This window comes from Vibrio ordalii ATCC 33509 (genome assembly GCA_000257205.1).
Lineage (GTDB): Bacteria > Pseudomonadota > Gammaproteobacteria > Enterobacterales > Vibrionaceae > Vibrio > Vibrio ordalii.
The window spans coordinates 1-45,387 of the sequence record AEZC01000093.1; the positions used below are offsets into that span (position 1 = coordinate 1).

A 45,387-nucleotide genomic window follows, 5' to 3' on the forward strand; every position below is an offset into this window, starting at 1 on the left:
CGATCGTGTTCCTTCCTAGTTATGATTCGTCTTGAGTCACATATAGCTCAAGACGCGCCAGAAATTGCTATTTTATGCGCCAACTCTCATCAGCGCAATAGATTCGTTATTAAACAAATAACAGTTAACCACGTTCTGCAATGATTGCTTCTGCAACATTTTTTGGCACATCAGCGTACTCTGCAAACTCCATGGAGTAAGAGGCGCGACCCTGAGTGGCAGACCGTAAGTCTGTTGCATAACCAAACATTTCCGATAGAGGGACTCTAGCATGGATAATCTTAAGGCCTGCATGGCCTTCATCCATACCTTCAATCATGCCGCGACGACGGTTTAAGTCACCCACAACATCACCCATCCAATCTTCTGGAGTAGTTACTTCAACTTTCATCATTGGTTCAAGAAGAACAGGCTGCGCTTCTAAAGCACCTTTCTTGAACGCCATCGAACCAGCAATCTTAAACGCCATCTCGCTTGAGTCGACATCATGATATGAACCATCGAATAATGTCGCTTTCACATCCAGAATCGGATAACCAGCTAACACACCGTTGTTCATTTGCTCTTCGATACCTTTCGCAACCGAGCTGATGTATTCCTTAGGAATCACACCACCAACGATTTCGTCGACAAAGACAAAGCCTTCACCGAGTTCCGCAGGTTCAATCTTAAGCCAAACGTGACCATATTGACCACGACCACCAGATTGACGAACGAACTTGCCTTCTACTTCCGCTTTTCCACGGATAGTTTCGCGGTAAGCCACTTGTGGTTTACCCACGTTACAGTCGACACTGAACTCACGCTTCATGCGATCAACAATGATGTCTAGGTGAAGCTCACCCATACCAGAGATCAACGTTTGACCTGTTTCCTTATCGGTTTCGACACGGAAAGATGGGTCTTCTGCCGCCAGTTTACCTAGCGCAATACCCATTTTTTCTTGGTCAGCTTTAGAGCGAGGCTCTACCGCAATTTGAATCACTGGCTCAGGGAATTCCATGCGCTCAAGAACCACTTTGTGGTCTGGGTTACATAGCGTATCGCCTGTCGTGACATCTTTTAAGCCGATCGCAGCCGCAATATCGCCAGCACGAACTTCTTTAATCTCTTCACGTTTGTTGGCATGCATCTGTACGATACGACCAAAACGTTCTTTTTTCTGTTTCACTGAGTTGTAAACGGCATCGCCAGAGTTCACCACACCAGAGTAAACACGCATGAAAGTCAATGTCCCAACAAATGGGTCAGTGGCAATCTTAAATGCAAGTGCCGAGAAAGGTTCGTTGTCGTCAGCGTGACGTTCTACTTCGTTCTCGTTTTCATCCACGCCTTTAATGGCTGGTACATCTACCGGTGAAGGCAAATACTCAACAACCGCATCCAATACCGCCTGTACGCCTTTATTTTTAAAGGCACTACCACAAGTGGCCAATACGATTTCATTGTTAATGGTACGAGTGCGTAGCGCTTGTTTGATTTCCGCTTCTGTCAGCTCGCCGTCTTCAAGATACTTTTCCATTAACTCTTCACTAGCTTCCGCTGCCGCTTCTACTAGGTTGTTGTGCCATTCTTCGGCCAACTCAAGCATATCTTCTGGAATGTCTTCGTAAGTAAACGTCATGCCTTGATCGGCTTCATTCCAGTTGATGGCTTTCATCTTGATAAGGTCGATGACACCTTTGAACTCTTCTTCCGCGCCAATATTTAATTGAATAGGAACAGGAGTCGCACCAAGACGATGTTTAATTTGGTTTACAACGCGTAAAAAGTCTGCGCCAGCACGGTCCATTTTATTAACGAACACCATGCGAGGAACACCGTATTTGTCAGCTTGACGCCATACAGTTTCAGACTGGGGTTCAACACCAGATGAGCCACAGAATACAACCACTGCACCATCAAGCACACGAAGTGAACGCTCTACTTCAATTGTAAAGTCAACGTGTCCTGGGGTATCAATGATGTTTACGCGATGATCTTGGAACTGTGCTTCCATACCACGCCAGAAGGTTGTCGTAGCAGCAGAAGTGATAGTGATACCACGTTCTTGCTCCTGCTCCATCCAGTCCATGGTTGCTGCACCATCGTGAACTTCGCCGATTTTGTGCGAAAGGCCAGTGTAGAACAGAATACGCTCAGTAGTGGTTGTTTTGCCTGCATCTACGTGAGCACAGATACCGATGTTGCGGTAGCGCTCAATAGGAGTTTTCCGAGCCACGATTGTATCCTCTTACTAAGGTAATCCTTAGAGTATGAAAATGTGCTGCGAGAGAACCTCGCAGCACAGAAGGTATTACCAGCGGTAATGAGCGAATGCTTTGTTCGCTTCTGCCATACGGTGAACGTCTTCACGTTTCTTAACAGCAGTACCTTTATTTTCTGACGCGTCTAGCATTTCAGAAGCTAGGCGAGCAGCCATAGATTTTTCACCACGCTTACGCGCAGCATCAACTACCCAACGCATAGCAAGTGCGTTACGGCGAACCGGACGTACTTCTACTGGCACTTGGTAAGTTGAACCACCCACGCGGCGAGATTTAACTTCAACCGCTGGACGTACGTTTTCAAGAGCTTCTTCAAATACAGCTAAGTGACCTTTGCCAGATTTCTCAGCCATAGTGTCTAGTGCAGTGTAAACAATTTTCTCTGCAGTAGATTTTTTACCGTCAACCATAAGAATGTTAACGAATTTTGCCAGCAGTTCAGACTTGAACTTTGGATCTGGAAGGATCTTACGCTGACCAATAACGCGACGACGTGGCATGGATATTCTCCGTTGTCTTTTTCAGGTTATCCAAAACTTTTCAGTTTCTTCAAAAATTAAATAATTTAGTGTTTGGCCTTACTTAACGGAAATCCATTAAGATTTAGGACGTTTCACACCGTATTTAGAACGAGCTTGTTTACGGTCGTTTACGCCTGCACAGTCAAGTGCACCACGGATTGTGTGGTAACGCACACCTGGAAGGTCTTTTACACGACCACCACGGATAAGAACAACTGAGTGCTCTTGAAGGTTGTGACCTTCACCGCCGATGTACGAAGTCACTTCGAAGCCGTTCGTTAGACGAACACGACATACTTTACGAAGTGCTGAGTTAGGTTTTTTAGGTGTAGTAGTGTAAACACGTGTACATACACCACGTTTTTGTGGGCACGCTTCTAGTGCTGGCACGTTGCTTTTAACAACTTGCTTTACACGAGGATTGCGGACCAACTGGTTAATAGTTGCCATTAACTAGCTCCTGAATTTACTTAAAGTAAGCTTTGTGAAAAATCTAGTCCCTAGTGCACTTAGTACAAATAGGGACGCAAAATTCTATGCAGCAGTGAGAGGTGTGTCAAGAAATATACAGATCTTTTTTAACCACCATAAGTAAAGGGTGGGTAATAGAGGGGTAATAGCGACAAGAAAATCTACCAAGTTATTGATTTTTCATGATTAGTAGTAAGTTCAACCAAACCAGAGAAATCCACTTTGGTAATTTGTACTGAGCAGAGATCCTGCACCCCGCGCGCGCAGAGATCCTCAAGTAAGACATAAACCCTGTTCAGATCGTTGAGTAGTAAAAAAGAGCCCGCACTAGGGTTACTCATATACACCGCTTCTTCAACCAAGATAATACTATCCTCAGCCAAACAATAACGCTGCGCTAAGGCCAGTTTTGCCGTGTCTTTTACAATATGCAGCATAGGTATACCTTAGAAAGTTAGTACTTGATCGCACTCGTGAAGTAACTGAGCGATTTGCTGAGACGATTTTTTTTCAACATCGATTACCCATTGAGCCGATGCTAACCCCAACTCTTCAACGCTTTGCTCACACAGATAAAGGTGTTCAATATCGTATAACTCAAGCAGTTTAAACGCACTGATGTAGTCACGGCTAAGCAGTTGTTGCGGTGATTGGTTGGCAACGATTTGCGTCACCCCAAACCCAACAAAAAAGAGCGAGATCGCATCACAATAGGCAGAGGCTGCCAGTACAGCATCCAGCCCTTCTCTTCCAGCCGAACTAGAATGAGGCGAAGAATGAAAAACAAAACCGATTTTTTTCAAAACTGTACCACTCGATCTTGAGTCAATAACGCTTCAGCCAAACTTCCTAACCCAGTTTGTGCAAAACCTTGTGCCAAATTATGCGCAGTGAGCTGGTGTTGCTGAGCTTCATTTTCACTGATAATGCCACGACGCAACGCTGCAGCAACACAGGTTTCTAAGCGTACATGGTGTTCAGTAGACAGCTTCTGCCATGCTTTCACAAGATCAAACTCATCGTTCGCAGGCGCGGTGATCGCAGAGCCATTGAAAACACCATCTTGATAAAAAAATACTTGCTTGAGTGAATGCCCTTTTTCTAGCAATGCACAGGCAAACAGATAAGCACTACGCGCTGCCTGTGTGCCATACACTGAGCCATTGACCAATAATGTGTAACTCAATACTGGCTCCACTAACATTCATCTCCGGTCTTGCGTTGGCGAATGTAGAGATAGACAGTATGTTTAGAGATATTGAGCCGATCAGCTACGCGGTTAATCGCATCTTTGATGTCAAAAATGCCTTTGTCATACAGCTCCATCACGATCTGACGGTTCTTGGTATTGTTAGACACTGATTTATCGGCATTGATCTCTTCGATGGTACGCTCTACCGTCTGATCCACCAGCTCTTCTACATCACTGGCAAAGTTAACCGACGAGGCGGCTTCCTGAGCTTCCTGAGTCGGCATGAATGATTGCAGAACTTGTGAGAACGGAGCATCTAAATTGACGTTGATACAAAGTAAGCCAATGACTCGGTTATCACCATTACGAATCGCGACCGTAATCGATTTCATCAACACACCACCCTTGGCGCGAGAGAAATAAGAGCGTGAGAAATTACGCTGCGATCCTTCAATATCTTTCAGCATACACAGTGCAAGATCGGTGATCGGGGAACCAACTTGGCGGCCCGTATTTTCACCATTGGCAATTTTAATCGCCGAGGTATTGAGATCTTCTAATGAGTGCAAAACGATCTCACAAAAAGGGCCAATCAGGCTGGCGATACCGTCAACCACAGCTTCATAAGATCGAAGAATGATTTTATCGTGATCACTAAATGGCATCACGTGCACGGATTCCATTTCAAGCAACATATCCGCGTTTAGAGTTTCTGTCGTTGTCACTGTTATCTAGCCTTAGAGCGAAAAATCAACAAATTGACGTAAGTTTATCAGAAAATTTTAATCGAAAACTCTGTTAAGTCACTAACAAGTGATTTAGGACAACTAATTCGTGAGTCGTTAGAGACAGAAAAGGCCTGATTCATCAGGCCTTTGAGCTGGTTACAACGGTTCAACAATGGCTGATATTATTTAGCTGCATCGCTACCGTTATCAATTTTTAGTAACTCCACTTCAAACACAAGTGTTGAGTTTGCTGGAATAGTCGGCGTATCTTGCTCACCGTAAGCCAGTTGCGGCGGGATAACAAACTTGTATTTTGCTCCCACTTGCATCAGTTGCACACCTTCTGTCCAACCAGGAATAACCCGATTGAGTGGGAATGTCGCTGGCTCACCACGATCATACGAGCTATCAAATTGAGTACCGTCAGCCAGTGTCCCTTTGTAATGCACTTGAACGGTATCGGTCTCTTTTGGTGACTCACCTTTTGCTGGCGTCAGTACTTGGTACAGTAAACCAGATTCAGTTTTCTTTACGCCATCTTGTTTTTCAAATTCAGCGCGGAATTCATCACCAGCTTTTTCTGCAGCAGCCGCTTTTTCAGCGGCTTTCGCTTGCATGGTTTCAGAAACGCGTTTATCTAGAGCTTCTAGCGCTGCGCGTGTCTCTTCTTCACTCAACTCAGCATTGCCCGCGAAGACATGTTCAATCCCTTTTAGAACCAGATCTTTATTCAGATTGATACCAATTTCGGCTGGTTTTTCAATGCTGGTGCTGAGGTAATTTGCAAAAGAGACGCCAATCGCGTAAGCCGCTTTGTCATCTTCTGTTTTAAAGTGAACCGTTTTTCCCGCTTCCGTTTGTACTTGTTCTGCTGCAGGTGCTGCTTCAGTTTTCGGGGCTTCATCTTTCTGGCAGCCAACTGCAAGCATGACGGTTGCCGCAAGCAGTGACACTTTAAACAATGATTTCATTTATTTCTCCAATTTGTAGGCAAACCTTTTGTTATTACGCACAAATTTCGTTGAAAAACTGGTGCGCTAAACAGAGTTGTACCAATATAGCGATATGTTGATAGATTGTCTTTACACTCAAAGCGGATAATTAGACTTGATGCGAATAATTTCTCATTCAATCCTAGGTTGCATTGTCATCTTGATGTTAAATGGCTGTTTTTTCTCTAACAGCGATGTACAACGTTGGGATATAGAACCAAACGGTTCGACCAGTTTCGGTTTAAGCCGTGATGGTCGTTTTGCGCTACTTTATTCCAAACAAAGACAACTCGTTCTATGGGATCTTGAACAAAACAAAACCTTAGCCGAATTGGGACCTCAAGACCCACAAGCCAATACCGTTTCTCATATTCGACTCTCCGATAATGGCCGTTTTGCCGTGACCGCTAGCCAAATTAACTTTGCCGTATGGGACTTAGGTTGGACACAGGCTCAAGGTTTGTGGTCCATCTCCGATGGGCTGATCCGAGACATTGACATTGCCAATAACGGAAAACAAGTTCTGCTCGGTTTATCCAATGGTAAAGCGATTTACGTCGATTTAGTCACTGGGCGCCGGCTAGAGTTCCTTGCTCATCGAGAAAAAGTGAATTCTGTCGCCCTATCGCCCAATGGCCGCTTTGCTCTGACGGGAGGTAATGATTATTTTGCCTACCTTTGGGATACGCAAAGTGGGCAAATTTTACGATCGTTTGAACATGAGCAGCGGGTGAATCGAGTAGCGCTGCAGCGAGAGGGAAAATTAGCCTTTACCTCCGATGGTGGTAATCAATCCATTATTTGGGATCTCGCCTCGGGTAAGGAACAGGCGAAATTGCGCAGTTTTTCACGACAATTGATCTTCTCTACGGCGCGTTTTTCCGATGATGGCACATTACTGGTCACTGGTAATCCATCTAGCCAAGTCGCGGTATGGGATACTCAAAGTGGTAAAAAACAGCAAGGATTTGAAGTAGAACCGCTAAAAGATGCTCGCCCACCCGCAGCGGTGGTGTATGATGCGGCCTTTGACCACCAGCAACGAATTATTACCGGAAGCTCTGCAGGTATTGCTCAAGCTTGGAAACTCGACGATTAGTTATGAACGATAAGTATATTCAGCAATTAGAACAGCGTGTTAGTGACTTGGAATGCCAACTGGCTTTCCAAGAACAAACCATTGATGAACTCAATCAAGCATTATCAACACAGCAGCTAATGTTGACGAAAATGCAAGACCAAATGAAATATGTGGCTGGTAAAGTCAAAAATATGGATGCCTCACATTTAGCGGATCCATCAGAAGAGACTCCACCACCTCACTATTGATAGTGATGATACTGATAGTGATAAACTGATAATAATAAATCGGTTACCGCGCTATTGTGCATCACTATCGTGCGAAGTAGTACGCAATGATGCCCCCTGCAACGACGAGACAACCACCGATGCGGCGCAGTTGATGATCGGGCTGCTGTCTGAGCTCCGACACCATCTTTCTCCAGCCATTAGGGGCGATTAACGGTCCAATACCTTCTGCAATTAACACCAGCCCCACAGCAAGCCAGATTGAATTCGACATAGTACCTTCTCTCTTAAAGCCAATAAACGACAAAGGCTCCCTGAAGGAGCCTTTGAATAAACAACGGTCAATTATTTCGTTGTCAAACCTTTGGTGTTATTCATGTACTTGAAGAAATCACTCTTAGGATCAAGCACCAAGATATCACTCTTCTCGCTAAATGATTTCTCATAGGCTTTCAGCGAGCGTAAGAACCCATAAAACTCAGGATCTTTACTGTACACATCCGAGTAAATCTTCGCTGCTTTAGCATCAGCATCACCGCGAGTTACGCGAGCCGTTTTATCCGCTTCCGCTAAGATAGTCGCCACTTCAAGTTCAGCTTGAGCGCGAATGACTTCGGCTTTTTCACGACCTTGAGAGCGGTGTTTACGAGCGACTGACTCACGTTCAGCACGCATACGACGATAGATAGACTCACTGATCTCATCTGGAAGGTTAATTTTCTTAATACGGAAATCAACCACTCTCACGCCCAAATCTTTCAGTGCACCTTTACGTGTATCTTCCAACACATTTTCCATCACTTGGTCACGCTGACCATCGATTTCCAATGCTTGTTTGGCAGCCTCAGTCGTGACGACTTCATCATCAGCACTTTCCGGCAAGACATCTTTATTACGTGGGCCTGAAACAATTTGCTTGATTTCACGAGAACCGATTTCAGAACGCAGAATGTCTGTCACTTTACGCTCTAACAGTGCTTGTGCCGTCAACGAATTGCCACCACCCGTTGCCAAGTAGTATTGACCAAAGTCTTCAATACGCCATTTGACATAGGTATCGATGATCACATCTTTTTTCTCTGAAGTCACGAAACGGTCAGAGCGACCATCCATTGTTTGGATGCGCGCATCTAACGTTCTTACTCGATCAAACAGTGGCATTTTAAAATGCAAACCCGGTTCGTAGATTCGAGCAATTTCATTGTTATCTTTCAGAATACGACCGAAACGGACAACAATACCGCGCTCACCTTCAGGAATCACAAACAGCGACATCAATACCAGTGCAATCACTAATACTGGGATCATTAACTTACGCATTACTAGTATCTCCCTTGACGTGTATTGCTAGAGCGAGACGGTGTATTACCTGTATCACTGCTGGTTGGTGAATCAAGCTCTATCTGATCATAGGTTGATGATGATTTATCTTGACGTTTGGTGTCATTCTTACTCTCTTGGCCTGTAATTCGATCCAACGGTAGATAAAGCATATTGCCACTGGATTCTGAATCAATTAGCACTTTAGATGTGTTTGAATACACCTCTTCCATGGTATCTAGGTAGAGACGATTACGTGTCACGTCTGGCGCGGCTTGATACTCAGGGAGCAGTTTTTCAAACTGTGCCACTTGACCCAATGCTTCGTTAATCGTGCGCTCTGTATAACCTTGCGCTTCTTTCTTCAAACGTTCTGCTCGGCCTGTTGCTTTAGGCAGAATTTCGTTCTTATACGCTTCAGACTCACGAATAAAACGCTCTTCATCTTCTCGCGCCGCAATCGCATCATCGAAAGCGTCCTTCACTTGCTCTGGTGGACGAGCCGACTGGAAGTTGACATCGACAATCATTAAGCCCATATCATAGCTATCAATGATTTGATTCAAGGTCGTTTGGGTACTTTGGCGAATTTGCTGACGGCCACTGGTTAAGATGCTGTCCATCAAAGAATCACCCACCACGGCACGTAATGCTGAATCGGTTGCTTGGCGTAAGCTATCGTCAGCATTAGTCACACGATACAAGTACTTGTATGGATCAGACACGCGATATTGTACATCCATGCCAACGGTGACCACGTTTTCATCTTTGGTCAACATCAAACCCGATGCACGCAGTGAGCGAATCGCTTGTACATTAACGGCCGTCACCTCATCAACAAAGCGAGGACGCCAGTTCAAACCCGGGTCAACGATGCGATCATACTTACCTAAGCGCAGCACGACACCACGCTCAGCTTCACCAATCGTATAGAAACCAGAAAAGAACCACACCGCAACGGCGATTGCAGCAATGACTCCAAAGCCAATTGCGCTACCACCAGAGAATGAAGGGCCTTTGCCGCCTTTACCACCAAATCGTCCACCCAGTTTTTGGCTCAGTTTATTGAAAACCTCATCCAAATCTGGCGGTCCTTGATCACGGCCACCTTTATTTTTGTCACCACGATTATTACCCCAAGGGTCATTATCGCGGCCATTGTTGCCGTTGTTATTACCGGGCTCATTCCACGCCATTAGAAAGCTCCATCATTTGATATGACGTTATACTGTAGCAGTCCTTTAAGTAACTATAAAGTCACGCAAAACTGCTTCTTCTCTTTTTTCTAGTCTAAACCAATCAACTTGCTGCATACGAATGTTAATCAACAAATTACCATCTGGATCATATTCTTCTTGTTGAATACATTTCATTTGTGAAAATGCACTACGAATGCGACCTTGGTGCAGTGGTGGAATACACAATTGATATTGAATGACTTGACTCGCTAATCGCTCTGTCAATGCTTCGAAAAGCAGATCAATACCCTGTCCATCCATGGCTGATAACCACACGGTTCTCGGTATTCCCTCATCATCTTTTTCGATGCGAGGTTGTTGGCCTTCTAGATTATCGATCTTGTTCATGACGACAAGCGTTGGCACCTCATGGGCGTCAATCTCTTCTAATACGTCATGAACGGCTTTGATATTCTCACGAAAACGCTCATCACTGGCATCAACAACATGTAACAAAATGTCAGCTTCTTGAGTTTCTTGTAACGTGGCTTTAAATGCTGCGACTAAATCGTGCGGCAGATGACGAATAAATCCTACGGTGTCAGCGAGAACGGCAGTACCAACGTCCGCTAATTCGATTTTCCGCAAGGTAGGATCTAGGGTTGCAAACAGTTGATCGGCTGCATAAACCCCAGCTTCAGTAATGCGATTAAATAACGTTGATTTCCCCGCATTGGTATAACCCACTAGCGATATGGTGGGAATCTCAGCTCGATTTCGAGCTCGGCGTCCTTGTTCTCGCTGCTTAGCGACTTTCTCTAAGCGGCGTAATATCGCTTTAATACGTTCACGCAATAAACGTCTGTCGGTTTCTAGCTGCGTTTCACCAGGCCCACGTAAGCCTATACCGCCTTTTTGTCGCTCAAGGTGCGTCCAACCACGAATTAATCGCGTAGAGATATGGCGCAGTTGTGCCAGCTCTACTTGCAACTTCCCTTCATGGGTTCGTGCTCGTTGGGCAAAAATATCGAGGATGAGACCAGTACGGTCAATCACTCGACATTGGCATAGTTGCTCAAGATTACGTTCTTGGGCAGGAGAAAGGGCGTGGTTGAAGATCACCACATCCGCTTCAACAAGTTGAACCGCATGCGCTATCTCTTGGGCTTTACCTTCACCGACATAATATTTAGGGTGTGGAGTTTGACGGCTGCCAGTAATAATTTGCAGTGTCGACACTCCAGCAGAAGAAACCAGCATTTCACACTCGCTGAGATCATCCCACTCACCCTTTTGCGTGAAGTTGATATGAACAAGTACCGCTCGCTCACCGGCTTCGTAACGGTCAAACAAGCAACCAACTCCTTTGTAAGTAAATAATACTAATCAGAGAATTACTCTTCTGATTTGTCTGATGGACGATCAGACCCGGTGCGTGGCTCAGCAGTGTGGTGGCTCACTGCACGTGCAGGAACAACCGTTGAAATCGCATGCTTATACACCATTTGATTGACTGTGTTTTTCAGTAAGATCACAAATTGATCAAAGGATTCAATCTGACCTTGAAGCTTAATTCCGTTCACAAGGTAGATGGATACTGGAATGCGCTCACGACGTAGTGCATTTAAGAATGGGTATTGTAGAGATTGCCCCTTAGCCATTTTATTTTCCTTATTTGTATTTTGTTGTAGTTATTTAGCTAGTGGTGTACTGCATTATTGGTGCGGCCTTTGCATCTGAGCTAAATGAATAAAAACCCCGTTGCTACTTGTTATGATGGCGATAATACCAAATATCAAGTAACGGATCCTTTACAGGGTACATCACGCAAAAGCGATCACATTATACACAGCTAACTCCATCAGATGCTATGGCATTTGAGAGAGTTTCTACTGCATGATCAATGTTTTCGCTATCTAACCAAGTTAAATCATCCCAGCTGCGTAACCAGGTGATCTGACGCTTGGCCAATTGACGGGTTGCACAGATTCCACGATATACCGCTTCCTCTAACGTACAATTCCCATCCAAATAGTCCCACATCTGTCGATAACCAACACAGCGAATCGATGGCAAATCCGGATGAAGATCGTTTCGAGCATAAAGTGCTTTCATTTCTTCTTCAAATCCAGCTTCGATCATCTTTTCAAACCTGAGTTCGATTCGACGGTGGAGCTCAGCCCTTTCCTTGGGAGCTATAGCAAACTGCTTAACTCGAAATGGCAGGCTTTCACCTTTCGTTTGAGTTAACTCTGTAAGAGTTTTACCTGAAATTCGGTAAACTTCCAATGCTCGTGACAATCTTTGTGGATCATTGGGATGAATTCTTGCCGCCGAAACTGGATCAATCGTTTGTAATTGATCGTGTAACTGACCCCAACCATGCGCCAAAGCCTCTTGCTCAATTTGTTGCCGTATCTCAGGGTTAGCCGCAGGAAGTGGCGAAAGCCCTTCAAGTAGAGCCTTGTAATACAACATAGTTCCCCCAACGAGCAGAGGAATTTTACCTTGCGCGGTAATATCATGCATTGCAAGTAATGCATCGCGACGAAAATCCGCCGCCGAATAGGCTTCACTTGGATCCAAAATATCGATCAGACGATGAGGTGCGAGTTCCAGTTCATGCGCATTAGGTTTGGCGGTACCAATATCCATGCCTTTGTAGATCAGCGCCGAGTCGACGCTGATGATTTCCACTGGGTATTTTTGGCGCAAACGAATCGCCAAATCTGTTTTACCTGATGCGGTCGGGCCCATTAAAAACAGAGCCAATGGTTGTGTTTGATTCATCATTCTTTTAATTCGTTATGCCAACAAGGCCGCTATGGTGGTAGAAAAATCAACGGGCCGGACGAAACTTGCATCATGAAGAGGAAGTTGCCCTTGCCAAAGCTGTTCAAGTTCCGAAATCATTTGGATGGCTTCAGACAAAGTGTAGTCACTTTTCACCACAGTGATGTGTTCAGCCAGCCAATCGGCAACAAGATCCGCCGTAATGGGTTCATCATCAGCCGTAAAATTAGCGGACACGTAAGATAGCAGATCTGGGATTAAGTTTTGCAGGTTTTGTTGCCTCAACGGTTGAGGTACGCCCATCACCATGATGCTTGAACCATGACGTTCTTTAAGCTCAATCCCTAGCGTATTCAACATCGGCTGGCAATGCGCTAACGCTTGATGTTCTTGTGCTGAGAGCTTGATGGAGAGCGGCACGAGTAAAGGTTGGCTTTTCAAGAAGCCTTGTTCGGTATGCAATTGGCCGCGAGTTTTCAGCCATGCTCCTTTGATAAGAGAAAGCAATACAACGCCCTGTTTGGACCCCATTAACAGGTACTGCCCTTTGATTACCGCAATAGCTTTACCCAACTGTTCGAGCTGCAGCACTTCACCTTTATCTTGATGTGCGATAGGAGAAAGTTCGACTGCAGAAGCCGGCGGTTGAGTTGCCATCAGCTCTTGATAGATCTTCACTTCTCCGCTCGAAGGTGAGGCCGTTGGCTGGCGCTCAGCTTTCGCCCGAGAAGAAGATGGAGAGCCGTTTTGCTGCCAATGGCTACGCTTTGGCGTTTCAGCTATGCCGTGCGCGGTTGTGCTTTCTCGCTCAGCTTTTCTTGGATAAGCGGGAGTGTTGTCGACAGCTTGCCACAATTGCTCTGGAACGGTGTTATGCCCCTCAGTTTCTTGGCACACACGATCAATTGCCGTGTCATTCTCAATGCGATCCACAGTCGCCGCATCGGGCTGATGAAAAGCCGATGGTTTGAGCTGCGGCTTTTCAATGTGTTTGCTTTCAGCCAGTGCACTACTGAGCGCTTGATAGATAAAATCATGCACTAATCGCGCTTGATGGAAACGCACCTCATGTTTCGCGGGATGGACATTCACATCCACTTGATGGGGATCGAGCTCAATGAAGAGTACATAAGTGGCGAACTGATCGCCTCTCAAGCTGGTTTCATAACTTTGCCGGATAGCATGATTAATCAGCTTGTCACGCATCATCCGCCCATTAACGTAGCAGTATTGCAAATCACTCTGCTGGCGCGCGCCCTCTGGAGTCGTTATCCAACCATGCAAGCGAAGCCCTTGATGTTCCAACTCAATGCTTAGCATATGGCGAACAAAAGCGTTGCCACACACAGCCGCGATTCTTTTTTCCTCTTGAGCGGCCGTTTTAGCCGCTCGATATTGACGCACCATCTTGCCGTTATGGCGCACATTGATGGTGACATCAAACCGGCTCAAAGCAATGCGTTTTAGTAGCTCATCAATGTGAGTAAATTCTGTTTTCTCTGTGCGTAAAAATTTGCGCCGAGCGGGCGTATTAAAAAACAGATCGAGCACTTCGACAGAGGTTCCAATCGGGTGCGCGGTTGGCTGCAACTTAACCGCCATATCTCGACCTTCACTGTATGCTGCCCAAGCTTGTTCTTGCGTGGCTGGACGAGACGTCAATGTAAGCCGAGAGACAGAGCTAATACTCGCGAGCGCTTCTCCGCGAAAACCTAAGCTGACGATCGCCTCTAAATCATCTAAGGTGTGAATTTTAGAAGTTGCATGACGGCTTAAAGCGAGCGCCAATTCCTCTTTTACTATCCCTTGCCCGTTATCTCGCACACGAATAAGCTTCGTACCTCCCTTTTCGATATCGATATCGATACGTGAGGCGCCCGAATCCAAGCTATTTTCCACCAGCTCTTTGACGACGGAAGCCGGCCTTTCAACCACTTCACCTGCGGCAATTTGGTTAGCAAGACGCGCGGGTAGAATCTTAATCGTCATAGTCATTACTACTTATTGGGAATGATCAACACTTGCCCTATGGCGAGCTGATCAGACCGAAGTTGGTTTACTTGGCGAATACTATTCAGACTCACTTGATATTGGCTGGCAATTTTGCTCAAAAACTCACCTTTTTCAACTTTATGCTTACGCAGCGGCTTATCCTTCAAACTCACGGTTATCTTCAGTTTCTGCCCCAGCGTTAAGGTGTCTGAACGCAAGTTATTCTCGCGTTTAATCGCATCCACACTCACTTTATAGGTGCTCGCTATCTTGCCCAAATACTCGCCAGATTTCACCACATGCGTAACAATTTCCGTTTCTACTGGGTTGCTGACCACAGGGACACGAATCGGAGCTGACGTGGCCGGAATCGTTAAGATTTGACCAATCGACAAATTGGCATTTTTTAGTTTGTTGGTTGCGATTAATGCTTGAGTCGAGGTGCCATATTTATTAGCGATAACCGAGAGTGATTCGCCACGCTGCACTTTGTGCTTTTGTGTTTTACCGCGATTAGCAAACAGAGTGCCCTCGGGTGGATTTTCTTCAAAATACTGGACGATGGCGGTTGCCAATGCGCGAGCCAATTTATCCTGATGCGAGCGCTGAAATAGCAATTGTTCCTCAGTAGGGTTAGAAATAAAACCCGTTTCAACCAACACCGAAGGAATATCGGGCGACTTAAGTACCGCTAAACTGGCATTAACTGGCTCCGCTTTATGTAGGTGGGCTACTTTCCCCATCTCTCGTAATAGATGAGTTGCCACTTTATAACCCTCTTTTTGCGAGTGGCTAAATTGCAGATCAAGCAAAGTTTGGCTGACGTTTCGATCACTATTGTTTTTTGCCAGCACTTCACCAGCCCCACCTAACAGTTCTGATTGCTGTTCGTGGTTCTCAACCCAGCGAGCAATTTCCGTATTCGCACGCTTGGTATTTAACACAAACACTGAGCCGCCTCTGGGCTGAGGAGTATGAAACGCATCGGCGTGAATCGAGACAAGCAAGTGTGACTTATTACGACGCGCAATTTCAGAACGTTTATTGAGATTGACAAAATAATCGCCACTGCGTGTCATGACCGCCTTCATTCCCGGAACGGCGTTAATTTGATCCGCGATTTTCTTAGAGATACTTAAAGTGGCATTTTTTTCATATTTTTTGGTCGGGCCAATCGAACCGGGATCTTCTCCACCATGACCCGCATCAATAGCCACCACAATATCCTCGGTTCCTAATAACTGCGAAGCATCGCGACTGACTTTAGTTTGGCTGGCTGGTTTTACTGTCGCCTTGCCACTATCCAAATTGTGGGGTAAATCAACCACCAAACGATGCCCATACTGACCACCCGGCGTTGGCGCAAGTTTAAACGGCTGAGGGTTCACTTTACGCTGTAACTCAAACACCAAGCGATACGTCCCTTTCTCTGGTGGCGAGCTATTGCGAATTTGTTTGAGAACAGGACTCTCCGTGACTTTAAGCGGCAATTTTGTATTAAGCGTGGTGTTTTTTAAATCCACCACCAAACGCTCGGGGCTGCTTAAGGTGAAATAGCTATAATCTGCTTCAGTTTTGAGATCGATAACCACTCGAGTTTCATCTGGAGAAGGCCAAACGCGCACGCCTTCTAATGCATTCGCGTGCGTCGTTGAAGTAAATAAAGCACAGCCCCAAACCGCAAGCGATAGAGTTATCGTTCGTAACAAATGGATGATGTTCAACATAACTCCAACTGACTCAATAATGAAGATCCATAAGGGCTGTTTGCACTCAGAAAAGCTTGCCTTTGTTCGCCATCGTAACGTAGCTCAACATCAATATCTGCGGTTGGAAGTAGACCGCTGCCTTTTTCTGGCCACTCAACAAGGCAGATCGCATCCGGTGTGAAATAGTCACGAATACCCATAAATTCCAACTCTTCCGGATCGGCCAAGCGATAAAGATCAAAATGGTATACTTGCCAATCGGCTAGTTGATAAGGTTCAACTAAGGTATAAGTCGGGCTCTTGACGTTGCCAACATGGCCTAATGCGCGGATGAAGCCACGGCTGAAGGTTGTTTTTCCAGCACCGAGATCACCATGCAAATAAAGCGTGGTTTGCGCAGAGCATCGCTTAGCCAAAGCTGCGCCTAATTTTACCGTTTGCTGTTCGTCTTTTAAGGTAAAGATCTTAGTACTCATGAATTACCGCTCTCAAGTGTCGAAAATTGACTATATAAAAATCAAAAGAACTCGAATAGTAAACTGGGTTGGAATTGAGAGACAAGCTCTCTTCTGTAAGTAAAAGGAAAAAACTCGCTTTTTATGTCAGTTTAATCCACATCACAGGCGATCATTTCCTAGATCCTCAATAAAGGATCCGTTAAGATCCTCGCCCCTTTTTGCAACGAGCTCATCGATAATGGACTACCAAGTACTGGCAGACAAAATTAAAATCTGGGCACGTGAACTTGGCTTCGAAAAGGTCGGGATCTGCGATATCGATCTCAGTGAGCACGAAGAGCCTTTGCAGAAATGGTTGGATGCTGGATTTCACGGTGAAATGGACTGGATGGCGCGCCATGGCATGATGCGAGCTAGGCCACATGAACTCCTTCCCGGCACCGTCCGTGTGATCAGCGCACGCATGAATTACTTACCCCCAGATGCTCGGTTTGCCAGTGATTTGAATAATCCCAATTACGCTTATATCAGCCGCTACGCTCTGGGGCGTGACTACCATAAACTGGTACGCAACCAGCTCAAAAAACTCGGCGAAAAGATTGAACAAGAAGTGGGGGCACTCGGTTATCGCCCTTTTGTCGACTCCGCACCAATACTAGAGCGGCCTTTAGCACAAAAAGCTGGGCTTGGTTGGACTGGCAAGCATTCGCTTATCCTTGATAAAGAGAGTGGTTCTTGGTTTTTTCTTGGCGAACTACTGATTGATTTACCGCTGCCGGTCGATACACCAAGCAGTAATCAATGTGGCAAATGCACTGCCTGCATCACCTCATGCCCTACACAAGCCATAGTGGAAGAGGGTGTTGTTGATGCTCGCCGATGCATCTCCTACCTCACCATAGAATATGATGGCGTAATTGCTGAAGAGTTTCGCAAGGCAATGGGTAACCGCATTTACGGCTGTGATGATTGCCAGTTGGTCTGCCCTTGGAATCGCTTTTCCGACCTCACTCAACAAAGTGATTTTCATCGCCGTCAAGCACTGGATGAACCAGACTTAGTTGAACTGTTTGCTTGGGATGAGGCCACCTTCTTACGTTATATGGAAGGTTCGGCTATTCGCCGCATTGGCCACCAGCAATGGTTACGCAACCTTTCTATCGCTCTAGGCAACGCTCCATACTCACAACGCATCGTCACTGCACTCAATATGAGACTAGGATTATCAGATTTATTGGATGAGCATATACATTGGGCGCTGGTAGAACAACAACGAAAATCAGCGGAACCTGAAAATAGCCATTCGAGCAATAAGCAACAGCGCTTAATTCGAATTGTAGAAAAAGGGCTACCGCGTGATGCGTAAAAATGAGGCGGTTACATAACTTCTAAGCACAGAGTTTGATGTGTATCTCAAAACACCAATATGTGGACAAAATTTTAAACACAACGCTGTTTTCTATAACTAAAAAAAGTTAGCCACATCTGAAATTAATGATAAGGATCAAAGATCTTGACATTAATGATCATATCCCGCCTTATTAAAAGGGCAGAAAACAAACAAATAAACAAATAAAAACAAACACTTAAAACAAGAACCAACAAACCTAGTAATCGAATTATATTCAAAGATCTTTTGTTTACTATTCTGAAATATCCGCTAAAAGCACTTTATTCACCAAGTTATCCACATTTTATTTTTGTGGATAACTCTGTTAATGAATAGCAATAAATGACGACGAACAGCTAGATTCTACAGAGGCTAACCTGTGTATTGAAATTCAGTATGTAACTTATCAAGACGGCAATAAATCCGCTTAGAACTGCAGATTATTTTTACTTTAGGGAGTCATGCTTCACAGCATTAAAGAAAGAGCATAAACCAAATACTGGTTTGAGTTCAGAGAATACTCTGAAATAAGCTGGGGCGACACTCGAAGCTGACTCTTTAAACAAGCAGTCGTTACCTCAACCTTGGTGAGACTGCGTTCTACCAACTGAGCTAGTATCGCAATGATTAATCGCATTCACGCTTAATCTGAATTTGGTTGCGGGGGCCGGATTTGAACCGACGACCTTCGGGTTATGAGCCCGACGAGCTACCAAGCTGCTCCACCCCGCGTCCGTATTGTGTCACCGTTAAGTACGATGAAAACTTACACTCTCTAACAAGAGAATTTGGAGCGACACACGAGGTTCGCTTTCTTTAAATAAAAAGGCGTGACCTCAACCTTAGCTAGGTTGCGTGGCGCTATTCTTTTCTTCGAAAAGAATTTGGAGCGACACACGAGGTTCACTTTCTTTAAACAAAGAGGCGTGACCTCAACCTTAACTAGGCTGTGCAGCGCTATTCTTTTCTTCGAAAAGAATTTGGAGCGACACACGAGGTTCGAACTCGTGACCTCAACCTTGGCAAGGTTGCGCTCTACCAACTGAGCTAGTGTCGCAATGATTAATCGTATTTACGCTTAATCTGAAATTTGGTTGCGGGGGCTGGATTTGAACCAACGACCTTCGGGTTATGAGCCCGACGAGCTACCAAGCTGCTCCACCCCGCGTCCGTATTGTGTCACCGTTAAGTACGATGAAAACTTACACTCTCTAACAAGAGAATTTGGAGCGACACACGAGGTTCACTTTCTTTAAACAAAGAGGCGTGACCTCAACCTTAACTAGGTTGTGCGGCGCTATTCTTTTCTTCGAAAAGAATTTGGAGCGACACACGAGGTTCGAACTCGTGACCTCAACCTTGGCAAGGTTGCGCTCTACCAACTGAGCTAGTGTCGCATTCACAACGTTTCCGTTGTTCAGGGCTGCGAATTATAAGAGCATTTTCTTATGATGCAAGCCCTTACTGGCAAAAAATTCTTTTTTTTTTTTTTGACGAAAAAGAACGCAAATATGGCGTATTAATCACAAAAACTGGTTAACACGCCATCAGCAAAAAATGCCGTTCTGAAAATTAAATACTGAATATGGTCTTACGGTAGTACTGAAGCTCAGCAATAGACTCACGAATATCATCTAAAGCCAGGTGGCTACCTTGCTTAGAAAAGCCATCCAATACTTCTGGCTTCCAACGGCGAGTCAGCTCTTTTAGCGTACTGACATCCACATAACGGTAATGGAAGTAGGCTTCCAGCTCAGGCATATGTTTATAAAGAAAGCGGCGATCTTGCCCAATACTGTTGCCACAAATCGGAGATTTACCTTTAGGCACCCACTTTTCCAAAAACGTAATGGTCTGTTCAACCGCTTCTTGTTGTGTCACTGAGTCATGACGTACTCGCTCGACCAAACCGCTTTTGGTATGTGTGGTGGTGCACCATTCATCCATTTTAGCCAATTCAGCTTCTGATTGATGAACAGCCAACACTGGGCCTTCAGCCAAAATGTTCAACTCACTATCAGTCACAATGGTGGCAATCTCGATAATTTTGTGAGTTTCAGGGTCTAATCCTGTCATCTCAAGATCAACCCAAATCAAGTTTTGATCGCTAAAAGACATAAATACGTTGCCTATATTGGTTTGCAGATAAAAAGGGTACTATACCCAAATTCAGATCCCCAAGATACCTTTGGACATTGGATCCAAACGGTATGATTTTGAGTAAAATCTCAACCTTGGATCAAAACGTATCATAATCATGAAGTAGATAATCGTGGCAAAGAAAAAGAAGCTGACGAAAGGTCAAGTACGACGCGTTCGTAATAATCAGAGTAAACGACTCAAAAAAGAGGACACAGTTTCGTGGGATGAAGCCATGCTAGGCACCGCAAAAACTGGGTTAGTGATTACTCGTTTTGGCCAACATGCCGATGTTGAAGATTTAGAGACTCACACCATCCACCGCTGTAATTTACGCCGAGGCATTGAAACGCTGGTCTCGGGAGATCGTGTTATTTGGCGACCTGGACTCGAATCGATGGCAGGAATCTCTGGCGTTGTCGAAGCGGTTGAACCGCGCAAATCGGTTCTGACTCGTCCAGATTATTACGACGGTTTGAAACCAGTAGCGGCAAACATTGATCAGATGGTGATTGTGTCATCCGTACTGCCGGAACTGTCACTCAATATCATCGACCGTTATTTGATCGCTTCAGAAACCGTGAATATTGCGCCGCTAGTGGTACTGAATAAGATTGATTTACTCAGCGATGAACTGCGTAACCAATATCAAGAGTCGTTACGTGTGTACGAACGCATTGGCTACAAAGTGCTTTTTGTCAGCAAAAAAAGCGGTGAAGGGATTGCTGAGTTAGAAGCGGAACTTAGCGGACGGATCAACATATTTGTTGGTCAATCTGGTGTCGGTAAATCCAGCCTAGTGAACGCATTAATGCCAAATTTGGAAGATGAAATTGAAGAAGGTGAAGTTTCTCAAGCATCTGGACTTGGTCAGCATACCACCACTGCGGCTCGCTTGTATCATATCCCTACAGGCGGTGATTTGATCGACTCGCCGGGAGTGCGTGAATTTGGTTTATGGCACTTGGAAGCTGAAGCGATCACTGAAGCCTTTGTCGAATTTCGTCCCTTCTTAGGCGGCTGTAAGTTTAGAGACTGTAAACACGCTGACGATCCGGGTTGCTTATTACGTGAAGCGGTAGAAAAAGGTGATATTAGTAACACGCGCTTTGAGAACTACCACCGAATTTTAGAAAGCATGTCGGAAAACAAAGCCAACCGCCAATATTCGCGTAACAAAAAAGCGGATTTATAAATAGCATCGAGTCTTACCCCGGCAAATGTCCGCAGACTTGATCGATAAATTTTTTATCTGTCGCCATCGAATAATCCGTAAGCAATGGTGACTAACTGCTGACATGGTGAGAGTTTTTCAGTAACATCTCGCGCCCAAAGTGAAGAACATACCGTTAACATTGGAATCAGAGACAATGGATAAAATTAAAGTTGGACTGCAATACTGGATCCCACAACATGGCTTAACACGCCTGATGGGTAAACTCGCATCAGCGAAAGCTGGCGGTCTAACCACTGCAGTCATTCGTTGGTTTATTAAACAATATAATGTCAACATGGATGAATCTCTGCATTCAGATCCTAGCCATTTCAAAACATTCAATGAATTCTTTGTTCGTGAATTGAAAGCCGATGCTCGGCCAATCAGTGATGGTGATAGCTTAATCACCCATCCGGCCGATGCCTGCGTTAGTCAATTCGGGCCGATTCAAGATGGCAAGCTTATCCAAGCGAAAGGCCACCATTTTACAGCGGTAGAATTGCTCGGTGGTGATGCCAAGCTGGCGCAAGAGTTTGAAGATGGCGAATTTGCCACGCTTTATTTATCACCTCGCGACTACCACCGCGTACACATGCCTTGCGATGGCGTGTTACGTCAAATGATTTATGTACCGGGCGATCTTTTCTCGGTTAACCCACTAACCGCCGAAAATGTACCGAACCTGTTTGCTCGCAATGAGCGCGTGGTGTGTATTTTTGATACTGAGTTTGGCCCAATGGCACAAGTGCTTGTCGGAGCGACCATTGTTGGCAGTATTGAGCTAGTTTGGTCAGGGACTGTCACGCCTCCGCGCGGCAATACCGTTTATCGCTGGGATTATCCAGCCCAAGGCAATACCTCTGTTGTACTGAAAAAAGGACAAGAGATGGGTCGATTTAAGCTAGGCTCAACGGTGATCAACCTGTTTGCAAAAGATAAAATTCGCTTTGATGAGTCTATGCAACACAATGCTACAACGGTTATGGGTACTCCATACGCACAGCAACGTTAATCGCCATCTCTTAATGTTCCCTGCAAAATGCGTTAGCTCTGCATGTTCAGAGCTAACGCCTCTAGATATTTCGCTTTTTTTCTTTATTGATAAAAAACAAAGCTGCTGCATATTCCTTCGCTAAAACTCAAAATTTCAAGCCGCGTCTAAGACCTTAATTCACATATCATTTACGCTAGTTACTTCAAGTTAAGCTAATGAAGGTCATGTGATATGCCTACCATGAATACGGGAATGCTGATAAAGCTTGCGATCTGCTTTTTGCTGCCCATCGGTGTTTTACTGATGCCCATTGATGTAATACCGATTGATGACTTAACCTTAATTCAACATCGATTACTGGCTATTTTTTTATTGGCTGCTCTGCTTTGGGTATTGGAGCCAGTTCCTGTATTTGCCACCTCCATTTTGATCATTGCGCTCGAATTGGTGATGATTTCAGATAAAGGCTTGCATCTCTTTCGTTCGCCCCCCGCTGGGCATGATATCGGCGAGTTAATGAAGTACACCGATATTTTCAGCGCTTTCTCTTCACCGATTATTATCTTGTTCATGGGCGGCTTTGCACTGGCGATTGCTGCTTCTAAATATGAACTGGACAACAACTTAGCCCGAGTTTTACTCAAACCTTTTGGTACTCAACCCCGCTTTATTATGCTGGGGATAATGTTGATCACTGCGGTATTTTCTATGTTTATGTCCAATACCGCGACTACTGTGATGATGCTGGCACTGCTCGGACCGATCGTCGCTTCCGCTCCAAAAGGGGATTTAGGCATCAAAGCCTTAGTGCTCTGCATTCCGATTGCAGCGAACACCGGTGGTATTGCCACGCCTATCGGTACGCCACCCAATGCGATCGCGCTGCAATATCTCACCGGAAGCAATAGCATTGATTTCTTTTCTTGGATGATGATGGGCTTGCCGTTTGTGATTATTCAGCTCACGTTAGCTTGGTTTTTGCTACAAAAACTGTTCCCCTCTTCAGAAAAACAGATGGTGCTGAAACTAAACGGAACATTCCAAAAAAATTGGCGTGCAATCGTGGTCTACATTACTTTTGCTGCCACCATAGTGCTGTGGATGACCACCTCTCTACACGGCATGAACACCTATGTGGTATCTATTATTCCTTTGGCGGTTTTTACACTCACCGGCATTATGGGCAAAGAGGAACTGAAACAGATCAACTGGGACGTCTTGTGGCTAGTGGCTGGTGGGATAGCGATTGGCATTGGGCTAGATAAAACAGGGCTCGCTTCAGCATTAGCTCACGCTATTGATTACAGTTCTCTATCGCCTATCTCGGTCGTCATCACCCTGTCGCTCGTTTGTTGGCTCATGGCAAACTTCATGTCCAATACCGCGACCGCTAACTTACTCATGCCGATCGCCGCCGCGATTGGCACATCCATGGAAAGCTTGGCCAGTATTGGTGGTATACAAAGTTTGTTAGTGGTTGTCGCCTTTTCTGCCTCACTGGGTATGATTTTACCTGTCTCAACACCGCCGAACTCACTGGCCTATTCTACCGGGCTTATTGAGAGTAAAGACATGGCCAAAACAGGTCTGATTATTGGCGTTGTTGGCTTGTGCATTGTCTATGCTGCCGCGCTATTACTGACCTAACCTCTGGTGACTGCGGCTTGTATTGGGAGTCACTGTAAAGCTATCAGCCAAACTCAGCAGAGCAGCCACAGCGCTCATGAAATGCATTTATCAGCAGAAGCCATGCGTAACGATATTCGCCGCTTCAAAGTATAAATCCTCTTGGCTTGCCTCTTTTAATCACATTGAGGCAAGCCCATAAATTCCCTTTGTTTTCCCCTAGCGCTTAAGGCATATTGAGATCCTTCCCTCGTTCAAGGATGCTGACATGGGCTACGAATGGCTCGCGCTTGCTGCCGCGTTTCTTTGGGCAGTAGCCAGTTTACTGTCTGTTACTCCCGCTCGCCATTTAGGAACCTTTGCTTATAGCCGTTGGCGCATGGGCTGTACTTCTCTCATTTTAGTGAGTATGGCGCTGGCAACTGGCGGCTGGGCAACAGTCAACAGCGAGATGGTGACACCCATGATGTATTCGGGGTTGATTGGCATATTCATTGGCGATACGGCGCTGTTTGCATGTTTAAATCGCATGGGGCCAAGACAATCCGGTTTACTCTTTTCCTGCCATGCCGTTTTTTCGGCCATTCTTGGCTATTTTTTATTCAGCGAAAGCATGAGCCATGCAGAGCTAATGGGAGCGACTTTTGTCTTTTCAGGCGTTCTAACGGCCATCTTTTTTGGCCGCCGAGGGCAAAATCATAATGCATTGGAAGCAATTAAAGGCCGAGTATGGGTTGGCATTGCACTTGACCTTATCGCAGCGCTATGCCAAGCATTGGGTGGGATCATCGCCAAACCTGTGATGCAAACGGGGGTCGACCCCATCGCCGCTTCCGCGATTCGAATGCTCACCGCCTTCACCGCACACTGCTTACTGTTGGCTACTGGTGCAAAATTAGCACGCGCCACTCAAGCCATTACGCTGCCCATTTTTACCATTACCGCTATCAACGGTTTTCTTGCGATGGCGGTAGGGATGACGTTAATTCTCTACGCACTGCGTGAAGGCAACGTGGGTATGGTGGCCCTGCTCTCCTCAACCACGCCCATCATGTTGTTGCCTATTTTATGGATGTATACCAAACAGCGGCCCAACCGATTCGCTTGGTGCGGCGCACTGTTTGCCGTACTTGGGACGGGAATTTTAGTTTATTAAATGGCGCTAAAAAGGCACCGATGTTGATCAATAGGCTACCTTTATAGGCATTGATAGGGAGAATCATTGATCTTAACCTACTGCAATCGCTTCAAAGTGTAGTAAAATTACGCTAATTTCTGTTTAAGTTACTTTGAATTTGACGAGGTCATAACTATGTCAGCTAAGAAGCCAATGGCTTTAGTAATTCTTGACGGTTGGGGTTACCGTGAAGATAACGCACACAACGCAATCAGCAATGCACATACTCCAGTCATGGATAGCTTAATTGCAAACAACCCAAACACTCTGATTTCGGCTTCTGGTATGGATGTGGGTTTACCGGATGGTCAAATGGGTAACTCAGAAGTCGGTCACACCAATATCGGTGCTGGTCGTATTGTTTACCAAGACCTGACGCGTATTACCAAATCGATTCTTGATGGTGAATTCCAACAAACCGAAGCATTAGTCAACGCGATGGATAAAGCGATCAAAGCGGGCAAAGCGGTTCATCTATTAGGTTTGATGTCTCCAGGCGGTGTTCACTCGCATGAAGATCATATCTACGCTGCCGTTGAAATGGCTGCTGCCCGTGGCGCTGAGAAAATCTACCTCCACTGCTTCCTTGATGGCCGCGATACGCCACCACGCAGTGCCGAAGCCTCATTACAGCGCTTCCAAGACCTATTTGCTAAATTAGGCAAAGGTCGTATCGCCTCACTGATTGGCCGTTACTACGCCATGGATCGCGACAACAACTGGGAACGCGTACAAAAAGCTTACGACCTATTGGTTGAAGCCAAAGCAGAGTTTACTTTTGATTCCGCCCTGGCAGGCCTTGAAGCCGCTTACGCACGTGAAGAAAATGATGAATTTGTTAAAGCGACAGAAATCAAAGCTGAAGGCCAAGACTCTGCTGCGATTGAAGATGGCGACGCCGTGATTTTCATGAACTACCGCGCCGACCGTGCACGTGAAATTACTCGTGCTTTCATACCAGATTTCAACGGGTTTGAACGTGCGAAGTTCCCAGCAATTGACTTTGTGATGCTAACCCAATACGCCGCGGACATTCCTCTGCTGTGCGCATTTCCACCAGCATCACTAGAAAACACCTACGGTGAGTGGCTATCAAAGGCGGGCAAAACTCAGTTGCGCATCTCTGAAACAGAAAAATACGCGCACGTCACCTTCTTCTTTAACGGTGGTGTTGAGAACGAATTCCCAGGCGAAGAGCGCCAATTGGTTGCTTCACCTAAAGTGGCAACTTACGATCTGCAACCGGAAATGAGCGCGCCTGAACTGACTGAAAAACTCGTTGCGGCAATCAAGTCGGGTAAATACGATGCGATTATCTGTAACTACCCGAACGGCGATATGGTTGGTCATACTGGTATTTACGAAGCGGCCGTGAAAGCATGCGAAGCGCTTGATGAGTGTATCGGAAAAGTGGTTGAAGCGATTAAAGAAGTCGATGGCCAGCTACTGATCACAGCAGACCACGGCAATGCTGAAATGATGGTGAACCCAGAAACTGGGGGCATTCATACTGCCCATACCAATCTGCCAGTGCCGCTTATCTACGTCGGTAGCAAAGATCTTAAGCTAAAAGACGGTGGTAAGCTTTCTGACCTAGCACCAACGATGCTTGCTCTATCGAACATGGACATCCCAGCAGAAATGTCTGGTCAAGTGTTGTTTAAATAACTCACCAACCACGTGATATTGAGCCTCGATCAATATCGAGGCTTTTTTTCACCCAAGAACTCGAGATTTGATTGCAAGTTTTGACATAGGGCTTTCGCCTCGCCGATGGCTTTGAGTATACTGACTCACTACTTTGTTGATAGAGACTTGAAAACGGATGAGAAACAAGCCTTCACCACACCCACTGACTATAACGACTTGGTGGCATGCACTTAGCCTAGTGATGGTGTTAGGGCTAGCTTGCCTGTCCAGTTCACCGTTAATGGCTGCCACTCAACAAGAGCTCAAAGGGGTGAAAGGAGAAATTTCTCGTCAGCAGCAAGCGTTAAACAATCGACAAAAAGAGCTCGATTCGTTGCAAAATGCGCTTAAAAAGCAAGAAGTAGGCATTTCAAGTCTAGAAAGTCAGATCAAAAACACCAAATCAGAATTGGTAGTGGCCAATGCTAATATCGCTAAACTCAAGCAAAAGATCACGGCCTTAGAAATACAAAAAGCACAGCAAACTGCCAAATTAGCTCAACTGATCAAAACCTATTACGCCACTCAGCGAGCGACGGCCTCATCAAACATACTCAATAATGGCGTAGAAGAAGATCGCATCAGTCAGTATTACCAGCACTTGGCGAAGGCACGCAGCCAAACCATCCAACAGCTTGAACTTACGCAGACAGAGCTCAATGAAAGTGAAAAACAGCTACAACTTGAACGAGATCAAATAGCCTCGCTTTTAGAGCAACAGACCCAAAAGCGCGACACGTTGGCAAAAACGCAGTCAGAACGACGCAGTACAGTGGGTAAAATTCAAAAAAGCATTTCCGGTGATAAAGTCTACTTAGCGGAATTGCAACGCAATGAAATGCGATTACAAGCAGAAATCGCCAAAGCAGCAAAACGTAATGCTGTGCTAATGGATGGGTTAGCGCCGCAAAAAGGCAAGCTACCTTGGCCAGTCAAAGGAAAAATCCTGCATGCTTTTGGTACGCGGCAAAGTGGACAAATTGACTGGAAAGGCCTGGTGATTGACGCCAATTATGGTCAAAATGTCAAAGCGGTTTATTCTGGTACGGTCGTGTTTGCTGAATATCTACGTGGTTATGGGCTGGTGGTTTTGCTCGATCATGGCAAAGGCGATATGACCTTATACGGCTTTAACCAAAGCCTACTGAAAAAAGAGGGCGATAAAGTCATCGCTGGTGAAACTATTGCTTTAGCAGGCGACACTGGCGGCCAATCTCAGCCCGCACTCTATTTTGAAATTCGCCGTAACAGTAAAGCCGAAGATCCAATACGCTGGCTCAGCCGCTAACAAAATAGAAAAGCTAGTCACAAGCAACACTCTGTCAATTCGTGTAAGTATTAGTGTGAATAGTACGCTTCGACTTGTGTGATCAACTGAGCTAATTGCATTTTATCCAATGCATTAATTCCAGCCGCCGCTTCGCGCCCTCCTCCGGTTGCAAAGGCGCTGCATAGTTTACCCGCACCTTGTTTATTAGTTACTGGCGCGCGTAACGAAACGGTATAACTCCCTGATGCATTTTCTGTCAAAACCAGATGTGCTCTCTCTGGAGCTTGATTGGCTAACCAATTGCCAAAGACTCCACTCACCCTATGTGAGGATGCACAATCAGGCAACTTGTAAACACTCAAACAAATGCTGTCATGGATGGGCGCTAATGACTGGGCGAGCTGCATATCTTGTTGATAAGCCTGCTGCAAACGATAAAAAGGAGAGTTGTTATCCTTCATTAAATCAAACGGTGAAGGATAAACCAGCAAGGCTTGGTACAAATCAGCAGGGTGATAATGAAGCTGCTCTACCGTCTCTCCATAACCGTTATAGTTAATCAAGGTGCCCAAATTTTTTAGTTGTTCAGCTTGAGCGCTATTTAGCCCAGCGTTGCGCGCTAAAGTATCCGCTTTAGCAATCAAATTATCGCCATAAGCTGCCACAATCGCCCACTCATGGAACGGACCACCTAACCACTGATCAATAATTAATGCCGTACAAGTATTAGGGTCCAAATCAATATGGGCGTCAAGCAACGGAGTCTCGGGAATAGGGCCAGCATAGTGATGATCGGCATAAAACACCGTCACCCCCGCCGTAAGAGCCTGCTGTAAAGCTCGCTGATTCTTCTCCATCGAAATATCTAACACGGTCAGGCTATCTCGTGATTGAAGATTGAGACGCTGGAGCAATTTGATATCACGCTTAACCCCAGTAACCAGTGTCGTCGTGCGGGGGTAAGTAAGCCGCAACTGAAGAAGAGAGATGATGCCATCGGCATCACCGTTGAAAACGTCATAGTGCATATCAACACCACCCTTAGAGATGTATAACTAAGAAGCTAACAGCTTCAAAGGATTAAAAACAATACTCAAAGGTTATAACTAAGCACACATTATGATGCGTGCATCACCCGCACTCCGTCCTCTAGCAATAGAAGCTGTTCAAGACCTTGTTCCGTTGCTTTGGGTTTAACAACTGCGATCATCTGCAAAATACCTTTGTGAATCACTTGCTCGGTGATCTGTGCTTTAGACGACATCGCAGATTGATAACTCAACCAGCACGAGGCCGTCATATGCAAAGTCGTGACTAAAGATCGCATCTCATCTTCTTCGACTGACAGCAATTTCAAGTCGACAAAAGCATGCATGATATTGATGAGATTAGTTTGCAGTTTTTCTTGCACTTGAATGTATTCACCATGTAACGCCTCATCACGCTGCAAGATTTCAGGTAAATTAGCGTAGAAAAAACGGTACTTCCACCTCAAAGTAAAGAGCGAATCAAGATAATGCTTTAACAGCGTTAAGCTCTCTCGCTGCGCCGCAATCGGCTGAAAACGTTCGAGTAGCTCGGTGGAATAAAGAGCAAAAATATCACGAACGATTTCTTGTTTATTACGAAAGTGATAATACAAATTACCAGGGCTGATTTCGATGTGCGCGGCGATATGGTTGGTGGTCACCGTTCTTTCACCATGTTCATTAAACAGCGCCAAGGCGGCATAAACGATCTTATCTTTGGTCTTCATCTTGTCTTATAACCTTTGTAAGCCTGCACCTTATCAAATAATAGAGTGAGATTCGGAAAACAGTGCCTTAGCCTTAGCGAAGACAAGGCACTGCCACCGATTATTGATGATACGGTTTAGACAAGGCGTGCACCGCATCAACAAATATGCCCGCATTTTCCGGTGGCACATCTAAATGAATACCGTGTCCGAGGTTAAAGACATGGCCCGTTCCTCCATGGCCGAACCCTTCAAGAATCGTCGCCACTTCTTGGCGAATACGATCATGCGGAGCATAAAGCATCGAAGGATCCATATTACCTTGCAGCGCCACTTTGTCACCGATACGCGCTTTGGCGTCGGCAATATTGATGGTCCAATCAAGTCCTACGGCATCACAACCCGTGGCAGCAATCTGCTCCAGCCACATGCCACCGTTTTTGGTAAACAGAGTAACAGGTACGCGGCGACCTTCATTTTCACGAATTAAACCATCCACAATTTTGTGCATATACTGTAGAGAAAAGAGATTGTAGTCGCGCGGTGTCAGTACTCCGCCCCAAGTATCAAAGATCATAACAGACTGAGCGCCTGCTTTGATTTGTGCGTTGAGATACTCAATAACACTGTCAGCCAGTTTATCGAGCAAGGCGTGCAGCACGCTAGGATCGGCGTACATCATTTTTTTGATCTTAGTGAAGGCTTTTGAGCTGCCACCTTCCACCATATAAGTTGCGAGTGTCCATGGACTGCCTGAAAAGCCGATCAATGGGACTTCACCTTGCAGATCTTTGCGGATCTGACGTACGGCATTCATCACATATTGCAGTTCGCCTTCCGGATCTGGTAAGCCAATTTTATCGACATCGGCTTTACAAGTGATCGGGCGTTCAAACTTTGGCCCTTCGCCCGCTTCAAAATACAAACCCAATCCCATCGCGTCAGGAATGGTCAAAATATCAGAAAATAAAATCGCGGCATCTAATGGAAAGCGGCGTAATGGTTGCAATGTCACTTCAGAAGCTAGCTCTGCATTTTTACACAGCGCCATAAAATCGCCAGCTTCGGCACGCGTTGCGCGATACTCTGGCAGGTAACGTCCGGCTTGGCGCATCATCCATACAGGCGTGCAATCGACAGGTTGTTTTAACAGCGCTCTCAAATAGCGGTCATTTTTTAATTCAGTCATTCCGTCTTCCAATTTAAGGCTTATTATTTTTTATGGCGTTATTCTAGCATTGAATAAGATCCAAAAGCGCTGTGCTTTGCAAGCGAGATCATGTTATTAACTTTTAAATCAATGCTTAATTTGCAAGCAACCGTTAACAGTGTTAAAAATTTGTTCGCTAGCGAAAACTATAATTATAAACCGAGTATTCTATACTCGGCATCTCATAACGACATCTTACTTACCCCCTCCTTCATTGGAGGGTTTTTTTTAGCACTGTGTCTGTGAATCTTGCTCTATTGCGCTTAGCGTGTAATCGATTAATGCTCTCGCTATCGTACCTTCGGGGGCGACAGGAGGCAAAGCGTTTGCTAAGAACCATTGTGCGTCACTTAATTCACTGTAATCAGGTTTTATCGTGCCAGAATCATATTCCGCGACAAAGCCCATCATCATACTCGATGGAAATGCCCAAGGTTGGCTGCCAAAATAATGAATATTCTTCACATGAATTCCTGTTTCTTCAAGTACTTCACGTGCCACGCACTGCTCTAACGTCTCTCCTACCTCTAAAAAACCAGCTATCACGGTATACATGCCGTTACGATGCCTTGGGTGCTGGGCCAATAAGATTTTATCGTGATTTCGTACCGCGACAATAATGCAAGGAAAGATACGTGGATAATGTAGCGTTCGACATTCTGAACATTGCATCGCCAGTTGATTGTGATTCAGATAATTTCGTCCACCACATTGCGGACAAAAACGTAACGTTTGGCTCATGTGACCATATTGAAGCGCTTTGCTGATCGCGTAAAAAATCGCCGGTTTAAAGTGCAATAATTCCCGTAATGAGGTCATTTCTCGCTCGCCTTCAAGGTCTGCATCATTGAGCCACATCACTGGGTATCCATCATAGCTATCTACTACAACTGCTTTTTCTAAAGGCAGAGAATATTCGTCCGCAGGCCCTAGCGGTAACTCACCATTGATGGTCCAGATCTCACTTCCGGAAACGACACACCAATAAGCGATTTCTGTGTCACTATTTTTTAACATGTTGCGACCTCTCTTCTTGCAGTTACTCTATTTTACTGGCAATCTAAATTCATACCAGAATTTGTAACGTTCCAAATTTAGTTCTATAAATTCTAGTAAGGACAATGAGTTGTATCTATAAAATGCAACCCTATGCAAAGGAAACGGTCACCCATTTTGGGACCCGATCATGAGGGCATGGTCATGCTAAAAAAACTAAAACGCACACAAGAGCAATGGGGCGGTTCCAGTGACGTTATTGATCACTGGCTAAATACGCGACAATCCTTGATTGTAGAGTATTGCAAATTAGCTGCACTACAACCTTGCACTACCAAAGCGAATATCAATGAGCTTCCTTCTCCAGAAGCATTGCAGCGCTTTTGTCAGCAATTAGTGGATTATATTTCTGAAGGCCACTTCAAAATTTACGATATGGTAATGGATAAGTGGCGTGCTACTGGCTTTGAGGCCACCGATGAAATTAACCAAACTTACGGTAAAATTATCGTTACTACCGAGCCACTACTCAATTTCACAGATAAATATGCGGCCGTGAGTGATGAAGATGATCTCGAAAATTTTGACAGTGATCTTTCGTTAATGGGGGAGATCATTGAGGTACGTTTTGCGGTCGAAGACAGTTTAATTCAACTCATCGCTGACAGCTTAGCTATCCCTCCAGGCGCTTAATATTGAATAGTTTGATATGAGTATTGGCGTAGATTCACTATTTGATTAAGCGCCACAAAAAAGGCACCCGAAGGTGCCTTTTTTAGTCAGCGCTGAGATTACTCTTCAGAAGAGAAACCTGCGTTTAGCAGTGCCGCTAGGTTATCTGTCGCTTGTTCAGCAGACGGGCCTTTTAGCTGTGCCGCACGTTTAGCTTGACGCTCTTGGTGGTAAGCGAAACCTGTACCCGCTGGAATCAGACGACCAACGATTACGTTTTCTTTCAGACCGCGAAGATCATCACGTTTACCAGAAACAGCCGCTTCTGTTAGTACGCGAGTTGTCTCTTGGAACGATGCCGCAGAGATGAAAGATTCAGTCGCTAGAGATGCTTTAGTAATACCGAGTAGCTCACGCTCGAAACGAGCAGGCTGTTTGCCTTCCGCTTCTAGGTTACGGTTTGCAACTTTCACTTGTGAGTATTCAACTTGCTCACCCGCTAGGAACTCAGAGTCACCAGCATGAGTGATCGTACACTTACGCAGCATTTGACGAACGATAGTTTCAATGTGCTTATCGTTAATCTTAACACCTTGCAGACGGTAAACTTCTTGCACTTCGTTAGCGATGTAAGACGTTACAGCATGGATACCACGTAAACGTAGGATATCGTGCGGAGTCTCAGGACCATCAGCAATAACGTCACCACGTTCGATCTTCTCACCTTCAAACACGTTAAGTTGACGATGCTTAGGAATCATTTCTTCATAAGTTTCGTCACCCTCACGAGTGATGATTAGACGACGTTTACCTTTAGTTTCTTTACCAAAGCTCACAGTACCTGTGTGCTCAGCAAGAATCGCAGGCTCTTTTGGTCGACGAGCTTCAAACAAGTCAGCTACGCGAGGTAGACCACCCGTGATGTCTCGGTTACCGCCAGATTTTTGTGGAATACGCGCTAATGTGTCACCAATACCAACTTCAGCACCATCTTCGATGTTAACGATCGCTTTACCCGGTAAGAAGTATTGAGCTGGCATATCAGTGCCAGGGATCATGACATCTTTACCTTTCGCATCAACAAGTTTGATAGCTGGACGCATATCTTTACCTGCTGCTGGACGAGCGGCGGCTTCGGTTACTTCGCTTGAAGATAGACCCGTTAGGTCATCTGTTTGGCGAGAAACTGTTACACCATCAATCATATCAACGAATTGGATGCGACCAGCCACTTCAGTGATGATTGGCATAGTGTGGGCTTCCCAGTTAGCCACTGTTTGACCAGCTTCAACCGTGTCGTTATCACCTTTACTCAACACAGAGCCGTAAGGCAGTTTGTGTTTTTCTTTAGTGCGACCAAATTCATCAATGATAGTCAGCTCTGATGCACGAGATGTGATAACCAGCTTCTTATCTTTATTGATAACGAACTTAGCGTTGTGAAGTTTCACCGAACCTTTGTTCTTCGCTTGGATACTGTTCTCTGCCGCAGCAGTAGAAGCCGCACCACCGATGTGGAACGTACGCATCGTTAACTGTGTACCCGGCTCACCGATAGATTGAGCAGCAATAACACCGACTGCTTCACCTTGGTTCACTAGGTGACCACGAGCAAGATCACGACCGTAACATAGCGCACAGCAACCGAAGTCCGCATCACAGGTTACCACTGAACGTACTTTCATATTATCGACAGAGTTCTCATCGATAATCTGACACCACTTCTCATCAATCAGAGTATTACGTGGAATAAGTACTTCATCAGTACCCGGTTTCATCACATCGTCAGCCACAACACGACCAAGAGCCAGTTCAGTTAAAGAAACTTTAACATCACCACCCTCGATATGAGGCATCATGTCGACACCTTCATGAGTGCCACAGTCATGTTCTGTTACCACAACATCTTGTGCAACGTCGACTAAACGACGAGTCAGGTAACCTGAGTTCGCTGTCTTCAATGCTGTATCCGCTAGACCCTTACGTGCACCGTGGGTAGAGATAAAGTACTGTAGTACGTTCAGGCCTTCTTTAAAGTTTGCTGTGATAGGCGTTTCGATGATTGAACCATCTGGACGCGCCATCAGACCACGCATACCAGCAAGCTGACGAATCTGAGCCGCAGAACCACGAGCACCCGAGTCAGCCATCATATAGATGCTGTTAAACGATTCTTGTTGTTCTTCTACGCCATCACGGTTGATCACGGTTTCAGAAGATAGGTTATCCATCATCGCTTTCGCAACACGGTCGTTGGTAGACGCCCAGATATCGATAACTTTGTTGTAGCGCTCACCCGCTGTAACAAGACCTGATTGGAACTGTTCTTGGATTTCGCGTACTTCTTCTTCTGCTTCAGCAATTTCAGTGTATTTCGCTGCTGGTACAACCATGTCGTCGATACCAACTGACACGCCTGACAGTGCTGCATAAGCAAAACCGGTGTACATGATTTGGTCAGCAAATACGACCGTATCTTTCAAACCAAGCTTACGATACGCTTCGTTTAATAGATTTGAGATCTGTTTCTTACCAAGCTTCTGGTTCACGATGCTGTATGGCAGGCCTTTAGGCACGATTTGCCATAGCATGGCACGACCGACAGTCGTATCGACCATCTTAGTCTCAGTTGTGCTGTAACCATCTTCATCAACAACGGTTTCAGTGATACGTACTTTAACGCGTGCGTGTAGCGCCGCTGTCTTAGTACGGTATGCCTTCTCAGCCTCTTTAGGGCCAGCCAGGTACATACCTTCACCTTGTGCGTTGATTTTTTCGCGAGTCATGTAGTACAGACCCAAGACCACGTCCTGTGAAGGTACGATGATAGGATCACCTGATGCTGGCGACAGAATGTTGTTCGTCGACATCATCAGTGTACGAGCTTCAAGCTGTGCTTCTAAAGTTAGAGGCACGTGAACCGCCATTTGGTCACCATCGAAGTCCGCGTTATACGCCGCACACACAAGTGGGTGCAGTTGAATCGCTTTACCTTCAATCAGTACAGGTTCGAACGCTTGAATACCAAGACGGTGCAGTGTTGGTGCACGGTTTAGTAGTACTGGGTGTTCACGAATCACTTCGTCTAGGATATCCCAAACAACCGCTTCTTCACGCTCAACCATTTTCTTAGCTGCTTTGATCGTCGTGGCCATGCCGCGAGTTTCTAGCTTGCTGTAGATAAATGGTTTGAATAGCTCAAGTGCCATCTTCTTAGGAAGACCACACTGGTGCAGACGCAGATATGGACCTACTGTGATTACAGAACGGCCTGAGTAATCTACACGTTTACCTAGAAGGTTCTGACGGAAACGACCTTGTTTACCCTTGATCATATCAGCAAGAGATTTCAGAGGGCGCTTGTTAGAACCTGTGATCGCACGACCGCGACGACCGTTATCAAGTAGCGCATCAACAGACTCTTGCAGCATACGTTTTTCGTTGCGTACGATGATGTCCGGAGCCGCTAGCTCTAGAAGGCGCTTCAAACGGTTGTTACGGTTGATCACACGACGGTACAAATCGTTCAGATCAGATGTCGCAAAACGACCGCCATCTAGTGGTACTAGAGGACGTAGATCTGGCGGAAGAACCGGAAGCACAGTCAGGATCATCCACTCAGGCTTGTTGCCTGAACTGATGAACGCTTCAACAAGCTTCAGACGCTTAGTCAGTTTTTTGCGTTTAGTTTCAGAGTTAGTGGTTTGTAACTCCTCACGCATCATCTCTGTTTCAGCGACAAGATCCATTGAACCCAATAGGTCTTTGATCGCTTCTGCGCCCATCTTCGCTGTGAACTCATCGCCCCACTCTTCTAGACGGTCAAGATACTCTTCTTCAGTAAGCATCTGACTCTTTTCTAGATCCGTCATACCCGGCTCGGTTACTACATACATTTCGAAGTAAAGAACACGTTCGATATCACGTAGAGGGATATCCATTAGCAGACCGATACGAGACGGTAGCGATTTTAGGAACCAGATGTGAGCAACCGGTGATGCAAGCTCGATGTGGCCCATACGGTCACGACGAACTTTAGTTTGTGTAACTTCAACGCCACATTTTTCACAGATCACGCCACGGTGTTTCAGACGCTTATATTTACCACAAAGACATTCGTAGTCTTTGACTGGACCAAAAATACGCGCACAGAACAGACCATCACGTTCAGGCTTGAACGTACGATAGTTGATCGTTTCAGGTTTTTTAACTTCACCAAAAGACCATGAACGAATCATGTCAGGTGAAGATAGACCGATTTTGATTGCATCAAATTCTTCGGTCTTATGCTGTGCTTTTAGAAAGTTTAATAAGTCTTTCACAATCAGATCCTGTAAGGAGTTAAAAGGCGCTCGGCGAGCGCCTTTCTACCAGGATAATCCAGAGGGTTTACCGCCAAGATTACTCTTCGTCTTCTAGCTCGATGTTGATACCTAGCGAGCGGATCTCTTTCAGCAATACGTTGAAAGACTCTGGCATGCCAGGTTCCATGCTATGGTTACCATCAACGATGTTCTTATACATCTTGGTACGACCGTTAACGTCATCTGACTTAACAGTAAGCATTTCTTGTAGTGTATATGCAGCACCGTATGCTTCTAGTGCCCACACTTCCATCTCACCGAAACGCTGACCACCGAACTGAGCTTTACCACCAAGTGGTTGCTGAGTTACTAGGCTGTACGAACCTGTTGAACGAGCGTGCATCTTGTCATCAACAAGGTGGTTCAGTTTGAGCATATACATGTAACCGACAGTTACAGGACGCTCGAATGCATCACCAGTACGACCATCAAACAGTGTTAGCTGACCAGAAGTTGGTAGGTCGGCTAGGCTTAATAGTTCTTTGATTGATGCTTCTGACGCACCATCAAATACTGGAGTTGCAATCGGTAAACCACCACGAAGGTTGTTCACAAGAGTACGAACATCACCATCAGACAGAGCAGCAATATCTACTTTCTGACGCGTATCGCCAAGATCATAAACCTTCTGTAAGAACTCACGCTGCTTAGACAGCTCTTGTTGTTCTTTAACCATTTGGTTGATCTTGTCACCAATACCTTTTGCAGCCAGACCTAAGTGAACTTCAAGGATCTGACCGATGTTCATACGTGACGGTACACCTAGTGGGTTTAATACGATATCAACCGGCTGACCGTTTTCATCGTAAGGCATGTCTTCAACAGGGTTGATCTTAGAGATTACACCCTTGTTACCGTGACGACCTGCCATCTTATCACCAGGCTGGATACGACGTTTCACCGCTAGGTAAACTTTAACAATCTTCAGAACGCCAGGCGCTAGATCATCACCTTGAGTGATTTTGCGACGTTTCGCTTCGAACTTCTTATCGAAGTCAGCTTTTAGCTCATCCCACTGCTCAGCAAGCTGTTCAAGTTGAGATTGTAGCTCGTCGTTTTCTAGTGTTTGCTCTAGCCATTTCTTACGATCGATCGCATCAAGCTTCGCTTCAGAATAGCCACCATTGATCAGTACAGCTTTCACACGCGCTAGTAGACCACCTTCAAGAATTTGGAACTCTTCAGTAAGGTCTTTCTTCGCTTCTTTTAGCTGCATGTGTTCAATTTCAAGCGCACGCTTGTCTTTCTCTACGCCATCGCGAGTGAAAACTTGAACATCGATAATGGTACCTGAAACAGAGTTTGGTACACGCAGTGACGTATCTTTAACATCAGAGGCTTTTTCACCGAAGATTGCACGTAGTAGCTTCTCTTCTGGAGTCAGCTGAGTTTCACCTTTCGGCGTTACTTTACCAACTAGGATGTCACCACCCTTAACTTCAGCACCAATGTAAACGATACCTGACTCGTCTAGTTTAGACAGAGCCGATTCACCTACGTTTGGAATATCCGCTGTGATCTCTTCAGAGCCCAGCTTAGTATCACGAGCCACACAAGAAAGTTCTTGGATGTGGATAGTCGTGAAACGGTCTTCTTGAACGACACGCTCAGAGACTAAGATCGAGTCTTCAAAGTTATAACCATTCCAAGGCATGAATGCGATACGCATGTTTTGGCCAAGCGCTAGCTCACCAAGGTCTGTTGAAGGACCATCAGCAAGGACATCACCGCGAGCTACAGGTTCACCTGGCATCACAGTAGGACGTTGGTTAATACATGTGTTTTGGTTCGAACGTGTGTATTTAGTTAGGTTGTAGATGTCGATACCCGCTTCACCAGATACAAGTTCATCTTCATTAACTTTAACTACGATACGAGACGCATCAACTGACTGCACCATACCGCCACGTTTGGCAACGGCAGTTACACCAGAGTCAACCGCTACATTACGTTCGATACCAGTACCAACCAACGGCTTCTCAGCGCGTAACGTTGGAACCGCTTGACGTTGCATGTTCGCACCCATCAATGCACGGTTCGCATCATCGTGTTCTAGGAACGGGATAAGCGAAGCGGCGATTGATACGACCTGATTGGTCGCAACGTCCATGTAGTCAACATGTTCACGAGGGTGAAGACCAGATTCACCTTTTTGACGAGCTGTGATCAGCTCATCTGCAAACGTACCTTCTTCAGTCAGAATGGCGTTTGCCTGCGCGATAACAAATTGACCTTCTTGGATAGCTGACAAGTAATCAACTTCATCAGTCACCACACCATCAACAACACGACGGTACGGAGTCTCAAGGAAACCATATTCGTTACAACGTGCAAATGCAGATAGTGAGTTAATTAGACCGATGTTCGGACCTTCTGGCGTTTCGATCGGACATAGACGACCGTAGTGAGTTACGTGTACGTCACGTACCTCAAAGCCAGCACGCTCACGAGTTAGACCGCCAGGGCCCAATGCAGAAATACGACGTTTGTGCGTCACTTCTGAAAGTGGGTTGTTCTGGTCCATAAACTGAGAAAGCTGTGAAGAACCGAAGAATTCTTTAACGGCCGCAGAGATAGGCTTCGCATTGATCAAATCTTGAGGCATGATCGCATCAAGATCGCCAAGGCTTAAGCGCTCTTTCACTGCACGTTCAACACGCACAAGACCTACGCGGAATTGGTTTTCAGCCATTTCACCAACAGAGCGAATACGACGGTTGCCAAGGTGGTCGATATCGTCCACTTCGCCAATGCCGTTACGAATGGCGATCAACTTCTTCATCACTTCGATGATGTCAGTTTCGTCAAGCGTACCAAGCTCGCCGGCATCTTCACGCTCAATTGAGCTGTTGAACTTCATACGGCCTACTGTTGATAGGTCATAGCGTTCTTCTGAGAAGAATAGGCTTTCAAACAGCGATTCGGCTGCTTCTTTTGTTGGTGGCTCGCCAGGGCGCATCATGCGGTAGATTTCTACTAGCGCAGAAATACGATCAACCGTACTGTCGATGCGCAGCGTCTCAGACACAAATGGACCATGATCAAGATCGTTCGTAAATAGAACTTCAAGTTTCTTATAGCCCGCTTGTGAAAGATTCGCTAATGCTTCCAAGCTAATTTCTTGGTTTGCGCTAACGATGACTTCACCAGTTGCTTCATTGACATAATCTTTAGAAGCGACTTTACCTACGATGTACTCAACGGGTACTTCGATAAAATCAACGTTATCTTTTTCTAGTTGACGGATATGACGAGCCGTTACACGACGGCCTTTTTCGACATAAACGGTACCATTTGCTTCAATATCAAATGACGCTGTTTCGCCACGCAGGCGCTCAGGTACCAACTCCATAAGAAGAGTTTGGTCTTTGACTTCAAACTTCACTTTTTCGAAGAACAGATCCAAGATCTCTTCTGTCGATTTACCAAGTGCACGAAGAATGATCGATGCTGGCAGTTTACGACGACGGTCAATACGTACATACAGGTTATCTTTTGGATCAAACTCAAAATCTAACCATGAACCACGGTAAGGAATAATACGTGCGTTATAAAGAACTTTACCTGATGAGTGAGTTTTACCCTTATCGCTGTCGAAGAATACGCCTGGGCTTCGGTGCAGCTGGGATACGATAACCCTCTCAGTACCATTAATTACGAAGGTACCATTGTCTGTCATGAGTGGAATTTCACCCATGTAGACTTCTTGTTCTTTAATATCTTTTACAGTACCTGCTGGTGCGTCTTTATCAAAGATCACTAGGCGTAGTTTTACGCGTAGTGGCTTAGAATAAGTTACACCACGAATTTGACATTCTTTAACGTCAAAAACTGGCTCACCAAGACGATAGCTAACGTATTGCAGCTCAGAATTGCCGTTATAGCTCTGAATAGGAAATACAGAACGAAAAGCAGCCTCAAGACCGTATTGTCCTTCAGGATCCTGTTCGATAAACTTGTCGAACGAATCGAGCTGGATCGATAGCAGGTATGGAATGTCCAACACTTGTGGACGAGTACCAAAGTCCTTACGGATGCGCTTTTTCTCGGTATAAGAGTAAACCATGGGGTTCCTCAGCTCGCTGATAAGTGACCCAAACTGCCCACCAATTATTCAAAAATAAAAGGTCATTGGACAGTGACTAACAGCTGTTTACTGTAGTAACACAACATCATCTAAAAATGATAGTTTGTGTGCTTTTGCACGAGTATAAGCGTCTAAACAGCGGGAAAATTCACCCATACCCTACAGCGCAAAAAGGCCGGTGGTCAATAAACCACCAGCCATTAGCCTTACGGCTAAGAAATTAAGTAATAATTACTTAACTTCAACAGTCGCACCAGCTTCTTCTAGCTCTTTCTTAAGTGCGTCAGCTTCTGCTTGAGAAACGGCTTCTTTAATTGCAGCTGGAGCGCCGTCAACTAGAGCTTTAGCTTCTTTAAGACCTAGGCCAGTTGCGCCACGTACTGCTTTGATTACAGATACTTTGTTTGCGCCAGCAGCAGTTAGGATTACGTCGAATTCAGTTTGCTCTTCAACAGCTGCTGCTGCTGGGCCACCTGCAACTACTGCAGCTGCAGCAGAAACACCGAACTTCTCTTCCATAGCAGAGATAAGTTCAACAACTTGCATTACAGACATTTCTGCAACTGCATCTAGGATTTGCTCGTTAGTAATAGACATAACAATTCTCTTTTAAGTCAACAATAAGTTTATTTAGCAAACAATAAAAAGCAATGCGAATTACGCAGCTTCTTTTTGATCGCGGATAGCAGCGATAGTACGTACCAGCTTGCCAGCAGAAGCTTCTTTCATGCACATCATTAGGCGTGCGATTGCTTCGTCGTAAGTTGGTAGTGTCGCTAGTAGTTCAGCGTCAGTTAGTGCGCCTTCAAATGCAGCTGCTTTGATTTCAAAGTGCTTGTTCTCTCTAGCGAAGTCTTTAAAAAGACGCGCTGCAGCACCTGGATGCTCGTTAGAGAATGCGATCAAAGTAGGACCTACGAATACGTCTTGTAGACATTCGTAAGCTGTGCCTTCCACTGCGCGACGTGCTAGAGTATTACGAACAACTCTCATGTAAACACCCGCTTCACGAGCTTGTTTACGTAGAGAAGTCATCGCGCCTACTTGAACGCCACGAGAGTCAGCAACAACTGCAGAAAGTGCACCACTGGCCGCTTCGTTGACTTCAGCAACAATTGCTTGTTTGTCTTGAAGGTTTAAAGCCATCTTGGATTTACTCCTGGTTGTCGTTACACCACTCACTATTATCACAACAGTGAGAGTTATTTCGGTGCAGTCCCAGAAGAAAGTTTATCTATTAAAAATAAAGTCTGCTTTCTGTCAGTTCGGGCACCATCTACGTAGGTACGATTAAGTTATTTATCATAAAGAGAAATAACGCCTACGGTCTTGGACGGAGACTGGGTCATAGTTCAAAGAACTAAATTCAGCCCCAACCACAAATATTAGGCGCAGAATTATACATAAATTCCGCACCTAATCAAATGTATTATTACGCTTTAGCGCTTAGCGTGTTCTGATCAACAGCAACACCAGCACCCATGGTAGTAGAAATGCTCACTTTCTTCAGGTAAGTACCCTTAGCAGAAGAAGGTTTCGCTTTCTTAAGCGCAACTAAAAGAGCTTCTAAGTTCTCTTGCAGTTGGCTAGTTTCGAAAGAAACTTTACCGATAGTTGTATGGATGATGCCGTTTTTATCGTTACGGTAACGAACCTGACCCGCTTTAGCATTCTTAACCGCTTCAGCAACGTTAGGAGTTACAGTACCAACTTTAGGGTTTGGCATTAGGCCGCGAGGACCAAGAATGGTACCTAGTTGACCTACAACGCGCATTGCATCTGGAGAAGCAACAACAACGTCAAAGTTCATTTCGCCTTTTTTCACTAGCTCAGCTAGATCTTCCATACCCACTAAATCTGCACCTGCAGCTTTAGCTGCTTCAGCGTTTGCACCTTGAGTGAACACTGCTACACGTACTTCACGACCTGTACCGTGTGGTAGTACAGTTGCACCACGTACGTTTTGGTCAGATTTACGAGCATCAATGCCAAGGTTCACAGCAACGTCTACAGACTCAACGAATTTGGCCGTTGCAAGTTCTTTAAGAAGAGCTACAGCTTCGTTGATTTCGTATTCTTTAGTTGCGTCAACTTTCTCACGAATAGTGCGCATACGCTTAGTTAGTTTTGCCATGATATTAACCCTCTACCACTAGGCCCATTGAACGAGCAGTACCCGCAATAGAACGCTTCATCGCTTCAATGTCAGCACCAGTCATGTCAGCCGCTTTTGCTTCTGCGATTTCCTGGATTTGAGCATCAGTGACCGTGCCCACTTTTTCAGTGTTTGGACGGCCTGAACCAGACTTGATGCCTGCAGCTTTCTTCAGAAGAACAGCCGCTGGAGCAGTCTTAGTTACGAACGTGAAAGAACGGTCGCTGTATACAGTGATAACAACTGGAGTAGGCAAGCCTTTCTCCATTGATTCTGTTCTTGCGTTAAACGCTTTACAGAATTCCATGATGTTAACACCACGTTGACCTAGTGCAGGACCAACTGGTGGACTTGGGTTCGCCATACCAGATGCAACTTGCAACTTGATATAAGCTTCAACTTTCTTAGCCATGATATTTCCTAAATGTGGGTACAAACGCCAATCAACTGATCAGCTCCCCGGTTACTTTGTCATAAAGACGTGTAAATAAGGCGCGAAATTATAATCACATTTCACGCTCTTAACAACTCTAAAAGGTGTTTTTTTAATCAACCTTATCGACTTGGCCAAACTCAAGCTCAACAGGAGTTGCACGACCAAAGATAGAAACTGATACTTTAATGCGGCTTTTATCGTAATCCACTTCTTCAACGGTACCATTGAAATCAGCAAAGGGACCTTCGTTAACACGAACCACTTCACCTGCTTCAAACATCGTCTTAGGACGCGGAGCTTCGCTCGCTTTCTCTAGACGGTTAAGAATCGCATCCGCTTCTTTGTCGGTAATAGGAGCTGGGCGATCAGAGGTTCCACCGATGAAACCCATTACACGAGGAACGCTACGCACTAAGTGCCAGGACTCATCATTCATGAGCATCTGTACCAATACATAGCCAGGGAAGAACTTGCGCTCACTTTTACGGCGTTGACCTGCACGCATTTCAACAACTTCTTCTGTTGGAACAAGAACTTCACCGAAGAATTCTTCCATTGCGTGCATCTTGATATGCTCACGCAGCGATTGCGCCACGCGGCCTTCAAATCCAGAGAAGGCTTGAACTACATACCAGCGTTTTTTAGGAGCTTCACTCATGTATTAAACCCTCTATACCCCAGTCACAAAAGCGACAAGACGAACCATTATGCCGTCAATGCCCCACAGTGCTAGAGCCATTACGATACTTACAGCTAAAACGATTAGTGTTGTTTGCATAGTTTCTTGGCGTGTTGGCCACACCACTTTACGAACTTCCATACGAGATTCGCGCGCAAACACTATCGCCGCTTTTCCTTTTGTGGTTGTCGCAGCAACACCGAGTGCTGCAATAATCAGCGCAACCACACCTGCAGCACGAAGTACTACAGACATTTCACCATACAGGTAATTACCCACAACAGCGGCGGCTAACAGAGCAAAAGTGACAATCCACTTAAATGTGTCTGCTGCACTTGAGCTATCAGGAATTTCAGCATTGTTTGCTTTCATAAACCAACCTGTTACAAGTCTTAACATAGACGACAACAACCCCGCTGTTGCAGGGCAAATCCATAGTATAAGTAAAGTTACCTATACATACTCATCAAGACAGAGAGACTTCTATCTTAAATCCTTTGCACTGGCTCTATCGACCAACAAATCGACAACGACCAAATTTAGCGCAGAAAAAAGGCATCAAATGATGCCCTTTTTAGTAGTTGTTAGTCAAATACTATTCGTATTTAAACGGCTAAATCAGC

The 45,387-nt window shown here is 45.4% G+C and carries 40 protein-coding genes and 4 tRNA genes; 10 read left to right on the forward strand and 34 right to left on the reverse strand.

From position 1 onward, the window contains the following. Window positions 1-124 precede the first annotated feature (124 nt). From fusA to fkpA, 8 genes are all read right to left on the reverse strand, one after another. Window positions 125-2,221, reverse strand: coding sequence for an elongation factor G (gene fusA, locus VOR_RS0106610; RefSeq protein ID WP_010318928.1), 2,097 nt, complete (start codon window positions 2,219-2,221; stop codon window positions 125-127). Window positions 2,222-2,296: 75 nt separating this feature from the next. After that, a complete protein-coding gene (rpsG, locus tag VOR_RS0106615) occupies window positions 2,297-2,767 on the reverse strand; it encodes a 30S ribosomal protein S7 (RefSeq protein ID WP_010318929.1) in 471 nt (156 codons plus the stop codon). A gap of 96 nt (window positions 2,768-2,863) precedes the next feature. Then, entirely contained in the window at window positions 2,864-3,238 is a 375-nt protein-coding gene (gene rpsL, locus VOR_RS0106620; RefSeq protein WP_010318930.1) for a 30S ribosomal protein S12, read from the reverse strand. Window positions 3,239-3,420: 182 nt separating this feature from the next. Further along, window positions 3,421-3,696, reverse strand: a complete 276-nt coding sequence (gene tusB / locus VOR_RS0106625; protein WP_010318931.1) for a sulfurtransferase complex subunit TusB — start codon at window positions 3,694-3,696, stop codon at window positions 3,421-3,423. 9 nt (window positions 3,697-3,705) lie between these two features. Continuing rightward, the gene (gene tusC / locus VOR_RS0106630) at window positions 3,706-4,062 is read right to left on the reverse strand and encodes a sulfurtransferase complex subunit TusC (protein ID WP_010318932.1); all 357 of its coding nucleotides are present in this window, start codon (window positions 4,060-4,062) and stop codon (window positions 3,706-3,708) included. After that, window positions 4,059-4,463, reverse strand: coding sequence for a sulfurtransferase complex subunit TusD (tusD, locus tag VOR_RS0106635; protein WP_010318933.1), 405 nt, complete (start codon window positions 4,461-4,463; stop codon window positions 4,059-4,061). The genes tusC and tusD overlap by 4 nt, the downstream gene beginning before the upstream one ends. Then, window positions 4,457-5,176 (reverse strand): helix-turn-helix transcriptional regulator, encoded by a 720-nt coding sequence (locus tag VOR_RS0106640; RefSeq protein ID WP_010318934.1) that lies wholly within the window; start codon window positions 5,174-5,176, stop codon window positions 4,457-4,459. Before VOR_RS0106640 ends, tusD begins: the two co-directional genes overlap by 7 nt. 185 nt (window positions 5,177-5,361) lie before the next feature. Further along, window positions 5,362-6,150, reverse strand: a complete 789-nt coding sequence (gene fkpA, locus VOR_RS0106645; RefSeq protein ID WP_010318935.1) for an FKBP-type peptidyl-prolyl cis-trans isomerase — start codon at window positions 6,148-6,150, stop codon at window positions 5,362-5,364. Window positions 6,151-6,289: 139 nt separating this feature from the next. Between fkpA and VOR_RS0106650 the strand changes: the two genes are divergently transcribed. Both VOR_RS0106650 and VOR_RS0106655 read left to right on the forward strand, forming a co-directional pair. Next, window positions 6,290-7,270 (forward strand): WD40 repeat domain-containing protein, encoded by a 981-nt coding sequence (locus tag VOR_RS0106650; RefSeq protein WP_029626959.1) that lies wholly within the window; start codon window positions 6,290-6,292, stop codon window positions 7,268-7,270. A gap of 2 nt (window positions 7,271-7,272) precedes the next feature. Further along, a complete protein-coding gene (locus VOR_RS0106655; RefSeq protein ID WP_010318937.1) occupies window positions 7,273-7,500 on the forward strand; it encodes a SlyX family protein in 228 nt (75 codons plus the stop codon). A 64-nt stretch (window positions 7,501-7,564) separates the two neighbouring features. On the opposite strand, the gene VOR_RS0106660 is transcribed toward VOR_RS0106655, so the two are convergent. The 9 genes from VOR_RS0106660 to tsaE form a co-directional block, all read right to left on the reverse strand. After that, window positions 7,565-7,753, reverse strand: coding sequence for a DUF2065 domain-containing protein (locus VOR_RS0106660; protein WP_010318938.1), 189 nt, complete (start codon window positions 7,751-7,753; stop codon window positions 7,565-7,567). A 71-nt stretch (window positions 7,754-7,824) separates the two neighbouring features. Then, complete coding sequence (gene hflC, locus VOR_RS0106665; RefSeq protein WP_010318939.1) at window positions 7,825-8,799, reverse strand: protease modulator HflC; 975 nt, start codon at window positions 8,797-8,799, stop codon at window positions 7,825-7,827. Between the two features lie 2 nt (window positions 8,800-8,801). Next, window positions 8,802-9,995 carry an FtsH protease activity modulator HflK gene (gene hflK / locus VOR_RS0106670; RefSeq protein ID WP_010318940.1) on the reverse strand — a complete coding sequence of 398 codons (1,194 nt, stop codon included), beginning with the start codon at window positions 9,993-9,995 and terminating at the stop codon, window positions 8,802-8,804. A 45-nt stretch (window positions 9,996-10,040) separates the two neighbouring features. Beyond that, complete coding sequence (gene hflX, locus VOR_RS0106675; protein ID WP_010318941.1) at window positions 10,041-11,330, reverse strand: ribosome rescue GTPase HflX; 1,290 nt, start codon at window positions 11,328-11,330, stop codon at window positions 10,041-10,043. A 41-nt stretch (window positions 11,331-11,371) separates the two neighbouring features. Then, window positions 11,372-11,638, reverse strand: a complete 267-nt coding sequence (gene hfq, locus VOR_RS0106680) for an RNA chaperone Hfq (protein ID WP_010318942.1) — start codon at window positions 11,636-11,638, stop codon at window positions 11,372-11,374. Window positions 11,639-11,819: 181 nt separating this feature from the next. After that, the gene (miaA, locus tag VOR_RS0106685; RefSeq protein WP_010318943.1) at window positions 11,820-12,767 is read right to left on the reverse strand and encodes a tRNA (adenosine(37)-N6)-dimethylallyltransferase MiaA; all 948 of its coding nucleotides are present in this window, start codon (window positions 12,765-12,767) and stop codon (window positions 11,820-11,822) included. A 15-nt stretch (window positions 12,768-12,782) separates the two neighbouring features. Then, entirely contained in the window at window positions 12,783-14,765 is a 1,983-nt protein-coding gene (gene mutL / locus VOR_RS0106690) for a DNA mismatch repair endonuclease MutL (protein ID WP_029626960.1), read from the reverse strand. Window positions 14,766-14,767: 2 nt separating this feature from the next. After that, window positions 14,768-16,489: an N-acetylmuramoyl-L-alanine amidase gene (locus tag VOR_RS0106695; RefSeq protein ID WP_010318945.1), complete on the reverse strand. Its 1,722-nt coding sequence runs from the start codon at window positions 16,487-16,489 to the stop codon at window positions 14,768-14,770. After that, window positions 16,483-16,947: a tRNA (adenosine(37)-N6)-threonylcarbamoyltransferase complex ATPase subunit type 1 TsaE gene (gene tsaE / locus VOR_RS0106700; RefSeq protein ID WP_010318946.1), complete on the reverse strand. Its 465-nt coding sequence runs from the start codon at window positions 16,945-16,947 to the stop codon at window positions 16,483-16,485. Before tsaE ends, VOR_RS0106695 begins: the two co-directional genes overlap by 7 nt. Window positions 16,948-17,167: 220 nt before the next feature. Between tsaE and queG the strand changes: the two genes are divergently transcribed. Beyond that, entirely contained in the window at window positions 17,168-18,295 is a 1,128-nt protein-coding gene (gene queG / locus VOR_RS0106705; RefSeq protein WP_010318947.1) for a tRNA epoxyqueuosine(34) reductase QueG, read from the forward strand. Window positions 18,296-18,974: 679 nt separating this feature from the next. On the opposite strand, the gene VOR_RS0106710 is transcribed toward queG, so the two are convergent. The 5 genes from VOR_RS0106710 to orn form a co-directional block, all read right to left on the reverse strand. Then, window positions 18,975-19,051, reverse strand: a tRNA-Met gene (locus VOR_RS0106710). A gap of 249 nt (window positions 19,052-19,300) precedes the next feature. Further along, a tRNA-Gly gene (locus VOR_RS0106715) sits at window positions 19,301-19,376 on the reverse strand. A gap of 34 nt (window positions 19,377-19,410) precedes the next feature. Next, a tRNA-Met gene (locus VOR_RS0106720) sits at window positions 19,411-19,487 on the reverse strand. Window positions 19,488-19,640: 153 nt separating this feature from the next. Next, window positions 19,641-19,716 (reverse strand) — tRNA-Gly (locus VOR_RS0106725). Between the two features lie 175 nt (window positions 19,717-19,891). Next, window positions 19,892-20,437 (reverse strand): oligoribonuclease, encoded by a 546-nt coding sequence (gene orn, locus VOR_RS0106730; RefSeq protein ID WP_010318948.1) that lies wholly within the window; start codon window positions 20,435-20,437, stop codon window positions 19,892-19,894. 154 nt (window positions 20,438-20,591) lie between these two features. On the opposite strand from orn, the gene rsgA reads away from it, so the two are divergent. From rsgA to VOR_RS0106760, 6 genes are all read left to right on the forward strand, one after another. After that, window positions 20,592-21,653, forward strand: coding sequence for a small ribosomal subunit biogenesis GTPase RsgA (rsgA, locus tag VOR_RS0106735; protein WP_010318949.1), 1,062 nt, complete (start codon window positions 20,592-20,594; stop codon window positions 21,651-21,653). A 175-nt stretch (window positions 21,654-21,828) separates the two neighbouring features. Beyond that, entirely contained in the window at window positions 21,829-22,686 is an 858-nt protein-coding gene (gene asd, locus VOR_RS0106740; protein WP_010318950.1) for an archaetidylserine decarboxylase, read from the forward strand. Between the two features lie 213 nt (window positions 22,687-22,899). Continuing rightward, entirely contained in the window at window positions 22,900-24,315 is a 1,416-nt protein-coding gene (locus tag VOR_RS0106745) for an SLC13 family permease (protein WP_010318951.1), read from the forward strand. A 247-nt stretch (window positions 24,316-24,562) separates the two neighbouring features. Continuing rightward, a complete protein-coding gene (locus VOR_RS0106750) occupies window positions 24,563-25,450 on the forward strand; it encodes a DMT family transporter (protein ID WP_010318952.1) in 888 nt (295 codons plus the stop codon). A gap of 156 nt (window positions 25,451-25,606) precedes the next feature. Next, on the forward strand, window positions 25,607-27,139 hold the full coding sequence (gene gpmM, locus VOR_RS0106755; RefSeq protein ID WP_010318953.1) for a 2,3-bisphosphoglycerate-independent phosphoglycerate mutase: 1,533 nt from the start codon (window positions 25,607-25,609) through the stop codon (window positions 27,137-27,139). 223 nt (window positions 27,140-27,362) lie between these two features. Beyond that, a complete protein-coding gene (locus tag VOR_RS0106760; protein ID WP_010318954.1) occupies window positions 27,363-28,448 on the forward strand; it encodes a murein hydrolase activator EnvC family protein in 1,086 nt (361 codons plus the stop codon). 50 nt (window positions 28,449-28,498) lie between these two features. On the opposite strand, the gene VOR_RS0106765 is transcribed toward VOR_RS0106760, so the two are convergent. The 4 genes from VOR_RS0106765 to nudC all read right to left on the reverse strand — a co-directional run bounded on the left by VOR_RS0106765 (window position 28,499) and on the right by nudC (window position 32,392). Continuing rightward, window positions 28,499-29,458, reverse strand: coding sequence for a hypothetical protein (locus VOR_RS0106765; RefSeq protein ID WP_010318955.1), 960 nt, complete (start codon window positions 29,456-29,458; stop codon window positions 28,499-28,501). A gap of 89 nt (window positions 29,459-29,547) precedes the next feature. Continuing rightward, window positions 29,548-30,186 carry a TetR/AcrR family transcriptional regulator gene (locus VOR_RS0106770; RefSeq protein WP_010318956.1) on the reverse strand — a complete coding sequence of 213 codons (639 nt, stop codon included), beginning with the start codon at window positions 30,184-30,186 and terminating at the stop codon, window positions 29,548-29,550. Between the two features lie 100 nt (window positions 30,187-30,286). After that, window positions 30,287-31,354: a uroporphyrinogen decarboxylase gene (gene hemE / locus VOR_RS0106775; protein ID WP_010318957.1), complete on the reverse strand. Its 1,068-nt coding sequence runs from the start codon at window positions 31,352-31,354 to the stop codon at window positions 30,287-30,289. A gap of 249 nt (window positions 31,355-31,603) precedes the next feature. Then, window positions 31,604-32,392, reverse strand: a complete 789-nt coding sequence (gene nudC, locus VOR_RS0106780; protein ID WP_010318958.1) for an NAD(+) diphosphatase — start codon at window positions 32,390-32,392, stop codon at window positions 31,604-31,606. Window positions 32,393-32,569: 177 nt separating this feature from the next. On the opposite strand from nudC, the gene VOR_RS0106785 reads away from it, so the two are divergent. After that, window positions 32,570-33,064: an Rsd/AlgQ family anti-sigma factor gene (locus tag VOR_RS0106785; RefSeq protein WP_010318959.1), complete on the forward strand. Its 495-nt coding sequence runs from the start codon at window positions 32,570-32,572 to the stop codon at window positions 33,062-33,064. Window positions 33,065-33,162: 98 nt separating this feature from the next. Here the strand turns inward: VOR_RS0106785 and rpoC are convergent, their stop codons facing one another. The 8 genes from rpoC to secE all read right to left on the reverse strand — a co-directional run bounded on the left by rpoC (window position 33,163) and on the right by secE (window position 45,136). Then, complete coding sequence (rpoC, locus tag VOR_RS0106790; RefSeq protein ID WP_010318960.1) at window positions 33,163-37,365, reverse strand: DNA-directed RNA polymerase subunit beta'; 4,203 nt, start codon at window positions 37,363-37,365, stop codon at window positions 33,163-33,165. 79 nt (window positions 37,366-37,444) lie between these two features. Continuing rightward, entirely contained in the window at window positions 37,445-41,473 is a 4,029-nt protein-coding gene (gene rpoB, locus VOR_RS0106795; RefSeq protein ID WP_010318961.1) for a DNA-directed RNA polymerase subunit beta, read from the reverse strand. 252 nt (window positions 41,474-41,725) lie between these two features. After that, window positions 41,726-42,091, reverse strand: coding sequence for a 50S ribosomal protein L7/L12 (rplL, locus tag VOR_RS0106800; RefSeq protein WP_010318962.1), 366 nt, complete (start codon window positions 42,089-42,091; stop codon window positions 41,726-41,728). A gap of 60 nt (window positions 42,092-42,151) precedes the next feature. Beyond that, window positions 42,152-42,640, reverse strand: a complete 489-nt coding sequence (gene rplJ / locus VOR_RS0106805) for a 50S ribosomal protein L10 (RefSeq protein ID WP_010318963.1) — start codon at window positions 42,638-42,640, stop codon at window positions 42,152-42,154. A gap of 286 nt (window positions 42,641-42,926) precedes the next feature. After that, window positions 42,927-43,628, reverse strand: coding sequence for a 50S ribosomal protein L1 (gene rplA, locus VOR_RS0106810; RefSeq protein ID WP_010318964.1), 702 nt, complete (start codon window positions 43,626-43,628; stop codon window positions 42,927-42,929). A 4-nt stretch (window positions 43,629-43,632) separates the two neighbouring features. After that, complete coding sequence (gene rplK, locus VOR_RS0106815; RefSeq protein WP_010318965.1) at window positions 43,633-44,061, reverse strand: 50S ribosomal protein L11; 429 nt, start codon at window positions 44,059-44,061, stop codon at window positions 43,633-43,635. Between the two features lie 133 nt (window positions 44,062-44,194). Next, window positions 44,195-44,743 carry a transcription termination/antitermination protein NusG gene (gene nusG / locus VOR_RS0106820; RefSeq protein ID WP_010318966.1) on the reverse strand — a complete coding sequence of 183 codons (549 nt, stop codon included), beginning with the start codon at window positions 44,741-44,743 and terminating at the stop codon, window positions 44,195-44,197. A gap of 12 nt (window positions 44,744-44,755) precedes the next feature. Continuing rightward, the gene (gene secE / locus VOR_RS0106825) at window positions 44,756-45,136 is read right to left on the reverse strand and encodes a preprotein translocase subunit SecE (RefSeq protein WP_010318967.1); all 381 of its coding nucleotides are present in this window, start codon (window positions 45,134-45,136) and stop codon (window positions 44,756-44,758) included. Window positions 45,137-45,387: the final 251 nt, after the last annotated feature.

Coding starts and splice junctions, on each gene's coding strand:
- rpsG (WP_010318929.1), bottom strand. CDS start 2,767: ATGCCACGTCGTCGCGTTATTGGTCAGCGTAAGATCCTTCCAGATCCA.
- rpsL (WP_010318930.1), bottom strand. CDS start 3,238: ATGGCAACTATTAACCAGTTGGTCCGCAATCCTCGTGTAAAGCAAGTT.
- tusB (WP_010318931.1), bottom strand. CDS start 3,696: ATGCTGCATATTGTAAAAGACACGGCAAAACTGGCCTTAGCGCAGCGT.
- tusD (WP_010318933.1), bottom strand. CDS start 4,463: ATGTTAGTGGAGCCAGTATTGAGTTACACATTATTGGTCAATGGCTCA.
- fkpA (WP_010318935.1), bottom strand. CDS start 6,150: ATGAAATCATTGTTTAAAGTGTCACTGCTTGCGGCAACCGTCATGCTT.
- VOR_RS0106650 (WP_029626959.1), top strand. CDS start 6,290: ATGCGAATAATTTCTCATTCAATCCTAGGTTGCATTGTCATCTTGATG.
- VOR_RS0106655 (WP_010318937.1), top strand. CDS start 7,273: ATGAACGATAAGTATATTCAGCAATTAGAACAGCGTGTTAGTGACTTG.
- VOR_RS0106660 (WP_010318938.1), bottom strand. CDS start 7,753: ATGTCGAATTCAATCTGGCTTGCTGTGGGGCTGGTGTTAATTGCAGAA.
- hflC (WP_010318939.1), bottom strand. CDS start 8,799: ATGCGTAAGTTAATGATCCCAGTATTAGTGATTGCACTGGTATTGATG.
- hflK (WP_010318940.1), bottom strand. CDS start 9,995: ATGGCGTGGAATGAGCCCGGTAATAACAACGGCAACAATGGCCGCGAT.
- hfq (WP_010318942.1), bottom strand. CDS start 11,638: ATGGCTAAGGGGCAATCTCTACAATACCCATTCTTAAATGCACTACGT.
- miaA (WP_010318943.1), bottom strand. CDS start 12,767: ATGAATCAAACACAACCATTGGCTCTGTTTTTAATGGGCCCGACCGCA.
- mutL (WP_029626960.1), bottom strand. CDS start 14,765: ATGACTATGACGATTAAGATTCTACCCGCGCGTCTTGCTAACCAAATT.
- VOR_RS0106695 (WP_010318945.1), bottom strand. CDS start 16,489: ATGTTGAACATCATCCATTTGTTACGAACGATAACTCTATCGCTTGCG.
- tsaE (WP_010318946.1), bottom strand. CDS start 16,947: ATGAGTACTAAGATCTTTACCTTAAAAGACGAACAGCAAACGGTAAAA.
- queG (WP_010318947.1), top strand. CDS start 17,168: ATGGACTACCAAGTACTGGCAGACAAAATTAAAATCTGGGCACGTGAA.
- orn (WP_010318948.1), bottom strand. CDS start 20,437: ATGTCTTTTAGCGATCAAAACTTGATTTGGGTTGATCTTGAGATGACA.
- asd (WP_010318950.1), top strand. CDS start 21,829: ATGGATAAAATTAAAGTTGGACTGCAATACTGGATCCCACAACATGGC.
- VOR_RS0106745 (WP_010318951.1), top strand. CDS start 22,900: ATGCCTACCATGAATACGGGAATGCTGATAAAGCTTGCGATCTGCTTT.
- VOR_RS0106750 (WP_010318952.1), top strand. CDS start 24,563: ATGGGCTACGAATGGCTCGCGCTTGCTGCCGCGTTTCTTTGGGCAGTA.
- gpmM (WP_010318953.1), top strand. CDS start 25,607: ATGTCAGCTAAGAAGCCAATGGCTTTAGTAATTCTTGACGGTTGGGGT.
- VOR_RS0106760 (WP_010318954.1), top strand. CDS start 27,363: ATGGTGTTAGGGCTAGCTTGCCTGTCCAGTTCACCGTTAATGGCTGCC.
- VOR_RS0106765 (WP_010318955.1), bottom strand. CDS start 29,458: ATGCACTATGACGTTTTCAACGGTGATGCCGATGGCATCATCTCTCTT.
- VOR_RS0106770 (WP_010318956.1), bottom strand. CDS start 30,186: ATGAAGACCAAAGATAAGATCGTTTATGCCGCCTTGGCGCTGTTTAAT.
- hemE (WP_010318957.1), bottom strand. CDS start 31,354: ATGACTGAATTAAAAAATGACCGCTATTTGAGAGCGCTGTTAAAACAA.
- nudC (WP_010318958.1), bottom strand. CDS start 32,392: ATGTTAAAAAATAGTGACACAGAAATCGCTTATTGGTGTGTCGTTTCC.
- VOR_RS0106785 (WP_010318959.1), top strand. CDS start 32,570: ATGGTCATGCTAAAAAAACTAAAACGCACACAAGAGCAATGGGGCGGT.
- rpoB (WP_010318961.1), bottom strand. CDS start 41,473: ATGGTTTACTCTTATACCGAGAAAAAGCGCATCCGTAAGGACTTTGGT.
- rplL (WP_010318962.1), bottom strand. CDS start 42,091: ATGTCTATTACTAACGAGCAAATCCTAGATGCAGTTGCAGAAATGTCT.
- rplJ (WP_010318963.1), bottom strand. CDS start 42,640: ATGGCTTTAAACCTTCAAGACAAACAAGCAATTGTTGCTGAAGTCAAC.
- rplA (WP_010318964.1), bottom strand. CDS start 43,628: ATGGCAAAACTAACTAAGCGTATGCGCACTATTCGTGAGAAAGTTGAC.
- rplK (WP_010318965.1), bottom strand. CDS start 44,061: ATGGCTAAGAAAGTTGAAGCTTATATCAAGTTGCAAGTTGCATCTGGT.
- nusG (WP_010318966.1), bottom strand. CDS start 44,743: ATGAGTGAAGCTCCTAAAAAACGCTGGTATGTAGTTCAAGCCTTCTCT.
- secE (WP_010318967.1), bottom strand. CDS start 45,136: ATGAAAGCAAACAATGCTGAAATTCCTGATAGCTCAAGTGCAGCAGAC.